Source organism: Solemya velum gill symbiont, from assembly GCF_002020255.1.
In the GTDB taxonomy this organism is placed as follows: Bacteria; Pseudomonadota; Gammaproteobacteria; order Chromatiales; family Chromatiaceae.
In genome coordinates this window covers 57,672-114,041 of record NZ_MPQG01000006.1, presented here as the reverse complement: position 1 = coordinate 114,041, position 56,370 = coordinate 57,672, and the positions used below count along the sequence as shown (strand labels likewise).

At 49.7% G+C, this 56,370-nt stretch carries 56 protein-coding genes (1 of these 56 cut by a window edge); 25 read left to right on the top strand and 31 right to left on the bottom strand.

Annotated elements, in window-relative coordinates; genetic code table 11:
• Positions 1–578: 578 nt before the first annotated feature.
• On the top strand, positions 579–1,589 hold the full coding sequence (locus BOW06_RS06325; RefSeq protein ID WP_078454526.1) for a dienelactone hydrolase family protein: 1,011 nt from the start codon (positions 579–581) through the stop codon (positions 1,587–1,589).
• Between the two features lie 843 nt (positions 1,590–2,432).
• On the opposite strand, the gene BOW06_RS06315 is transcribed toward BOW06_RS06325, so the two are convergent.
• Positions 2,433–3,152 carry a zf-HC2 domain-containing protein gene (locus BOW06_RS06315; RefSeq protein ID WP_043115286.1) on the bottom strand — a complete coding sequence of 240 codons (720 nt, stop codon included), beginning with the start codon at positions 3,150–3,152 and terminating at the stop codon, positions 2,433–2,435.
• Positions 3,149–3,700, bottom strand: coding sequence for an RNA polymerase sigma factor (locus BOW06_RS06310; protein ID WP_043116523.1), 552 nt, complete (start codon positions 3,698–3,700; stop codon positions 3,149–3,151). The genes BOW06_RS06315 and BOW06_RS06310 overlap by 4 nt, the downstream gene beginning before the upstream one ends.
• 268 nt (positions 3,701–3,968) lie before the next feature.
• Between BOW06_RS06310 and BOW06_RS06305 the strand changes: the two genes are divergently transcribed.
• Both BOW06_RS06305 and BOW06_RS06300 read left to right on the top strand, forming a co-directional pair.
• Positions 3,969–4,433 (top strand): DsrE family protein, encoded by a 465-nt coding sequence (locus BOW06_RS06305; protein WP_043115284.1) that lies wholly within the window; start codon positions 3,969–3,971, stop codon positions 4,431–4,433.
• 186 nt (positions 4,434–4,619) lie between these two features.
• A complete protein-coding gene (locus tag BOW06_RS06300; RefSeq protein WP_078452773.1) occupies positions 4,620–5,072 on the top strand; it encodes a DsrE family protein in 453 nt (150 codons plus the stop codon).
• Between the two features lie 77 nt (positions 5,073–5,149).
• On the opposite strand, the gene BOW06_RS06295 is transcribed toward BOW06_RS06300, so the two are convergent.
• A complete protein-coding gene (locus BOW06_RS06295; RefSeq protein WP_043115282.1) occupies positions 5,150–5,548 on the bottom strand; it encodes a hypothetical protein in 399 nt (132 codons plus the stop codon).
• Between the two features lie 149 nt (positions 5,549–5,697).
• Positions 5,698–8,100 carry an FAD-dependent oxidoreductase gene (locus BOW06_RS06290; protein ID WP_078454525.1) on the bottom strand — a complete coding sequence of 801 codons (2,403 nt, stop codon included), beginning with the start codon at positions 8,098–8,100 and terminating at the stop codon, positions 5,698–5,700.
• Positions 8,101–8,254: 154 nt separating this feature from the next.
• On the opposite strand from BOW06_RS06290, the gene BOW06_RS06285 reads away from it, so the two are divergent.
• The 3 genes from BOW06_RS06285 to BOW06_RS06275 all read left to right on the top strand — a co-directional run bounded on the left by BOW06_RS06285 (position 8,255) and on the right by BOW06_RS06275 (position 11,848).
• Entirely contained in the window at positions 8,255–8,608 is a 354-nt protein-coding gene (locus BOW06_RS06285) for a hypothetical protein (RefSeq protein ID WP_143555771.1), read from the top strand.
• A gap of 184 nt (positions 8,609–8,792) precedes the next feature.
• Entirely contained in the window at positions 8,793–9,323 is a 531-nt protein-coding gene (locus BOW06_RS06280) for a DsrE family protein (protein WP_370605903.1), read from the top strand.
• A gap of 167 nt (positions 9,324–9,490) precedes the next feature.
• Positions 9,491–11,848, top strand: a complete 2,358-nt coding sequence (locus BOW06_RS06275) for a bifunctional diguanylate cyclase/phosphodiesterase (protein ID WP_078454524.1) — start codon at positions 9,491–9,493, stop codon at positions 11,846–11,848.
• 115 nt (positions 11,849–11,963) lie between these two features.
• Here the strand turns inward: BOW06_RS06275 and BOW06_RS06270 are convergent, their stop codons facing one another.
• Both BOW06_RS06270 and BOW06_RS06265 read right to left on the bottom strand, forming a co-directional pair.
• Entirely contained in the window at positions 11,964–12,485 is a 522-nt protein-coding gene (locus tag BOW06_RS06270; RefSeq protein WP_043115274.1) for a Crp/Fnr family transcriptional regulator, read from the bottom strand.
• A gap of 103 nt (positions 12,486–12,588) precedes the next feature.
• On the bottom strand, positions 12,589–12,996 hold the full coding sequence (locus BOW06_RS06265) for a bacteriohemerythrin (RefSeq protein ID WP_043115273.1): 408 nt from the start codon (positions 12,994–12,996) through the stop codon (positions 12,589–12,591).
• Between the two features lie 219 nt (positions 12,997–13,215).
• Between BOW06_RS06265 and BOW06_RS06260 the strand changes: the two genes are divergently transcribed.
• From BOW06_RS06260 to BOW06_RS06250, 3 genes are all read left to right on the top strand, one after another.
• Positions 13,216–14,529, top strand: coding sequence for an efflux RND transporter periplasmic adaptor subunit (locus BOW06_RS06260; RefSeq protein WP_043115271.1), 1,314 nt, complete (start codon positions 13,216–13,218; stop codon positions 14,527–14,529).
• Positions 14,529–17,633 (top strand): efflux RND transporter permease subunit, encoded by a 3,105-nt coding sequence (locus tag BOW06_RS06255; protein WP_078454523.1) that lies wholly within the window; start codon positions 14,529–14,531, stop codon positions 17,631–17,633. The genes BOW06_RS06260 and BOW06_RS06255 overlap by 1 nt, the downstream gene beginning before the upstream one ends.
• Before the next feature lie 149 nt (positions 17,634–17,782).
• Entirely contained in the window at positions 17,783–18,967 is a 1,185-nt protein-coding gene (locus BOW06_RS06250; protein WP_143556183.1) for a patatin-like phospholipase family protein, read from the top strand.
• A 37-nt stretch (positions 18,968–19,004) separates the two neighbouring features.
• On the opposite strand, the gene BOW06_RS06245 is transcribed toward BOW06_RS06250, so the two are convergent.
• The 10 genes from BOW06_RS06245 to BOW06_RS06200 form a co-directional block, all read right to left on the bottom strand.
• On the bottom strand, positions 19,005–20,315 hold the full coding sequence (locus tag BOW06_RS06245; RefSeq protein ID WP_043115268.1) for an MFS transporter: 1,311 nt from the start codon (positions 20,313–20,315) through the stop codon (positions 19,005–19,007).
• Positions 20,316–20,324: 9 nt separating this feature from the next.
• Positions 20,325–21,224 carry a GGDEF domain-containing response regulator gene (locus BOW06_RS06240; protein WP_078459492.1) on the bottom strand — a complete coding sequence of 300 codons (900 nt, stop codon included), beginning with the start codon at positions 21,222–21,224 and terminating at the stop codon, positions 20,325–20,327.
• Positions 21,217–24,285 (bottom strand): response regulator, encoded by a 3,069-nt coding sequence (locus tag BOW06_RS06235; RefSeq protein ID WP_078454522.1) that lies wholly within the window; start codon positions 24,283–24,285, stop codon positions 21,217–21,219. Before BOW06_RS06235 ends, BOW06_RS06240 begins: the two co-directional genes overlap by 8 nt.
• A gap of 244 nt (positions 24,286–24,529) precedes the next feature.
• A complete protein-coding gene (locus BOW06_RS06230; protein ID WP_043115262.1) occupies positions 24,530–24,709 on the bottom strand; it encodes an anti-sigma factor family protein in 180 nt (59 codons plus the stop codon).
• A complete protein-coding gene (locus tag BOW06_RS06225; RefSeq protein ID WP_230209664.1) occupies positions 24,703–25,416 on the bottom strand; it encodes a sigma-70 family RNA polymerase sigma factor in 714 nt (237 codons plus the stop codon). Before BOW06_RS06225 ends, BOW06_RS06230 begins: the two co-directional genes overlap by 7 nt.
• A gap of 18 nt (positions 25,417–25,434) precedes the next feature.
• Positions 25,435–26,031, bottom strand: a complete 597-nt coding sequence (locus BOW06_RS06220; RefSeq protein WP_043115260.1) for an HvfX family Cu-binding RiPP maturation protein — start codon at positions 26,029–26,031, stop codon at positions 25,435–25,437.
• 5 nt (positions 26,032–26,036) lie between these two features.
• Positions 26,037–26,816 carry an HvfC family RiPP maturation protein gene (locus BOW06_RS06215; protein ID WP_052131928.1) on the bottom strand — a complete coding sequence of 260 codons (780 nt, stop codon included), beginning with the start codon at positions 26,814–26,816 and terminating at the stop codon, positions 26,037–26,039.
• The gene (locus tag BOW06_RS06210) at positions 26,803–27,654 is read right to left on the bottom strand and encodes an HvfB family MNIO-type RiPP peptide maturase (RefSeq protein ID WP_043116512.1); all 852 of its coding nucleotides are present in this window, start codon (positions 27,652–27,654) and stop codon (positions 26,803–26,805) included. The genes BOW06_RS06215 and BOW06_RS06210 overlap by 14 nt, the downstream gene beginning before the upstream one ends.
• Before the next feature lie 113 nt (positions 27,655–27,767).
• A complete protein-coding gene (locus tag BOW06_RS06205) occupies positions 27,768–28,151 on the bottom strand; it encodes an HvfA family oxazolone/thioamide-modified RiPP metallophore (protein ID WP_043115259.1) in 384 nt (127 codons plus the stop codon).
• Positions 28,152–28,401: 250 nt separating this feature from the next.
• The gene (locus tag BOW06_RS06200) at positions 28,402–31,485 is read right to left on the bottom strand and encodes a S8 family serine peptidase (RefSeq protein WP_179115118.1); all 3,084 of its coding nucleotides are present in this window, start codon (positions 31,483–31,485) and stop codon (positions 28,402–28,404) included.
• A 265-nt stretch (positions 31,486–31,750) separates the two neighbouring features.
• Here BOW06_RS06200 and BOW06_RS06195 point away from each other — a divergent pair, with 265 nt between their 5' ends.
• The 3 genes from BOW06_RS06195 (at position 31,751) to BOW06_RS06185 (ending at position 33,320) form a co-directional block, all read left to right on the top strand.
• Entirely contained in the window at positions 31,751–32,416 is a 666-nt protein-coding gene (locus tag BOW06_RS06195; RefSeq protein WP_043115258.1) for a Bax inhibitor-1/YccA family protein, read from the top strand.
• Positions 32,417–32,483: 67 nt separating this feature from the next.
• Positions 32,484–32,672 (top strand): hypothetical protein, encoded by a 189-nt coding sequence (locus BOW06_RS06190; protein WP_043115257.1) that lies wholly within the window; start codon positions 32,484–32,486, stop codon positions 32,670–32,672.
• A gap of 102 nt (positions 32,673–32,774) precedes the next feature.
• On the top strand, positions 32,775–33,320 hold the full coding sequence (locus tag BOW06_RS06185; RefSeq protein ID WP_043115256.1) for a hypothetical protein: 546 nt from the start codon (positions 32,775–32,777) through the stop codon (positions 33,318–33,320).
• A gap of 39 nt (positions 33,321–33,359) precedes the next feature.
• On the opposite strand, the gene BOW06_RS06180 is transcribed toward BOW06_RS06185, so the two are convergent.
• Positions 33,360–34,016 carry a c-type cytochrome gene (locus tag BOW06_RS06180; RefSeq protein ID WP_078459491.1) on the bottom strand — a complete coding sequence of 219 codons (657 nt, stop codon included), beginning with the start codon at positions 34,014–34,016 and terminating at the stop codon, positions 33,360–33,362.
• A 151-nt stretch (positions 34,017–34,167) separates the two neighbouring features.
• Between BOW06_RS06180 and BOW06_RS06175 the strand changes: the two genes are divergently transcribed.
• Positions 34,168–34,929, top strand: coding sequence for an alpha/beta fold hydrolase (locus BOW06_RS06175; RefSeq protein ID WP_143555772.1), 762 nt, complete (start codon positions 34,168–34,170; stop codon positions 34,927–34,929).
• Positions 34,926–35,432: a TlpA disulfide reductase family protein gene (locus BOW06_RS06170; protein ID WP_052131925.1), complete on the top strand. Its 507-nt coding sequence runs from the start codon at positions 34,926–34,928 to the stop codon at positions 35,430–35,432. The genes BOW06_RS06175 and BOW06_RS06170 overlap by 4 nt, the downstream gene beginning before the upstream one ends.
• Before the next feature lie 173 nt (positions 35,433–35,605).
• Here BOW06_RS06170 and serS read toward each other — a convergent pair whose 3' ends face one another.
• From serS to BOW06_RS06150, 4 genes are read right to left on the bottom strand one after another with little or no spacing between them, the layout of a single operon-like run.
• Entirely contained in the window at positions 35,606–36,877 is a 1,272-nt protein-coding gene (gene serS, locus BOW06_RS06165) for a serine--tRNA ligase (protein WP_078452785.1), read from the bottom strand.
• 23 nt (positions 36,878–36,900) lie between these two features.
• The gene (locus tag BOW06_RS06160) at positions 36,901–37,200 is read right to left on the bottom strand and encodes a DUF190 domain-containing protein (protein ID WP_043115250.1); all 300 of its coding nucleotides are present in this window, start codon (positions 37,198–37,200) and stop codon (positions 36,901–36,903) included.
• Positions 37,200–37,574 (bottom strand): fluoride efflux transporter CrcB, encoded by a 375-nt coding sequence (crcB, locus tag BOW06_RS06155; protein WP_043115249.1) that lies wholly within the window; start codon positions 37,572–37,574, stop codon positions 37,200–37,202. The genes BOW06_RS06160 and crcB overlap by 1 nt, the downstream gene beginning before the upstream one ends.
• Positions 37,575–37,583: 9 nt before the next feature.
• Entirely contained in the window at positions 37,584–38,891 is a 1,308-nt protein-coding gene (locus tag BOW06_RS06150) for a TolC family outer membrane protein (RefSeq protein ID WP_179115119.1), read from the bottom strand.
• Between the two features lie 183 nt (positions 38,892–39,074).
• Between BOW06_RS06150 and BOW06_RS06145 the strand changes: the two genes are divergently transcribed.
• The 3 genes from BOW06_RS06145 (at position 39,075) to BOW06_RS06135 (ending at position 41,967) form a co-directional block, all read left to right on the top strand.
• Entirely contained in the window at positions 39,075–40,835 is a 1,761-nt protein-coding gene (locus tag BOW06_RS06145; protein ID WP_078452794.1) for an ABC transporter ATP-binding protein, read from the top strand.
• Between the two features lie 167 nt (positions 40,836–41,002).
• Complete coding sequence (locus BOW06_RS06140; protein WP_078454518.1) at positions 41,003–41,716, top strand: Crp/Fnr family transcriptional regulator; 714 nt, start codon at positions 41,003–41,005, stop codon at positions 41,714–41,716.
• A gap of 11 nt (positions 41,717–41,727) precedes the next feature.
• Positions 41,728–41,967: a hypothetical protein gene (locus tag BOW06_RS06135; RefSeq protein ID WP_043115246.1), complete on the top strand. Its 240-nt coding sequence runs from the start codon at positions 41,728–41,730 to the stop codon at positions 41,965–41,967.
• Between the two features lie 2 nt (positions 41,968–41,969).
• Here the strand turns inward: BOW06_RS06135 and BOW06_RS06130 are convergent, their stop codons facing one another.
• Both BOW06_RS06130 and BOW06_RS06125 read right to left on the bottom strand, forming a co-directional pair.
• On the bottom strand, positions 41,970–42,431 hold the full coding sequence (locus tag BOW06_RS06130; protein WP_052131923.1) for an Rrf2 family transcriptional regulator: 462 nt from the start codon (positions 42,429–42,431) through the stop codon (positions 41,970–41,972).
• Positions 42,432–42,568: 137 nt separating this feature from the next.
• The gene (locus BOW06_RS06125; RefSeq protein ID WP_052131922.1) at positions 42,569–43,039 is read right to left on the bottom strand and encodes a DUF1249 domain-containing protein; all 471 of its coding nucleotides are present in this window, start codon (positions 43,037–43,039) and stop codon (positions 42,569–42,571) included.
• A 149-nt stretch (positions 43,040–43,188) separates the two neighbouring features.
• Between BOW06_RS06125 and purM the strand changes: the two genes are divergently transcribed.
• Together purM and purN are read left to right on the top strand one after the other, a co-directional pair.
• The gene (gene purM / locus BOW06_RS06120) at positions 43,189–44,226 is read left to right on the top strand and encodes a phosphoribosylformylglycinamidine cyclo-ligase (protein ID WP_043115244.1); all 1,038 of its coding nucleotides are present in this window, start codon (positions 43,189–43,191) and stop codon (positions 44,224–44,226) included.
• A 13-nt stretch (positions 44,227–44,239) separates the two neighbouring features.
• Positions 44,240–44,881, top strand: a complete 642-nt coding sequence (purN, locus tag BOW06_RS06115; RefSeq protein ID WP_043115243.1) for a phosphoribosylglycinamide formyltransferase — start codon at positions 44,240–44,242, stop codon at positions 44,879–44,881.
• A 27-nt stretch (positions 44,882–44,908) separates the two neighbouring features.
• Here purN and dcd read toward each other — a convergent pair whose 3' ends face one another.
• Entirely contained in the window at positions 44,909–45,475 is a 567-nt protein-coding gene (gene dcd, locus BOW06_RS06110) for a dCTP deaminase (RefSeq protein WP_043115242.1), read from the bottom strand.
• Positions 45,476–45,647: 172 nt separating this feature from the next.
• Between dcd and htpX the strand changes: the two genes are divergently transcribed.
• The 6 genes from htpX to BOW06_RS06080 all read left to right on the top strand — a co-directional run bounded on the left by htpX (position 45,648) and on the right by BOW06_RS06080 (position 50,284).
• Positions 45,648–46,523 carry a protease HtpX gene (htpX, locus tag BOW06_RS06105; RefSeq protein ID WP_078452855.1) on the top strand — a complete coding sequence of 292 codons (876 nt, stop codon included), beginning with the start codon at positions 45,648–45,650 and terminating at the stop codon, positions 46,521–46,523.
• Between the two features lie 140 nt (positions 46,524–46,663).
• Positions 46,664–47,464: an undecaprenyl-diphosphate phosphatase gene (locus BOW06_RS06100; protein WP_043115238.1), complete on the top strand. Its 801-nt coding sequence runs from the start codon at positions 46,664–46,666 to the stop codon at positions 47,462–47,464.
• Positions 47,465–47,494: 30 nt separating this feature from the next.
• Positions 47,495–48,208 (top strand): bifunctional 2-polyprenyl-6-hydroxyphenol methylase/3-demethylubiquinol 3-O-methyltransferase UbiG, encoded by a 714-nt coding sequence (ubiG, locus tag BOW06_RS06095; RefSeq protein WP_043115237.1) that lies wholly within the window; start codon positions 47,495–47,497, stop codon positions 48,206–48,208.
• Positions 48,209–48,211: 3 nt separating this feature from the next.
• Positions 48,212–48,874, top strand: a complete 663-nt coding sequence (locus BOW06_RS06090; protein WP_230209596.1) for an HAD family hydrolase — start codon at positions 48,212–48,214, stop codon at positions 48,872–48,874.
• Positions 48,816–49,559: a squalene/phytoene synthase family protein gene (locus tag BOW06_RS06085; RefSeq protein WP_179115120.1), complete on the top strand. Its 744-nt coding sequence runs from the start codon at positions 48,816–48,818 to the stop codon at positions 49,557–49,559. Before BOW06_RS06090 ends, BOW06_RS06085 begins: the two co-directional genes overlap by 59 nt.
• Positions 49,560–49,585: 26 nt before the next feature.
• On the top strand, positions 49,586–50,284 hold the full coding sequence (locus tag BOW06_RS06080; protein WP_043115234.1) for an SDR family NAD(P)-dependent oxidoreductase: 699 nt from the start codon (positions 49,586–49,588) through the stop codon (positions 50,282–50,284).
• A gap of 115 nt (positions 50,285–50,399) precedes the next feature.
• Here the strand turns inward: BOW06_RS06080 and BOW06_RS06075 are convergent, their stop codons facing one another.
• The 7 genes from BOW06_RS06075 to BOW06_RS06050 all read right to left on the bottom strand — a co-directional run.
• Positions 50,400–51,296, bottom strand: coding sequence for a c-type cytochrome (locus tag BOW06_RS06075; protein ID WP_078461368.1), 897 nt, complete (start codon positions 51,294–51,296; stop codon positions 50,400–50,402).
• A gap of 91 nt (positions 51,297–51,387) precedes the next feature.
• Positions 51,388–51,828 (bottom strand): S24/S26 family peptidase, encoded by a 441-nt coding sequence (locus BOW06_RS06070; protein ID WP_143555918.1) that lies wholly within the window; start codon positions 51,826–51,828, stop codon positions 51,388–51,390.
• A 5-nt stretch (positions 51,829–51,833) separates the two neighbouring features.
• Positions 51,834–52,859 (bottom strand): radical SAM/SPASM domain-containing protein, encoded by a 1,026-nt coding sequence (locus BOW06_RS06065; RefSeq protein WP_043115231.1) that lies wholly within the window; start codon positions 52,857–52,859, stop codon positions 51,834–51,836.
• Between the two features lie 5 nt (positions 52,860–52,864).
• Positions 52,865–53,152, bottom strand: coding sequence for a PqqD family protein (locus BOW06_RS13065; protein WP_043115229.1), 288 nt, complete (start codon positions 53,150–53,152; stop codon positions 52,865–52,867).
• Complete coding sequence (locus tag BOW06_RS13060; protein WP_179115405.1) at positions 53,142–53,855, bottom strand: hypothetical protein; 714 nt, start codon at positions 53,853–53,855, stop codon at positions 53,142–53,144. The genes BOW06_RS13065 and BOW06_RS13060 overlap by 11 nt, the downstream gene beginning before the upstream one ends.
• 180 nt (positions 53,856–54,035) lie before the next feature.
• Positions 54,036–54,236: a hypothetical protein gene (locus tag BOW06_RS12930; RefSeq protein ID WP_043115227.1), complete on the bottom strand. Its 201-nt coding sequence runs from the start codon at positions 54,234–54,236 to the stop codon at positions 54,036–54,038.
• A 43-nt stretch (positions 54,237–54,279) separates the two neighbouring features.
• On the bottom strand, positions 54,280–56,370 hold the 3' portion of the coding sequence (locus BOW06_RS06050; RefSeq protein WP_179115122.1) for a C25 family cysteine peptidase. Its footprint extends 354 nt past the window's final position; the window shows 2,091 of its 2,445 coding nt (coding positions 355–2,445); its start codon lies beyond the right edge, outside the window — the gene reads right to left on this strand; the stop codon is at positions 54,280–54,282.

The following is a 56,370-nucleotide window of genomic DNA, read 5'->3' as shown; positions in this document are numbered from 1 at the left end:
GCTATCGCCCTCCAGCTCCTGAATCCATCATTCCACTGGAGCTGAAACCGGCGATGAACTAACATTCAAACTGGACCACTTGTTGGGGGCAGGTCACAGCCGATGCGTGATCATGATTTGAGGTTAAAAAAATATAGTCTTCATGCAGCTCCGTTGTCCCCATGATATTGGTGTAATCCCACTCTGGCACCCAGAATTTTTCCCCTTCAGCACTGAACAAGGGAAACAGAGTTTCTCGTGGCTGGTCAATTCTGAATGTTTCTGTATATGATACTGAAGTCACGGATTACGCCCTTCTGAAGAGTAGAAAGAGAATTATCAGGCACTATGACTTGATTGTCCGCTTCTGGACCAAAAGCAGATATTGAAGTCGAATTTCCGAGAATGTGAATCAAATAAATACCCTGATACGTGAGGATGAAAATGCCCGCTTCGGGTTTTGAGCTTGACTCCAACCCGGGAATGAGTGAGATTTAGTTAAATAAGGTACTTTTCCGTAACCGGGAGAGGCAAGAAATCAAGTGCGAACAATCAGGTTAATGTCCAACATTCAAAAAAGCCCACAAAGAACTCGACCAATGGCTCAATTGGCGGGACTGATTGTACTTCTGACACTGTTACCGGCCACTGTTTTTGCAGCACTGAACCCTGCAGACCTGCTACGGGCCAAACCCGTGTACACAAAGTTCAAGATAACTTCCAACAACCAGGCAGGGGAATTCCAGCGCCATAAAGGAGAGCTTCGCCAGCCCGACCCTTACGGTGAAGGCGAGTTACTGACAAGATTCGAACTCTACACGGTACCAACCAGCAAGCCTGCACCATTGGTACTGGTGTTGGCCCCATACCGCGGCCAAACCTTCGTTGATAGAGGCTACGCGGAGGCACTGGCTCAGGCGGGGATGCATGCCGCTATTGTCGCGGTACCCAAAGAGGCTTACCAGCAGGAACAAGGGATCGACTACATCAATCGATTTTTCCTGAGACACACCATTAACACTCGCACCCTGGCATATGCTCTTCAATATGACCGGAACAGTCCGATCAAGGTCAGTCGTATCGGCCTGATTGGAACAAGCCTTGGCGGCATCCGCGGAAGCATCCTGTTTGGCATAGATTCACGCTTCGAGGCTGCCGTTCTGATTATACCCGGAGGTGACCTGCCCAACCTGATTGCCAACACTGTACTCGCGCCCATCTCACGCTGGCGCAGGCGCCTTCTTGGCATAATGGAGGGTCATACCCCCTCGGAGGAGAAAAGAGAAATCGATCTTGAGGAGGTTACGGCTTTCGAACAACGCCTGCGCCCACACGTACAGATTGAACCACTGGATTTCGTGCGCCCTGACAGCAACGATCGCCTCCTGTGGGTACGCAGTAAAAACGACAATTTCGTTCCGCGCAGAAACCAGGACCGGCTGTTCAACGCCTACGCCGCCGCTGACCGGAAGCCTCCAGCTGAAATCGACGGTTTACCTCTGGGCCACTATGCAACAGTTCTGGCAGCCTACCTGAGAGGCAAGGAACGGATTACGGACTTCCTGACGACCAGGCTGTGCTCATCGCAAGGTTGTCGCACCGATAGATGACGCAAAAAGTTAGAATCTATCGCTTAAATATTTTGTCGACATATAGTCATTTAACGTGCGTCACGCCACAAACCCAAACTACCTCATAGCGTGTCAGAATTCTCAGGTAGATGCGTGCATCATTTTCCCGATTTGTTCTTTTCGTTAAAGTTGAACCATCCATGCCCGCGATTAATGACCCGCTTCCAAAGCAAGAAAGTGGCATAGGCAGCTATAACAGGTGACACGAACACCAATGGCATTGAAGTGTAAGCCGCTATCCAGAGTGCGCCTGCTAACAGCAGAAATGGATACGGTTCATATAATAAAAAAGGGATTTTCCACCGGCGTTGGGACACTTGCTTACTATTCTGACTATCTTTTCTGCGGGCATTTGAACGCATCAACCAGATTAGAGAACCTGCCAAATACAACACTATCGCAAACAGATGTGTTAGACCGGGCTGTGTTGCCAGGGTAATGCCTATACCACCCCAAATACAGATATAGGGTATCAGTTCGTTATAAAATCGGGGTAGCACTGCAATCTCCTGTTTTATCTTCCTATAGCGATTTCATCGCCTAATTTATAATAAATACCCTTCAGCATAAAGCACTCAATAACTAGATGCATTGTACACCTGTCAGATCTGTTGCTCGTTCTCAAAATCAACTGGTTCAAATCAATTGTTCGTGTATTGTCGGAAACAGATTCAATGGCAAATGAGGTATTGTCCACACCTAAAGATATTCTCACAGCAGACATTCACAATGTTTAATGATTATTTGGCAAAAAAAAAGCCCCAGTAAAAAAGGGGCTTAAGAAGTATGCAATTTCTTTTCAGGAGAGAAATGCACTAAATCTTAAATCTTCACATATGTCCATCCAGAGCTGAGCCTGTTTACAACGTGATCTATCGCAGTTTCCCCGGCATGAGTGCGGTCAATCAATTCAACTTCTTCCCCTTTTTCAGTCAGTCGGCTGATGGTGTTCGCACAAGCCAGGAACATCAGATTGTCATATTTATCCATCATTTGGCTTACCCGGTTTGCAACCGCTGACTTATCTACACGAAGTAAATTAAGACCTGCTGCGTTAGCAACCACATCTACTTGAATTTCATCATCTGCATAAGTCGTCAGAATGGTCTCGACACGATCAAGCAAGTCATTGGCTGCCTCCTGTTCGTCCACATCGATGTGCAACACGGTATTGTTACGCTCAAGGCCTTTGACGGGAAGGCTGATCCCGCTTGTAAGTGGTGTGTGTATATTCGGAGCACTGAAATTCGCATGCATGCCCCAGCCGACAAGAAATCCCAGGGGAAGCAGCAAGACCATCAGTGCAAGGCTTCGTCCGCTATTCGCCCACATTGATCTTGTGACGGGGCGGTGCAGAGGGGACTCAACCTCATCGTATGCATCACGCAATGCCTGGTCAATCGAGCGGTATTCTCGGACTTTCTCGATGAACGCAGGGTCTTCATCCAAGTGAAGTTCCAGCCTGCGCCTCTCTTCCTTGCTTAATTCACCATCGATGAAGCGATTCAGCTCATCTTCAGTCCAGTATAATTCCTTGTTCATTTCACCCTCCTCAGGTAGGAACGCGATTCAGTGACAGGCTCACTGGCACTGCTCAGCTGATCAGAGAGAGATCTACGCGCCCTGGATAGGCGGCTCATAACGGTTCCGATAGGAATATCCAGAATTTCTGCAACTTCCCGGTAACTGAATTCTTCCAGCACCACGAGCGTAAGCACCTGGCGCTGATTGTCAGGCAAGAATCCTATGAGCACCAACACCCGTGCAGAAAGCTCTCCTGAGATATTTTGTTGTTCAGGACAGCAAGTGGATACCAAATCGTCGTCATTTAACTCTACATGCTCTCGCCGCATCCTGAGATGCTCTCGCCAACAGTTATTCAGCACTGAATAGAGCCAGCTATCGAGGCGAGAAGGATCTTTTAACTGATGGCACTTGTTGATTGCCCTCTCGATAGCCTCTTGAACCAGGTCATCGGCAAGATGCCGGTCCCGGCACCAGGCGTAGGCCACCCTAAAAAGCCGTCCGCGCCGCTCTGCAATACGGTGTTTGAGCGCTCGTGCAGCGCACAACTTGTCAATGATAACCATTGTGATTTTTCCTCCTCTCTCTAAGAGAGATGCAGAAGTCGCCGGATTATTCCCAATTATTGTCATTTTTTTGGAATAAAACTGTGCCGAGTGCATCTGCCTTAGTACGGGAATCGATAATTCGACACTCCACAGACCTGAATCTACACCTTATATCAGCCCTGTGAAAGACGATTGGACCAAAAGAAGTGCCAATGTCGTCCCGTTATTGGGCTTATTCCCAATACGTGTATTGAGTTTAACCAACAAAGAAATAGAGGAAGAACAGATGAAACTATTAACAACTCTGCTAATGGCAGTCGCGGTGCTATTCGCCACGAATGTGCAGGCTGATTACGGCAAACAGAAGGTTGTCTACCATATCAATTACGACAATCCCAAGGCACAGGCCGGTGCGCTGCGTAACATCCAGAACCACATCAACGCAGTTGGTGCTGAAAATCTGGATGCAAAAGTTGTCATGCATGGCAACGGGCTTTCACTGCTTCTTGAGCCAGATGAACTTGCAAGCGTACCGAAGATGAAGCATGCCAACGCAACACCTGAGATTCAGGCAAAAATAGCCGGCCTGAAAGACCAGAATGTCTCTTTTAGCATCTGTGCAAATACGCTGAAGGGAAAAAAGATCTCACTTGATCAGCTCTATGATGCAGATGAAAGTGCAATTGTTCCTAGCGGCGTTGCCGAGCTGGCACACCTTCAGGCACAGGGATATACCTATATTAAACCCTGATCGGATTGAGTCCCAGGGAAAATAGGCGGCTTTTATGCCGCCTTTTGTAATACCAAGAGGTTTCTGGTTTTCTTGGGACAGGTCGGGCGCAGAATATAGATGCAAAGTATGGTTTTATGCCTACAACAGAAGATAAGCGCAAGCTGAAGAGCTTTTATTTAAAAAATCATTGGATGGAGAACGAATATGAAGTCTGTAATCAGCAACATTTCACTTTCACTGCTTCTGCTAATGGGAGTGGCCTTTTCTGCCCAGGCAGAGGAGCCACAATGTTTAATGGTCCATGTCCCTCAGGATGATCCGAAAGCATTTAAGCAGGCAATCAACATAGCCAACAATATTCCCAAACAGCTGGGAGCTGATGCTGTTCGCGTTGAAATCATTGCCCAGGGTCCGGGATTGAAACTCCTGTCCGAGGGAAGCCCGGAGACAAAACGCATCCAGAGCCTGGCAGTGTCAAGCGAGCAAACAATGGGAGGAGGCACAAAGTTCAGCGCTTGCGCAGCAACAATCAAGGGAATCACGAAAAAAACCGGTACAGCACCAGTAATTCTTGAGGGTGTCGATATCGTTGAACCAGGGGCAGTTGCTCGTATATTGGAGCTGTCGAAAGAGGGCTGTACTTATATCCGTATCTAAATAAAAAAGAGAATAAAAAAACCGGGCATTTGCCCGGTTTTTTTGGATTGATGTCCGCTTAGCTCGGAACTAGTCAATCAATCGCACTTTCCAACAAACTCCTTGCGCTTGCCGGTAAAGGAGATTTCATTCGTGTACGCATTATACTGCCCCCTTATTCCAGTCGATTTTCCAATAAAATCCTTGAAGTAAAGGAACTCTTCGCTTTTTGTGATTGTATAACGCTCAGTCATATCGCCAGAAATAGACACGCTACCCCCCATATCGCCACTCCATAACACAAGTGGACTGAATAGCTCGATCCTGGCGACAACCCGGGCTTCGGGTTTAACGACACGCCCATCTTCAAGAACATCACCGCTGCATTCCAAGTAGACGTCATCTGCCAGTATGCTATTGACAACATCACAACCTGAAAGATAGAGCGTTGAGAGAATGCAGCATGTGAATAAAGCCAAACGCAGTCTGTTTTTCATCAAAGCACCTCTTCATCTCCAATGCTGAATACACTATGAATAATAGTATATTTATGTGCCTGAAGAACTACCATTTCCTGTCAACCCGGAAACAGTTTGCTACCGAATCGAGCAGTTGATATCACTACCAGAAGCGGTCACCCATCGTGCTAAAACTCAGACACCATCTCGTATGGCCAGTCTCGGAGACCATGCTCAAGCACCAGTACATTGAACCCATGCTGCTTTAAAATCATCGCCGCAACAGCGCTGCTCTTTCCGGAGAGGCAACTGGCTATATATTGTGTATCCGGCTCAAGCTCATCCAGACGATTACGGAGTTCAGGTAATGGAATCAACTGTACACCTGGCACATGTGATTCCTCGTACTCTTCCTGGTAACGAACATCGAGCATTTTGCAGCCCTGAGACAGGAGTTGATGCGCTTTATCAATATCGACCTCTTCAATCGTTTGCTGCGTGATCAACTCCTGGAAATCCTCCCTGTTTAAACGCAGCAGGTTTCCGTTGCTGGTCATTTTAACCGACGCGTTTCTAGCACCTCCAGTAACCAGGGCTTCTTCACCGAAGTGATCACCTGTTTCCAGTTTTGCGACTAACTTCTGCTCGTTATCATAGAGACCTTGCTGCCAAACTTCGGCCGTTCCCTTGCGAATAATATAAAAGAAATCTCCCGTGTCTCCCTGGTTCATCACGGCTTCGCCGCTTTTGACATCAACGCTTTCCATTCGGCGGATCGCCTTGACAATATTTCCAAGCGGCAAGCGATAAAATACTTTTGGATTTTTCAGGATGGCCAGGACCTGTTCTACATCCTCGTTCTCACCAGTCAGCGTATCCCGCATCACTTCCCAAGAGAGCAGGAAGTCCATCCTGTCCTTATGCTCCATGGAAACAGCATCATCAGATGCGCATGATCTCAGGTGTTCGAATGTTTTCTCTCCACCAGATAGCAGGTTCGCCTGAAAGCCCAGGTTACGCAACAAACGAACAGCATTGTATGCGCGCGAACCAACTGCACATGAGACATGAATCTCACTATCTTTTGGCAATTCATCCTGTCGGTCACGAATATCGTTCAAAGGGATGTGTACTGCAATTGGCAATGCGTGAGCAGCAACTTCGTTGGCATCGCGCACATCAAGGACAACGGCTCCGCCACTACCCATTTTATTCCAGTGAGTAATAGACAAGTCACCACGCATTTCATTGGCAGCAATCATGCCGATGACATTGACAGGATCCTTTGCCGCTCCGTATTGCGGCGCATAACAGAGCTCTGACTCTTCAAGATCAAACACTGTTGCGTGCATCTGGATTGCCATCGATATGACATCAATACGTCGTTCCACTCCGGCCTCTCCCACAGCCTGTGCCCCAAGAACACGCCCGTCGGATTTATCATAAATCAGTTTGAACTGGATCGGAGCGGCACCAGGATAGTAACCGACATGGTTGGTTGGATGAGCGTATACAACGCTGTATTCGATTCGGACCTGCTCTTTGAGTGATTTCTCATTGAGACCTGTCATGGCTGCAGTCTGATTAAAAAGACCACAAACCGCTGTACCTTGAACACCCCGGAAAAATCGTCCACGACCTGCAAGCATGTCAGCAACGATACGACCCTGGCGATTTGCCGGACCCGCCAGTGCTAAAGCTGTCTTGCTGCCAGAGACAATATTTTTCACCTCGATACAGTCACCAATTGCATATATATGCGAATCACTGGTGCGCAGATTCTTGTCAACAATGATGTGACCACGTGGACCAAGTGTAAGACCAGCGCTTTTGGCCAGTTCATTTTCCGGCATGACGCCAATCGCAAGTATTACGAGTTCAGCCTGAAAAGATTTCCCGCTTTCGGTCTTGACCGTGGTTAACTCCCCCGCTCGTTCAAACCCGTTAACACTTTCACCTAGATAAACGGCAACACCATGTTGATGTAGTGCTGTGCGCAGGGGGACAGTCATTTCCGGATCGAGAGGTGGAAGAATTTGTGGGTTACGCTCTACCAGGGTTGTATGAATTCCGAGCTCAACCAGGTTCTCGACCATTTCGATACCGATGAATCCACCGCCTATAATAACGGCACGTTTCACATTTCGGTCATGAATCCATTGCTTGATTTGATTACTGTCGGGTACGCTGCGTAACGAAAATATGCCATCGACATCTATACCGGGAAGAGGCGGACGTACAGGTCTCGCGCCCGGTGCTAGTACCAGTTCGTCGTATTCTTCCGAATAGCTCTCCCCGCTTTCCAGGTTACGGACCGTAACAGTTTTACTGTCAGGATCAACATCGGTTACCTCGGAATTGATACGCGCATCTATTCTGAATCGCTCTTTGAACAGCTCGACATTTGCCAGAAAGAGATCCTCTTCATTTTTGATAACGTCGCCTATGTAATAAGGCAGGCCACAGTTGGCAAAAGAGACGTAGGGTCCACGCTCGAGGAGGAGAATATCAACTTCTTCGTTATGACGGCGAAGACGTGTTGCACAAGATGCACCACCAGCAACACCTCCGATGATAATAACTTTTTTCATTATTTTTATATTCCGATGTTGTTAAATTTGTGGAAATATCCAACCTTGAAGTGTACTAAGACTCACAATTTCTTCAATCCCTTTTTTTTTCCAAGGTTTAATGGGGCTTTTGGTTTTTGGGAGGGAGAAAAACTGTAGAAGGTTGGAAACCGGTTTGATCTATCCGGTTCTTTATCAGCGGGTTTGGATGTCCACTGCAGATCGGAAGCGCTCGTTGAATACTCTCCTAACGGCGCAATTTCAGATCGGGCATGTTTACCGTTGCGATAACATGAAGAACAATACCACTACCGATAAAGAAGACAACACTGGCCATGAGACTGGCGATCACAGGAGGGTTGACTTCTCCGTCAAGATAGAACGCGGCTATGCCGCAGATAACAGCAGCCAAATAACAGACCACAGCTATAACCATGCAGATTTTTTGAGAGGTGCGGCGCTGATTCAAAATTGGACCTGGTTTGATGCTGCTCCTGTTCAGTCAGGAGGAAGCAATGTTAGCGGATAAAACAGTATACTCAGATTCCCACCATGCAGCAAAACAACAGCTTTTAAGCTTGATTCAAATGAGAGTTATTCACAAATACCCGCATTCGGTCAATGGCGAACATTGGTACAAGATAGGTTATAGTTATCACTCCTTAAGTCTGTAAAAGAATAAACAACCAAATTGGGATCTAACCACGAGATCAATCAAAGAAGGTAAATCAACAATGAAACTGACGAAACCCTTTACCCGCACCCCGCTCTACTGGCTCATCCTCTCACTACTCTGCAGTCTCTTTATCCTCCCCTCCTCTGCTAGTGCCGATGATGATGTCGCCAAGGTCGTTTACCATGCCGACTTTTCCGATCCACGCCGCTTCAGCGCCATGTTGACCAGCATTAACAACATGGTCACCCATTACCAGAACGAACTCGTTGAGTACGATGTCAGGATTGTCTTTGTTGCGCATGGAATTCGTTTCGTGACAGGAGACAAGCTGGAGGGTACCCCATTTGCTGAAGATGCTGAACTGGCCGAACGTCGCGACAACCTGAGGGGGCGCCTTGAGTCACTGCAATCGGTTCAGGAAGTGAAGCTCGAACTGTGTGACATCACGCGTTCACAAATCAACCTGGATGCTGAAAAGCTTTATGAAGGGGTTGATTCAGTACCATCTGGCGTGGTTCAGATCGCAGAACTGCAGAATGAAGGTTTTGCATATATCAAGATAGAGTGATCACTTATCAGCCATGTATTTTGTGTAGGAGCTACTCCTCTCAACTGTATGCAGGCTGAGTGCAAACCTCTGATCAAGAGTGCGATTGCCTCATGATCAGAGGGTGTTGGCCTTGGAAGAGCATTGGTAAATAACGAGTAAAACAGTTCATTTCAAAGAGGCTTCTTGTGGATTTATTTGAGAAACCAAGTCTAAAATTCGTTCTTTTCCTGGCCTTCTCCATAATGTCTGTCATTCCTGTCTTACTACTCGGATGGTGGGTCGTCGATTCTGCTCGAGAGAGTGAATACAAGGCAGTAGAAGAAAAGCATCTTCTGGTTGCGAAAAATATTACATTAGCCCTTTCCAGGTATGCGCAGGATACAGCATCAATTCTTGAGCATTATTCAACCATGCCACTGGATGAGCTCGATGAGAGTAACAATCGATTACTTCGCTCACAAAATATTACCAGCATAAGAGTTTTCAATAACAACGTGGAACAACTTATCAGTATAGCTACTGAAAATGGTTCCGAGCCCCCTCCCCTTACAGCGGCACAATTAGAAGCAGTAATTGCCAATGCTGAAACTGATCGCACTCTTTTCTTACCCGTTCAAACTAACAGTAATGGACAACCCACAATAATAATTACTCCTATCGTTCTGGATAACAGTATTCTCATAGCAGAAATGGAAACCGGGTATATTTCTCAATTGCAGGCCCAGGTTAAATTTGGAAAGCTCGGACATGCTGCTATTGTGGATCAAACCGGAAATGTTTTAGCCCACCCTATGCCGGAATGGGAATTACAGGTCAAAAACATCTCTAAAGTCTCGGCTGTCAAACGCATGATGAATAGAGAAATTGGTGTAGAGGAGTTTTATTCGCCAGCGAAAAAAGCTGACATGATTTCCGGCTTTTCATTTGTTCAGGAAACAGGATGGGGAGTGATGGTCCCTCAGCCTGTTTCAGAGCTTGAAGAGAACATAGCATTTATTAAGCTGGCTACCCTGGGCGTAGGAGTTCTTGGCATAGCGCTTGCCATGCTGATTAGCTGGTTTCTGGCAAAAAAAATGGCTCGTCCATCCCAGGAATTGGCTGAACTGGCAAATCACTTTGAAGTAAATGAGATGCAGCCTGCGCCAGAGCCTGTCAGATCATACACGCGTGAACAATATGAGTTGAGCCTGTCATTCCATAATATGACTCATGCTTTGCAGGACAAAAACAGTGAATTATTGTATCAATCACAACATGACCCATTAACAGGCCTGGCTAATCGCAATCTTCTCAAAAAATATTTACAAGAGAAGATCAATAAACAAGAGTCATTTATTTTTGCATTGCTCGACTTGAATGACTTTAAGGATGTAAATGATCACTGGAGTCATGCTCATGGAGACGAGCTTCTGCAGCATGTTGCCAATCGTCTTATTGATGCCATGTCTAAAAAGGGACTGGTGTCACGAATAGGTGGTGATGAGTTTGCAATTGTTTTCAATGCAGATGTCACCAAAGAAAAAGCAGAATCGCTTGTGGAACTCCTCAGGGGAAGACTCAAACAAAGTTACCAGGTGATACAAGACACCTTGAGTATTGACTGCTGTTGTGGACTCTCTTGTTATCCGCAAGATGCAAAAAACAGGTCTGATTTAATGAAGTGTGCAGACCTGGCCATGTATGCCGCCAAGAAGGAAAACAATACGACTTTTCAGTGGTATCAACCTCAAATGCGTGCTGACCTTAATGAGCGCGTGGAACTGACTCATATCCTCGGAGAGGCAATCAAGAAGAACGAATTTATCATTCACTACCAACCTATAATTGATGTAAACAACTACTCGATTCAGGGGTTTGAAGCTTTAGTTCGCTGGCAACACCTGACAAAAGGAGTTATCCCACCTGGACAGTTTATTCCTTTAGCGGAAAACTCAGGTCAAATTATACCCTTGGGCGAATTAATTCTGGATTCTGTCTGCAAAGATATTTCATTATGGAATCAACAAGTGGGTACAAGTGTTCCCATTGCTGTCAACCTGTCTGTCAGGCAGTTTGATGATCCGGACCTGGCGAAAAAAATCGAAGAAACAATCAGTCGCTACAAGATAGTACCAGGCAATGTTGAATTCGAGATCACGGAATCTCTGTTTGCTGAAAACTCATTCCAGATTCAGGACTTGCTCAACAAGATAATTGATATTGGCTGTAAGTTTTCGATCGATGACTTTGGAACAAATCAGTCTTCACTATCCAGGCTAAAGAACTTTGAGTTTCACAGAATTAAAATTGACAAGTCATTTATAACTGAATTGAACAGCAACGAAAAAGCAGAAAGAATTCTTGCGAGTATTGTGAATATTGGTAAAACACTGAAAATGTCAGTAATAATAGAGGGCGTTGAAACGCAGGACCAGCTACACGTAGTCCAGGCCTTGGGATGTAACTATATTCAAGGATTTTTATTTAGCCCAGGTGTCAATTTCGAGGCTGCAACCCGGTTGCTCAAAAATAAGACAATCAATCCTGGCGATATGAAAGGCTAACAGATCAGGAGGCTTATCCAGGCCTATCGTCCAGCCTTCGATAATCACCACACCTACCCTGCCAGCTAACCTGCATAACGTCTCACAGAACTAACAACCAATAGTAGAAATGTGTTCACTCCCTGACTGTTGAATTCTCAACAATACTTCTGATTTCAGTACGCACATCAGAAATATCTTCGCTTTTAATCAGTTCAGACAGCTTTTCTGTTGACGTACGCTGCCTGTGTGAGAGCAGAATTGCCATCTCATGAATGAGTTTATATGCGACCAGTTTGTCCTCTTTAATCAACTGATCAAAAACTTCACTTGTGATTCGCAGAAGAACAGAATCCACCGAAGCAACCACAGTGGCAGATCGAGGCAACTTGTCCAGGATCGACATCTCTCCAAAACAATTTTGCGGCCCAATCGAAGTGATTTTATTGCCGTCGTTTAGTACATCCACAGCGCCCTTGTAGACGACATACCAGGCATCTCCAGGATCGCCCTCATTGAAGATAGTGTCCCCCTTCAAAAAAGCGACTTTATCGACAAGATGGATTATCTCTTGCAATTCATCTGGTTCAAGTTTCTCAAAAAAAGGGGTTCCCAGTAGAAATATCAGTACTGGCTCTAGTGGAAAGTCATTACTCATGCTCTTGCTCCAGGTTTAGTTTTGAACAGATACCCGTTTTCAGAACAAAATTGAACGGGATGAAATCAACCGAGTCTGATTCTATTGATTTCCAGATACAGGATTATTTAACACCCTTCTCTTTAAAGAAGGCCTTGTATTGCATGTCTTCATGAAGAATGTGATTGATCCACCAGTCAGTAAGGAAATTGATCAGTTCAGTTGGAACATCACGTTTTCCATCTAATGATCCCTGGCAGAGGTCTGCAATTTTATTGCTGTAAAGCGTGTGTTTCTTGGAGTGTTCAAGCAGGTTAGGATATCCGTTCTCATGAAGCAGCTGTTCTTCCAACAGGAAATGTTCAGAGACATAGTTAGTAAGCTCCATTAGTGCAGACGATACATTTTGAAACCTGCGGAAAAGACGAGGTTTATCGGACAAAGTGTTGATAATCTCGATGATTTGCTGGTGCTGTCGATCAAGTTCCTCGACACCAACGCTGAAGTCGTCTTCCCAAATTATTTTTTTCATTTTCCCAAGCTACAGTCGGCTACCAGAAGTAGGGCTATACGAAGATATTACCCCAATTTCCAGGAAACTGTCACATCAGCCTGCCAAGACACAAAACTCCGGTAAATATCGGCTTTCTGTCGTCGAGGATGTTATAAACCATTACACACACTGAATAGTGCTGCTGTATTATATCTCTGATATTCATTCTCAATAGCCTCTCAACAAAAGGTCACTTCCATGAGTAAAGCATCCAGACTTAAACCCTTGTGGATCATCCCCCCGATTGTGATCGGTGTGCTTGTATTAATGTTCATGAATGCCGGCAAAAAAGCACCCATTCAGGTTGAAAATGCAGAAGTCGCACGGGTTGTTAGAACCATCACGGTTCCCCAGGTTGATTTTCAACCCGTCGCCGAGGGTTACGGTGTTGTACAACCGGCAAGAGTCTGGTCGGCGGTAGCCCAGGTAACCGGCAGAGTGATTGAAATGCATCCGCGCCTGCGAGATGGTGAGATTATCACGGCTGGCACCCCCCTCTTCCGTATTGATCCGGTCGATTATGAGCTCGCTTTGGCTCAGCTGAAAGCCGAATTGACGGAAATTGATGTCCAGCAAAGTAACACCAAAGACCTTCTCGCGATTGAACAACGCAACCTTGAACTGGCGGGGCGAGAAGCTGATCGGCTGAAGAAACTGGCTGAAATAGGCACAACATCAGGCAGTGATACTGACCAGGCAGAACGCACCATGTTGAATTCACGTACGTCCGTACAAAACTTGCAGAATTCATTGGCTTTGCTGCCTACACAACGAAAAGTCATTGAAGCCAAGCTTGCCCAGGCTGAACGCGACCTTGAGAATACCAGCATCAAGGCTCCGTTTAATCTCCGCATTGCAAACCTTGCCATCGAAACAGACCAGTTTGTCACTACCGGACAAACTCTTTTCCAGGGGGATTCTGTCGACCGTTCAGAAATCGTCGCGCAGGTCGCCATGTCGTCACTTCGACATCTGTTTTTTGGCAGAGGTACCGACGGGCCCAACACAGAACAACTTGGGGCTGGCATTGCTGAATATGCGGATTTAAGCCCGGTGATTCAAATGGAGTTGGGAAGCGATGTTGCTGAGTGGGATGCAGAATTTGTACGTTTTACAGACAGTATCGATAGTCAGACCCGCACAATCGGGGCTGTGGTTGCTCTCGACAAACCTTTTGAGAAAGTGATTCCCGGTCATCGGCCTCCTCTATCTAAAGGCATGTTCGTCAAGGTGCTGTTGCGCGGCAGGATACAACCACAACAAATAGTGATTCCCAGGTCAGCTATCCGTGACGGTAAAGTCTCAATCGTGGATAGCGAACAGAGGCTTGTTATCAAGAAGATAGATCTTCTCTACCACCAGGATGACCTGAGTGTCATTCAATCGGGAATTGAAGCGGGTCAACAGCTGGTCGTTTCTGACCTCATTCCTGCTGTTGAAGGAATGCTGCTACAGCCGCAACCTGATCAAACTGCAGAGAAAAAACTCCTGCGTTCTGCCGGAGCTGAGTGATGATCAGCTGGTTTACTCACCACCCCACGGCAGCCAACCTGATGATGGCGGCCATTCTGTTGCTTGGTCTGGTAGCGCTACCGGGCCTGCAACGTGAAACATTTCCTGAAATCAAGAGTGACAAGGTCCAGGTAAAAGTGATCTACCAGGGTGCGACATCAGCGGATGTGGAAGACGCTATTTGCCGTCGGCTCGAGGATGCAACCGAGAGTGTTGTCGGGCTGGATGAGATTCGTTGTGAATCCAGCGAAGGAGTCGGTACGGCAACGCTGGAAATGGAAGAAGGCACAGATATGGCGCGATTTCTGGATGATATAAAATCCAGTGTCGATGCCATCTCAGATTTCCCGGATGATACAGAGTTACCCATTGTTGAAGAACTGGGAAGAACCGATGCAGTTGTCTCAATCGCAATTACCGGCCCCGATGATCCGGTCGCATTAAAAAGTTATGCGGAAGCAGTCAAGGAGCGCCTGAAAAAAGCATCCGATGTAGCCGAAATCAATATCAACGGCTTTTCCGATCACCAGCTTCGGGTTGAAATTCCGATACAACTCTTACGCCAGTATGGCCTGTCTGTTGCAGATATCGCCAATACCGTGCAGCAACAGAGTGTCAGCTCACCACTGGGCCAACTTAAAGGTGATGAGGAAGATGTACTACTTCGATTTAATGATCAGCGTAAAAGCGTTTCTGAGCTACAAGAACTGATTGTTATATCAGGTAAAACCGGCGCATCCATCAAACTCGGTGAAATAGCAACGATCACAGACCGTTTCGAACTGGATGAAAGCAAGATTATATTTGATGGTAAGCGTGCCGCCATTCTCGATATAACCAAGACAAGATCACAGGATGTCCTGACAGTTTATGACCAGATCGCCGCTTTTGTCGAGGCTGAACAGAAGAGCGCACCCCAGGGAGTCAGCCTGGTATTAACGCAGGATCGTTCATCCAATGTGCGTGACCGCCTCAATATGCTTTTGAACAATGGCCTCATGGGTCTTGTTCTTGTCTTCCTTGTACTGTGGCTCTTTTTCAGTCTGCGTTACAGCTTCTGGGTCACAATGGGCCTGCCAGTCTCTTTTCTTGGCGGCCTTTTTATCCTTCCGATGATGGGTGTCACAATTAACATGATCTCCATGGTCGGTCTCCTGATAGGTATTGGCCTGCTAATGGATGACGCCATTGTTATTGCAGAAAACATCGCTGCGCGCCTCACCCGTGGCGACAAACCGATGGATGCAGCAATAACCGGGGTGAAACAGGTTCTTCCGGGAATCGCTTCATCATTTGCCACGACAGTCATGGTATTTGGCTCACTGGCATTTATTACAGGTGAGATCGGACAGATTTTACGTGTTATGCCAATCGTATTGCTCGTGATTCTTACCGTCAGCCTGATCGAGGCATTTCTGATTCTCCCCAGCCATCTTGGCCACTCTCTTGCACATATCGAAAAACGTGAAGACTCTGCTTTTCGACAAAGATTCGAAAAGGGCTTTGACTCATTCAGGGACACCTATTTTGGAAAGGCGCTGGATTTTTCTGTCGAGTACCGCTACCTCACAGTGGGCATCATTATCATGCTGATGTTGCTGGCAATAGCGATGCCGATGGGAGGAAAACTCAAGTTTGTAGGCTTTCCATCTATTGAGGGAGACATTGTTGAGGCACGTGTGCTGCTACCGCAGGGAACCCCGCTGGAATATACGGAAAAAATCGTTAAACAGTTGACAGACGCACTGGAGGAAACCAGCCGCCATTACAAACCTTTACAGCCTGGTGAGCAGGACCTGGTCACACACTACACCGTCATCTATGGACAGAATCCAGATGCGAATGAAACCGGGCCGCACGTGGCACGTGTCATTGCAGATATTCTCAGTGGCGAAGTCCGAAATGCCCACCTCGAAGAGTTCAGGCAGATATGGCGTGAGAAGGCAGGGTTGATGGCAGATGTTATTTCCACAACATTCGCCGAGCCTACCCTTGGGCCGGGCGGTCGGGCATTTGATATTCGCTTGATCGGCGGTGATCTTGACGATCTTAAATCTGCTGCTGTCGATGTTAAAAACTGGCTGGGCACTTTTGTCGGAGTAACGGATCTGAATGATGACCTGCGACCTGGCAAACGTGAATATCAACTCAAGTTGAAAGACAGCGCAGGTGTACTCGGGTTGAACGCGCAAACGCTCACCAACCAGGTCAGGGCATCATTTCAGGGTATCAAGGTTGATGAGTTTCCAGTCGGTGCCGAGACTTACGAGGTTGACCTTCGACTAATCGCTAACAATCGTGGTGACAGTGGCGATCTGGACCAGCTCAGTATCATTGGTCCTGACGGTGCCCTGGTTCCCCTTGACGTGGTTGCAAATATCAATGAAACACGCGGCTGGGCACGAATCAATCGAATTGATGGAGAACGCTCCGTCAATATCCGTGGTGATGTGCAAAGCGAAATTGCCAATGCCCAGGAGATACTGACACTTGCCGGAAAGGATCTCTTCCCGGAGTTGGAAAAACGCTATCCCGGTTTGCGCGTGGATATACAGGGACAGAGTAATGAGTCAGCTAAAACGGGACAGTCAATAGTCCGAAACGTGCTACTCGGCATGATAGGCATCTACATGCTGCTCGCACTGCAATTTCGCGGTTACCTGGCACCGATAACAGTCATGTCAGTTATTCCTACAGCCCTGATTGGCGTCGTATTTGGACACATGGCGATGGGGCTGGATTTAACCCTTCCAAGTATTATCGGTATGGCCTCTCTGTTTGGCGTGGTGGTTAATGACTCCATACTTCTTGTTGTATTCATTCGCGATGCCAGGGCGCACAATATACCGGTGCATGTTGCTGCAAAGCAGGCCGGGCGCGCACGCTTTCGCCCTATCCTGTTGACATCGATAACCACGATCGCGGGACTCTTGCCTCTCTTGGCAGAAACAAGTCTTCAGGCACAGATACTGATTCCACTTGCGACAAGCCTGGCATTCGGTCTGACCTCGGCCACCATGATTGCCATCTTTCTTGTTCCGGCAATCTATTGCATCCTGGATGACTTCAATGCTTTAGGAGAGGTTGAGCCATCAACTGAGTGAGTGCTTCAGAGTCACTCCGGAGCAGTCAGGAGAGTGAAGAGGCAGCAGGCGTTACGAGTATCCGGGCTTGCTGCTTTTCTCCCTGTACGATATCGTCAATCTGAACCAGTTCTCACAAGAAAGCCGTTAGCGTGCTATTTATCGACAAGATGCCTGGATTACAGACCCACACCCTGATTCTCGTATCTGTCCTGATACTGTCAGCCTGTACAGGCTTTCCCCGCGAGCATGCCGCTCCCTCAAAAGAAAACTACACACGAGCACAAGTCACTGGCTTTCACGACATCCGTTACTGGGGGGATGAAGCCCCGCCATATATCGACAAGGTCTTCTTGCGACTGAAGAGCGCCCTGAAAACCAACCCATCCATGCGAGAGCGTGTCGATGTTCTGGCACTGTCAGGCGGAGCGGAAGATGGTGCCTATGGCGCCGGATTTCTGAAAGGCTGGACGCAGCGTGGCGGAAGACCGGAGTTTACTGTTGTAACAGGCGTATCGACCGGCGCCCTGATTGCTCCGTTTGCGTTTTTAGGGCCTGAATACGATGCGTCGATTAAACGCTTCTTTACGGAAACATCGAAGAAGGATATTTTTCTCTTCACACCCTTTACCGCAATTTTTGGCGGAACATCACTCGGCGACACAAAACCGCTTCGACGGATCATTCGAGAAGAGGTTGATGAAGAGTTTGTCCAGGCCATTGCACGGGAAAGTCTGCGCGGACGCATTCTTCTCATCTCCACTACAAATCTCGATGCGCAACGTCCGGTAATCTGGGACATTGGCAGAATTGCCGAAAGTGGTCATCCCGACGCCACAATTTTCATTAGAAACATCATGCTGGCCTCATCAGCAGTACCGGGTATATTCCCGCCAGTCATAACTAATGTGACTATCGATGGCAAACAATACCAGGAGGTGCATGTTGATGGTGGTGTAACAAACCAGATATTTGTTTATCCACATGCACTCAGGGTTCGTGAGATGGAAAGGCATCTCAGAACCTACCCGAAAAAGAAAACATTCTGGCTGATCAGAAATACAAAAATTGATCCTGAATACAAACCGGTTGATCTCACCATCAGCGATATTGCCAGTCGATCAATCAGCACACTGATCAAATACCAGGGACGAGGCAACCTGCTGAATATCTCCAACCTGGCGAAAAGAGACGGATTCGATATCAATCTCACTCATGTCCCCCAGGATTTTGATGTTGCCCCGAATGAACTATTCGATCCTGACTACATGAATGCCCTGTACCAGGCCGGGTACGATGTCGCCACGTCTGATAAGGCCTGGCAGAATAGCCTGGAAGAACTTCTGGAGGAATAGACTTCAGAAAGCTGCAAATAAACCCGTTTTCTATCAGCTATTCACCAATGACGGCAGCCTCGCGCCCTCTCCCCTCATCAACCAGAAAGAGTAGAAGCAAACCGACAATAAAAAACGTCAGGGTTGATAGAATCGCCTGGCGGTGATCCCCTCCTGTGTACCAGGTGATGAAACCATAAGAGAGAGGCCCCACGACCGCCGATGCTTTCATTGAGAGGCCCCACAGGCCGAAAAACTCTGCTGAGCGTCCTGCCGGTGTAAATAGCCCCACCAGTGCCCTGCCGCCTGACAGGCTGGCACCCATCGCAACACCAATCAGGTTGGCGGCTATCCAGAATATTGTGCGTGACTCACCGACCCAGGCCGTGGTGATCGCCGCAATCCAGATCAGCAGAGTCAGCACCAGGGTGCGTTTGACGCCGAAGCGATCCTGGATCATGCCAAAAATGAATGCACCAAGTGCAGCGGTAATATTCACCACCATAATCATGATTATGGTGTCCGTTGTCTCAAACCCCATCGCCTCATGTGCATAAACAGCAGCAATGACAATCACCGTGTATATGCCACAGCCATACACAAAAAGAGCCAGAAGAAAACGAAACAGGTCTCGAAACTGCCGTCTGTGTTTGAGAGTGGTAGCAATACGGGAAAACCCGATCTTTGTGTAGGCGACAAGTCCACTTGGCAGTTCCGCTCCGGGTTGCTGGCGCTCTTTCAAAAAAAGGAAAGTGGGCAATGCAGCCAGGCCATATACCACAACCGTGATCAGAATTGTCACTGGTACATACTGCTCAGAACCATGTCCGAGGCTTTTGGCATACTCGATATAGAGCAGGCAAGTGCCAAGTACGATAAGCCCGCCCACGTATCCCAATCCCCATGCATAACCGGATATACGGCCCATATGACGGGGTGGAGAAATCTCCGGAAGGAAAGCGGCGATAAAATTCTCACTGGTACCAAAGAGGAAAGCAGAACCAATAATAAACACCATCGTAAATACGATAAGGTCAGGCCCTGACCATGCAAGCATCGCAGTCATAGCGACACACCCGAGGGTGGAAACTGCCAGTATTCTTTTTTTATTCGCCGAGTAATCCGCGATGGCACCAAGCACAGGTGCAGTCAGCAGAATCAGCATATTCGAGAGACCGATCGCAATACTCCATAACAGGGTACCTGTTCCCGGCTCGAGTCCAGATGATTCACCGGCAATGACGGCGACAAAATAGGTGTTGAATATTGCCGTCAGAACAACGGTTGTATATCCCGAGTTGGCAAAATCGTACAAAGCCCAGGAAACGAGTTCACGGCGTGGTGCGAGTTCACGGGCTGTAAAAGTCATCCCTGTAACTCAGGCAGGAGGGTATTCCCTGAAGATAGAGCGATTTCTACCTCCCTCCTTGGCATCGTAAAGTGCCATATCCGCAATTTTGAGGAGATGATCTAGCGACTCAATATATTCGTTTGCCTCGGCTATTCCGACACTGATGGTACACTTGATATCCTGACCGTCATTACTCTCAACCCTGATTTTCTCGACATCAAGACGGATCTGCTCAATCAGTGCGATGACCTCTTCACTCGTCTCTGCATTACACAGCAAGGTAAATTCCTCACCACCAACACGGCCAAATATAGTTCCTTCTCCAAGTTCACTGCTGACTGTACTTGTGACAGCCTTGATCACCTTGTCTCCTGTTGGGTGACCATACGTGTCGTTGATCGTCTTGAACTTATCGATATCCATCATCACTGCGAAAAGATTGCTTCTGCCTTTTTTCCAGCGTATCTCACCCTGTCTGAAAAACTCTCCACGGTTGTAGATTCCAGTCATCTTGTCATAGGAAGAGATATATTCCAGGTGTTTGATCAAAGAGCGTAACTGAAGATGGGTTTTGACGCGTGCACGCAGTTCCTTGTCTTTAAACGGCTTGGTGACATAGTCAACACCACCAACATCAAAACCCTTTTCGATTGAGTTCTCGTCAGTTTTTGCAGTGATAAGAATCACCGGAATCTCTGCCTTCTCTTCATCCGCCTTGAGTGCTTCGCAGACCTGGTAACCATCCATCCCGGGCATCATGATATCGAGCAGCACGAGGTCGATATCCTCTTCAGCTGCAATTTCCAGCGCCGTTTCACCATCACGGGAAACAAGAATATCGTATTGATCGCCCAGGATATTCAGGACCATGTCGATATTACTCTTGGCATCATCTACAAGCAGAATTGTTGAAGTTTGATTATGCATTGATCTTCTCCAGGTAGCTGATTGCTGACTTGAAGTCGTAGTCATCGATAAACCCGGTGAGCTTCGAAAGGATCTCACTGTCATCATCAGAGAATTGATACGCATCCATCTCTTCAAGCAGTGGTGTACAGTTGAGTGGACGTTTTGTCAGCACTGCTTCGTGTAACTGCTTAAAGAGTTCATCGCGTTTTTGCGCCGAGATCGTCAGCTTAACAGCCGGGTCTACATCTCCCAGCGGTACTGTTTTATCAATCACCGCTATTGTTTTATTGATCGCCTCGGCAAGCTGTGGCAGCAACTCTATCTTTGTTGCAGCATCATCCGCGGTATCTATCGAATATGCGAGTGGATAGACTTTCTCGAGTCTGAGGTTACCACTGACACCCTTGATTGTATGGATCAGGCGCTCAAACTCTTCACCCTCGACAGCATCCGGAACCAGCTGTGTACTCGCCTCACGATACTCTTTTGAAAACACCAGCAATGCTCGATAAGCACTGTCACTTGAGTGAACGGTATCGACAAGCTTGACTATATCGACCACTCCGGCAAACGCCTCGATCGGTAACTCCTCTTGCTCAACTTCGTCACTCTCTACCTCGATGATTTCGTGTTCCAGGTAGTGCGCCAGCATCTGTTCAAGCTCAGCCAGGTTAATGGGCTTGGCGAGATGACCGTTCATTCCTATCTCCTCTGTGCGGTCCTTGTCTCGTTTCATGACGGCCGCGCTCAGCGCAATGACAGGTATCTCTTTATTGAATTCTCGTATGTGACGGGTCGCTTCAAACCCATCCATAACCGGCATCTGCAAGTCCATCAGTATCAGGTCGAACTCCTTCTCACGTGCTATCTCTACTGCCTCCTTACCATCAACTGCTACCGAGACATCGAGACCGTAATGCTCGAGGTTCTCAATCGCAACATCCCGGTTGATCTCGTTATCTTCAACCAGCAACACGCGGCCACTCGCTTTGAAAACCTTTTTCTCCCTGTGCTCCGTAACCTCTTTTTCGCCATGTTGGAAAGCGAGTGCATCAAACAGTGATGATGATGTGAATGGCTTGCTGACCACTCGATCAAGTTCAACGTTCTTCTTCTTTGCCTCATCCATCAGGTTTACACGTTCATATGCAGTAACCATAACGATATGCGGGCACTTCACACCATGTTCGTCCTTCATGATCTTGACCAGTTCTACCCCGTCAAGACCAGGCATACGCCAGTCGGTAATCAGGTAGTCATACTCATTTTCCCGGGCCAGGCGAAGTGCCTCCTGTGGTTCATTACACAGTGTTGCCTTGCCCCCCCAGGAATAGAGAATGTGGTCGATAATCTGCAAGTCATTGATGCTGTCGTCAACCACTAGTACATTCTTCTTTCTGAATCCCGACCCTTTTGAGGCGATTGTGCGTGTCTTCTTGTCGTAGGCAAGATCAAGGGTAAAGAAAAAGCTTGAACCTTCACCGATGGTACTTTCCACCCAGATTGTTCCATCCATCAACTCGACCAGCTGCTTGCAAATTGCGAGTCCAAGGCCTGTACCGCCGTACTTGCGTGTTGTAGAGCTATCAACCTGGGAGAAAGATTGAAACAGTTTTTTCTGTTCATGAGGCGTCATGCCAATACCTGAATCCTCTACCTTGCACAGCAACACGATACGTTCATCAGACTTACCCTTGATTGTCACCTCGATATTGATCTCCCCTTTCTCGGTAAATTTCACGGCGTTGCCGACGAGGTTATTGAAGATCTGTGTGATGCGAAGCGGGTCACCAACCAGCTTGGAGGGTAACTCAGGGGCCGTAGACAGGTGAAAAGTAACATCCTTCTCCTGGGCACTGAACTCAAACAGGCTGGCTACATTATGCAGCAAGTCCTCAATATTGAAATCCATCAGTTCAAGATCCAGCTTGCCCGCCTCGATTTTAGAGTAATCGAGAATATCGTTGATAACATTCAGAAGCGCTTTCGATGAGGTTTTCACCTTCGATAGGTATTCAGACTGCTGCTTATCTAGATCCGTTCGCATGATCAGCTCGGTCATACCGATAATGCCATTCAACGGCGTACGTATCTCGTGACTCATATTGGCGAGGAAATCACTCTTCGACTGACTGGCCTGTATCAGGCTCTGCTTGGCTTCCTCAATCTTGGTTATATCATTGAATACTGCCACAACGATTTGATTCGTTACCTTCCTAGCACGTACATCAAAAATGCATTCCTCGTCACCACGAATGATAAGTGCCTTGTGCTCACCAGGATGCGACAGGAGGTAGGATTCCCATCTTTCCCCATCCATCACCCCTGCAATGTAGCCTTCACGTTGCTCAAAAAAGTCGCATATGCAGTCATGCTTCTGCACAAGCGCCTCTGCCGAATCAAACCCGAAGTACTCATATGTCGCCCTGTTGGCATTGAGCATTTTGCTACCATCCGAGGTAACGACCATGTTGGGGGAAACATCAAAGAGTTGTTGCAGATATGCTTCCTGTGCCTGTATTTCCAGGAGTTTCGCCTGATCATTTTCCTTGATCTTTTCATAGCGCTGCATCGCCAGTGCAACCAGCATGATATTCATCAGGATAATCAGCAGGTCCACCCTGGACAGCTGAAAAAAACCAGGTATAAACATCTCCGGCAGCATCAGTAAAGCTGTGAAAATCACGGTCAGGACAAATCCTTCTTGTCGGTCACGCAACAGAAAGACAACGACCGTCAAGAGCGTTGGCCAGATAACGCGCGAGGCGCTATCAGTCATTTCGTAGAGAACGAGGAGAACAATGAAATAGGATGCCCCGATAATTATGCGCGAAACCATCGGGTAATATCGCTTGGAAATGCGCAAGGCGATATTTGAACCAATCACGAGAAAGAAAAAGAGCAAGCCGATCAATACACCCTGTGTACTGTTCTCCTCACCAAATCGAAACAGGCTGGTTGCCAGCAGAACAAGCCCGCCAATGACGGTAATCAATACTACCGACTGAATCTTGACCTTGAGCAGTTCCTCGTCAGGACCGAAACTGTGGCCTGCAGAAAGAAAATCGTCCAAATTCACAAATCTCTCCCTTGTACATCATTTTGATTGATAAACGTTCGACTACAGATAAATGATTACATACCTGAGTATGCAGTATCCGCAAGCGAGCTACCAGTTCATCATCATATTTTGTCATGCCTGTCGGCAATCGTAAGAACTTACACTGCTTGATCAGCGCCTGAAACAGAGTATTCAGAAGGAGAGAGAATTCACCTGTTTCCTGAAGGGATCATTCAACCAGGATCGAACAGCCAAGCCTGAATCAGTCATCAGATCCCGAAATACGCCGGCATGCCTTGTGGATCACATCGATTTGCCGTTCATAGTTTTTACAGCCGGAGCACATCATCAGGTGCAGGCGCAGGGAGATACGTTGCATCAGGGAGAGCTGTGCATCCTGCTTCTGTGAGACCAGTTTTGTCGCGTCTTTGCAGCTCAGCATGACTCTGCCCCTATCCACTTGTGTTCAAGACAAAGGCGTAGCTTTGCACGTGCGCGATGCAGGACAACCCAGCAGTTGTTTTCACTCATATCGAGTTGTTGGCAGATCTCTGCAGTTTCAAGACCAAGCAGTTCACGCATACCGAAAACACGCGCAGTGGCCTCATTCATGCCATTGAGGCAGATTTCAAAAATCTCCCAGAACTGCTGGTTTTCCAGGGAGCTTTCAGGGTCGCCCCATTTTTTTGGCTGCAGGCCTTTGTTCCAGTGACCCTTGTCATCAAACAGTTCATTGATTTCCGCTTCACTGCCATCATCCCTGGTAAGGCTCTGCTCCGGGCGTCGGCTGTTGGTACGAAAATAATCGACAATCTTGTTGCGCAGAATTGAGAAAACCCAGGTTTTGACCTGCGCCCTGCCAGAGAACTTATCCCTGTTGGTATAGGCCGCCACGAGCGCTTCCTGGACAATATCTTCTGCCATTGCAGCATCATCGCGCAGTTGCAGGCGCACAAAACGCAGCAGATCGTGCCGCAAATCGGCTAACTCGGCTTCCTGCATCCAGTTGGCGGATGGATCTGTATCCATTGCTGGTCCGAAAAGAATGAAACAGAGTCTATTGTACCCGCGAGTGAGCAGGAAAGGTATATCGACCGGATGAGCACCCGTATTCAGGGTTTGCTGGGACTCATGGTCGATAACTCTCATGTCAACATGCAAGCCGGATCAATTCTGGCGAAATCGCCTGTAGAGCCAGTCATCCACACTGAGATATTTGCCGGCACCGATGAAAAACAACGCCAGCAGCATAATGAAGTAGGTTGCCGCGAACTCAATACCGTTATTGAGAACCACGTAGCTGCCGCTTGATGTCAGCCAATCGTAATTTCCATGTTCTTGCAGGATCAACCTGGCGCGGTCGAGTTTCTCGCTGGCCTCGATGGTACGCTCGGTAGCAAACAAACCACTGCCCTCTGCAATTGCCAGCCAGCCATTCTCAAGATGAACAGTCACTGCTGCAACCACCATGGTGACCATCAATGGTAATGAGATCCAGCGTACCGCGAGACCCAGTACCAGTAGAATCGCACCGCCAGCCTCGGTGAGCGTCGCAGCCCATGCCAGCAGCTCTGGATACGGCAGACCGAGGCCCCACTCCGGGTTCCCAAACCAGGCGATCGTGCTATCCATGTCGGAAAGTTTATTGGTTCCAGCCATCCAGAAAACAGGGGCCAGGTAGAGTCGCAGTGCCAGTGGTGCCAGGAAATCGATTGATCTCGTTGCATCAAGTAGATCCTGCAGCTTGTTAATCAGCTTGATCATTTTTCTTATTCACTCTTGTTATGTTCGAGCGTGCCAACCAACACACCCTGTTGATATAAATCGTTGAAAAACTCCCTGCCGAATCCAAGCAGTTGTTCAGCATCGGCATACCCCATCAATTCAGCCAGGGCGCGCAGATACTCTTCGCCCGTTTTTCCCGGGCTTTCCAGCATGACCTGCACCAGCGCAGCGCTCGCCTGGTTAAGTTCGATAAATTCAATACCTTCATCAGGTGTACGAAATGCGACCAGGTAGACCTGTGTCTCAAGGGGTTCTTCGGGGATAAAATCGGCCGAAATCCTGTGTACCGGGTAGTCAAATGCATGCAATTGAAGGGTCGGCGCCAGCAGTGGTACCTGTGCCAGTACATCATCCATCGCACCTGCTGGCTGTGGTTCAGCTGCCGGGTCCAGCAAGACATCAAGTTCAGTCCATTCCCATAACGCAAGCTGGTAGAGAAATGGAGGCTCTCCCTCTTCGGCCATTTCACGCTGCTCCAGCCACAACAGAAACTCGCGCGGAAAACGGGGAAACTCAGGCGTGTGGCTGCTGTGTTCCCTGAAGAAACGACGCGCCAGGGTTTCACTCAATTCGGTTGGCAGTATCTCGTGTATGACCGGAAAGGCACTTTCAAGAATACCGCGTACATTGTTAAAAAACAGCTCCCGGTAGACCTCCAGGCGTTCATGCGGAACGCCGGCCGGAATCGTGGTGCAATCCGGGTCTCGTAATGCGCTGGTAAATTCGAACTGCTGTTGCGCAAGACGTGATTTATGCTGCGTCACTCGACACCCCCTGCTGGTACTGCCTGATGATCGCCAGCTCATCGATCAATTCATGCATCGGCGGCAGGTTAAAATCACGCTCAAGCAGGGTTGGTTGAACGCCATGACAGCTGTAGGTGTACTGCAGCAGATCCCACACCGGATCGACAACACTATCGCCGTGGGTATCGATAATCAGATCCGGGGCTTCTTGCAGATGTCCTGCCATATGCAGCCAGGAGATGCGTTCTGTTGGTACAGCAGAGATAAAATCATGCGCATCGTATGCGTGATTGTGGCTGTTGACGTAGACGTTGTTGACGTCCAGCAGCAGATCACAGTCCGCTTCCGAGAGCACCGCGTTGAGGAAATCGATCTCGCTCATCTCGCCCTCGGGTGCTGCATAAAAGGAAACATTTTCAATAGCGATACGCCTGCCCAGTTGTTCCTGAACAGCGCGGATGCGCGAACTGACATGCTCAACGGCCTCCCCGGTAAAGGGCAGCGGGAGCAAATCGTAAAGATGACCACCATCGGTACAGTAGCTCAGGTGCTCACTGAATGAGGTGATATTGTACTCATCCATGAAGCGACCGAGACGGTCAATGAATTTAGTATCAAGTGGATCGGGACCACCAAGCGACAATGACAGGCCGTGGCTCAAAGTCGGGTAACGATCAGTAAAGTGGCGCATTTCACGCGCATATCGACCACCCAGGCCCATCCAATTATCCGGCGTTACCTCGATGAAATCAGGCAGGAGTTCCGGCTGTTTCTCTTCAAGTTCGTGCCACTCTTCAAGTAACCCCCGGCGTAGCCCGAGCCCTGCTCCTGTGACTTTTTCAGTATCGATAGTCATATTGATAAGGTATGCCGTAGATTTATTTTTGATATTGCAGGCTGAGCACCTGCACATTCTGATTGGGAGACAAGATTACCGGGAGCAGTCACCTGCCCCCGGTAGACGGTATATTACTTCTTACCGCCGCACTTGCCTTCGCCGCACTTGTTTTCACCGGCTGCCTTGGCCTTGTCAGCGCCGCAGTTGCCTTCGCCTGCTGCCTTGTTGCCACCGCAGTTGCCTTCACCGGCTTTCTTGTCACCACCACAGCTGCCTTCACCGGCTTTCTTGTCACCACCACAGCTAGCTTCAATCGCTGACTTGGCCTTGTTGCCGCCGCACTTGCCTTCGCCGCACTTACCTTCAGTAGCGGACTGGGCAACGCGATAACCGTTGTCGAGTGCAGTCAGCCCAAACGGGTTGGCATCGGCTGCAGCGTGTGCAGTACCAGCCATACCGAGAGCGATAATTGCACCAGAAGCTACAGTGCGGAAGTTTGCGTCGTACTTACTCATATTCCATTCTCCTTAAGAACAGCAAAGTTATTTATAAAAAAACCTGATTTAGTTTCGGGTTCACAAGTTTAGTCGTCTGCAGGAAGAAATCCTTACAGACAATTTGAAAAAAAATGAATAAATTTGAAATTTCCTGCCAGTACGTATTCTCGTACTTTGCCTATCTTATTGTTAATAATGTGTTTTCTCTTAAAACATATGCAATCGGCCGATTCAGAAAAAATCGGCCGATTACAGCGTTTAATCCTGATTAGCGCGCTGCTGATGCAGGTGTAAAAGCGACATCATGACCAACTGTGAAGTTATTTCCGCTTTCATCAGAACCTGAGACATTGACAGTCTGTTGATCATAGAGGCTTGTATATGCACCACAGGCTTCACCTCTGCTACAGATGGCGCCATCGTTGTTATAATCAGTACCAGCAACTATTTTATAGTCACCGTCCTGAACACCGGTAAAGCTGTAGGCTCCGGAGCCATTCGGAGTCACCGTATCAACAACGCTATCAGTACCGGCATCGATCAGTTGAACATAGATATAACCTACATCTGCCGAAGCATCAGCTGGACCAACAGACATACTGACATTGACGTTGATGTCATTATTATTTGAGTCAAAACTGATCGTCGCATTGTGAGTGCCGGCAGAAAGACCACTTCTGTCGACATGAACCGTGTAGGTGCCAAGCCCATCCGTTGTCTCTGGCTCTGTCACCGTAAGCCATGACTGGTTGTCCGAGACACCAATAATATTCAACCCACTGGCACCTGTATTGGAAGCCGTCAGAGTTGCAAGAGTAAAAATTGAACCGAAGTCGAGTACACCCGGATAGACAGCAAGATTCGGGGGAATGACAGGCGGATTCTTGGCTGCAGTCACAGCCAGGTCAGCCCTGATCAGACCATGTCCAAAGCTGGTGTCAAAACCGGTAGGTCCGATATCTTCCGTGAGGTAACCATTGATCAGCATCGCCTCGATATCGTCAGGAGTGAGTGTATTGTTTGCTGACTTCATCAAGCCGATTACACCGGCAACGTGTGGTGTTGCCATCGAGGTACCATGATAGTAATCGTAATTATAAGTCACATATGTCGGGGTATCATCACCCAGAGTGCTGTAGACACCATCCGGATCACCGTTACCGTCGAGGTCCTGGCTCATATTACCCCCGGGTGCAGCAACATCGATATCCAGACCAAAGTTTGAGTAGTAGGCGAGGCTCTTGTCATAACCGACAGCGCTGACTGTCAGAACATCGTCACAATTTGCTGGAGAAAAATTTGCTGCATTGCCGCCCGAATTACCCGCTGCCACAACCACGGTAACACCGTTTGCTTTCGCAGCCGAGTAGACGGCTTGTTCAGATACACCACAGGAACCGCTGCCTCCAAGGCTCAGATTGATCACATCAACCGGTGCAGCGAGTTGGTCTGGTGCTGGTGCATCATTTACCTGTCCAGAAGCCCACTTGACTCCCTGCAAAACATCATAGGTTGTACCACCACCGACTCCCAGCACCCGCACAGGAACAATCTGGCTGGATGTTTTCCATGTCACCCCGGCACCACCGATACTATTGTTGCTCTCCGCTGCAACAGTACCCGCAACATGGGTACCGTGAAAGCTGCTGTTCGAGACGCCCGGATTGGAAGAATCACCTGGGTCATCAGGATTATTATCGATACCATCGCCGTACGCACTGATCGATGTACTACTGATAAAGTCATATCCGTCCGCGCTCAACTGGTTCGTAAGATCGGGATGTGACAGAAGCACTCCTGTATCGATCACGGCAATTTTCGCTGAAGAGGCATAGGTTTCATCCCATGCCGCTGGCAATCCGATCTGGGGATAGTGCCACTGCAGACCGTAATCCGTATCATTTGGTGTCGCTAAAGGTTTGAGTATCCGGTTAGGCTCTGCAAAGGCAACCGACGGATCAGATGCCAGCAGTTTGATCGATGTCAGGGTTTCATATTTCTGCTGCTGGCTGGAACTCATCGTCCTCACTCTGCTGCTGAACAGCTGTGAGTCAGCGAATGCCTGAAGATTTTTTTGTGGTTTCACTCTATAGAGTTGAATATCACCAGCCTGACCAGCCTGCTTAACCATACCAAGATTAGTCATAAGCGTATTGTCGAGCTGCAGTTCAACGCCTGCTTTTACAGCAGGCTTGTGCCTGACAAGCACCTCATCAGCAACAAAATCATCGCTCAGGCGGTAGCCGTTAGAAGCCACGGCTGTGGCATTTTCACCTATAACAAGGTGATAGGCAGACGCACCTGACCATGCATGAACTTCAATGATATAGGTTCCGCTGGAGGGTACTGTGACACTCTCGTCAGAGTCATAGCTAAGGGACGCATCCACAGTTGTGCCACCGAGTGTCTTCAGGTAAAGATCGAGGTCCGCCTCACTCTTACGCCCGATCAGGAGTGATATCGCCTCTCCTGCAGATAGCGTTGCAGAATAATAGTCGTATTCATCATCGCTATTTCTGCTGTAGCCGCCAACCACGGCCGGGTTAGGCATTGACTGGGCAAATCCGATTGAATCATTATTGCCAGGTGTTGTATTCGGATCCAGGGTATCAAGGTCTACACGGTTACCGGGTGGAATCGCAATGGAACCACTGACGGTCTGGCCGGTAACGGGATTTGCGTTCGCTGTAATATCGACATAATCCGAATTCGTGGCACCGAGATTGTCAGTCACAGTCAGCTTGTAGGTATAAACCGTATCAGTTGTCATTGATGCGGGAAGGGTAGCTGTTGCCTCCGCGCTTGATGCGCCAGCCAGTACCGGATCGCTCTCCCCGGTATCTTTATTAAAGAGCGACCATTGATAGTGATCAACAGTACCATCAGAGTCGCTGCTTGCTCGACCATCCAGGGAGACCACATCGCCTTCGTCAGCAAAAATATCATCTCCGGCATTGGCTGTGGGGGCAAGGTTTGAAACACTCTGGGCCGAAACCGCCACGTTGACAGTATCCGTGTCGTTTGCTGTGTCATTATCCGTCACCGTCAACTGAAAAGTCAGGTCATGGTCACCATTGGGTGCAGTAAAACTGACCTTACCCTCACCAGCATCATTCAGACTGCCAACACTGGTCCCTGCTATTTGCTGCCATACATAACCGGTAATGTTTCCATCCGGGTCACTACTCGCAGTACCGTCAAGGGTAACACTGTCACCTTCAGTGACCTGCTGATCACCACCAGCAACTGCATTTGGAATAATATTCGCAACCGGCGTTGAACCGCCTCCGCCACCACCACCGCAAGCAGATAGCATAAGCAGCATCGTTGCCAGCAAAAGGATCAAATTCATATAGGAAAAACTGTTCTGATCGCTCGTATTCATGGCGCCTTTGTAGCTGTGATGTCAGGAAATATAATCTGTATCATAATCTGCAAATGCCAATCTGACCACCACTGTAGTCTGTAGATATATATAATGTCCGATATCTATTCCCACGCGGGTTAAAACCATACAATTTACCGGAATATGAAGCAAAATCAGTTGAACTTTGCAGCGAACAGGATATTCTAACCACTATTGAATCAATTCAATCGAATATAACGGAGTTTATGACATGAGTCGTGTAATCAGTGCACCACGTTCACAGGAACAGGTACTGTCCACCAACAAGGTACTGAAAAATACCTATATGCTGCTATCCGCCACGCTCTTATTCAGCGCGGTCATGGCAACAGTTTCACTCTTTCTGCAAGTGCCACCAATGGCATACATGATCAGCGTCATCGGCGCCATGGTACTGGGCATGTTCGTACTGCCACGTACTGCCAACTCAACATCCGGCATTGGTGTCATTTTCCTCATCACCGGCATGCTGGGTTTTGGCCTGGGAGCGTTGCTGAGCATCTACCTGCAATTGCCTAAAGGCCCTCAAATCATCGGTACTGCATTTGCCGGAACCGGCATCATATTTCTTGCACTGTCGGGCTATGCGCTCACTACCCGCAAGAATTTCAGCTTTCTCGGCGGTTTCCTGTTTGCCGGCATGATCGCTGTGATCGTTGCCATTGTCGCCAGCCTGTTCTTCAACATGCCTGCACTCTCGATGGCAATTTCAGGTGCGGTCATCCTGCTGATGAGTGGTTTTATCCTGTTTGACACCAGCCGTATCATCAATGGTGGCGAAACCAACTACATCATGGCCACCTATGGCCTCTACCTGACTATCTTCAACATCTTCATTCATCTGCTGAGTCTTCTCGGCATCATGTCTGACGACTAAACAATACCAGGCTATGGCATCTACCCCGGCTTAAGGCCGGGGTTCTTATTTCAGGGGAAACAACACGATGGAACTCTTTCTGAAGATTACCTTTGCGATCTTGTTGCTGATGATGGTGTGGCGACTGTGGCCGGCGGCAAAGGACCAGATGGAGAATGGCCCGAAAGGCAGCAGTGCCGAGTGGCGCGGCTTTGCCATCATTCTCCTTGCAGTTGTGCTCTTTGTGGCACTCTTGATCGCTATGGTCAGGGGATAGATCCCGCACCAGGTCGGCCAGTATCCAATTAACTATAGTCAGCCCGTCACCACTCTGTCAGAATAGCCTCCGCAAAACAGACACCACCGAGAAACGAGTCCCATGAGTGAGTCAAAAGCCCCAAATCTGCCAAAACCGGTCAGAACCCTGTTCCTGATCGTTATCGTCATTGCACCACTCTACTGGCTCATCATGACCGAGCATGGTCGCCTCAGCTACGACCAGATGCTGCTCAGCCTGTTTGGTAAAGACACCATCAGTCTGAAAATCGAGAATCTTGGTGCCGACATCACCGAAGAGATGTTCCTGGAACAGTTTCCGGATGTCGACATTGTCTGTGAAGACAGGAGTACCGAGTTCGGCGATCGCCTCTGCCAGGCATCGCTCGGAGCCTTCAACGAACTGCCATCCCAGCACATGTCGCTTTTTTTCAGCAACAACTCGCTTCAGGCATTGAAAGTTGTTTACCAACTCGCCTATCACGACCTGGCAGTAGAAAAGATGGAAATCCAGGTCAAGGCCGAAGGCCAGCCACTCGACTTCTCATCAGAAATGATCCAGTGGCGCACACCAGCCGGGGTCGTGCTGTTGAATCGCATAGTGCCGAAGCGCCACGAGGATGCGGCCATTATGTGGATTGCGAAATAACCCACTCGATCCGGGAAGAGTTGTTGAGATGCCCCGTACTCAGTCGAGCCTGATGCTTGAAATATAGTCGGCAACTGCTTCGATCTGTGCATCATCCATCAACGACAGGCGTCTTTTCATCTCGGGATTCGGATTGCGACGATGGCCATCACGAATCCACAGCATCTGCCGTTTAAGATATTCATAGTGCTGACTCTGCAAGCGCGGGAATGCGAAATCAGCACTTCCAGTTCCATCTTCAGCATGGCATAGAACACAATGCTCCTTGAACAGTACAGCACCGGTATCAAGGTCTTCACCACTCCCCTGACCCGGTTCAGTATTGGACGGCATACTGGCAATATATGCGGCTACATCCGCTAACGCCTGGGCACCACCGATTGTGGCGGCATCCGAGAAGGGAAACATGGTCGGATTATCACGATTACCGGCACGAAAGTCGGCCATCTGCTTGATAACAACACTCTTGTGCTGTCCTGCTATTGAAGGGAAACTGCCATCCGCTTTTCCAAGTGCATTTTCATAATGACAGGTAGCACAAAGCGCAAACAGCTCCTTGCCCCTCTCAATATCCGCGTCCAGTTCAGTCGCCAGGATCATTTCTTCGGGCATGCTGACATATGATGCAGTCTCTGCAGCAGCAAATGGTGGTGCAAAAAACATGAGTGCCGCAATTAGATTTCTGGTGACTGGCATGTAGAATACCCGTTATCCTTAATTGATCTATGCTATCATTAATATATTAGTAATTATTGATATTGGTCAAGGTTGAAGCAGGCTCATTTCTGAGATACTTCTTTTCGATTCATTGTACTGCAACGATTCATACAATCCTATGCGCTACTTGTTGAAAAATCTGGTCACACTTCTACTTGCTGTTTTGCTTGTAGCTCCACTCAGTGCCGAATTGGAGTCTGAGCTACGCGAAATCGAAATGCCTGACGGTACAGACATAGAAATCCGTATCTTCCCTGCTGACGGAGACCGATTGCTGCTCGGTTTTGCCTGTGACGCAGGTGCGGGCCTGCATGAGGAGGAAACAGCGAAAGCCCTCTCTGAAGATGGTGTGGAAGTGTGGATGCCAGACATGTTAACCGGCTACATGCTGCCGAAACTCAAGAGCAGTGTTGAATCAATCGCTACAGAGGATGTCATCGCCTTGCTCGACATGGCAGTTGCCGAGAGTGATAAAAAAATCTACCTGATCGCAAGCGGCCCGGATACCGACCTGCTATTGCGTGGTGTTGCCCTGTGGGAAGAACTCCATCCTGACGATGACCGGCTGAAAGGCGCCATCCTGCTTTTTCCACGCCTCAATGAAGGTAAGCCACAACCCGGTATGCCACCGGTTTACAAGGAGTCAGTCGGCAAGACAAAACTCGACCTGATGCTGTTCGAGGGTGGCCGCACACCCAATCGCTGGGGCATCAAGCACTTATCCGAATCTCTCAGCGCAGGTGGTAGCACCGTGCATAGTAAAGTCATCCCGAGTGTGCGCGGTTACTTCTTCAAGCGCGAGGATGCCAACCTGCCTGAGGAGACTGTCACCTTTCAACTTGCCGGATTGATCAAGGCAGGTCTTTTCTACCTGAGAGAACCTGAACAATGAAAACCTTGCTGAAAACTGTTGTACTACTGCTGCTCTCGGCAACTGCAATTGCCGGTATTGGCAGCCTCAAGCCCTACACGGGTGACCTGACGCCAACGCTGGAACTCACTGACCTGGACGGTAAGGTTCATAACCTGGCAGACTACAAGGACCGTGTTGTCATGGTGCAGTTCTGGGCAACCTACTGCGCTCCGTGCCGCACCGAGATGCCCTCAATGAACCGCCTGCAGGCACAGCTTGGGGAAGAGAACTTCAAGATACTCGCCGTCGATATGGCAGAAACAGAGGCTGAGGTCAGGGCTTTCGTTGAAGAGGTCAAACCCGAGTTCACCATCCTGATGGATGAGAGCGGTGCCTCGATCGGTGCATGGCAGGTTTTTGCCGCACCTTCGAGTTTCATTATCGATACACAAGGCAAGATTCGCTACACGCTGTTTGGTGGCGTTGAGTGGGATGACCCTGAACTGGTCAAGCAGATCAGCGAACTGATTCCGAAAAAGTAAAGCAACTGCCTTCACGGCCGCCTCCTCTTTTCCGTTATCCCGGCTTGCCCCTGGGGCAGAACCTTCATCCCAACTCGTCATCCCCGCGAAAGCGGGAATCTGAATATTGCACAAAAAAACAGACCAGGTTTTACTGCGAAAAAACGTGGTCTGTCCCCTTTTTGCAGCTCTCTTTAAATGTGCTTCAGGCCATTCATATACGGCTGCAGTGCCTCTGGAATCAGGATGTTTCCGTGCCTGTCCTGGTAGTTCTCCATCACTGCTACAAGCGTTCTGCCAACTGCAAGTCCGGAACCGTTCAGGGTATGCAACAGCTCAGGCTTTCCTGTTTCAGGGTTGCGCCAGCGAGCCTGCATGCGACGCGCCTGGAAGTCCTCGAAATTGGAGCAGGAAGAGATTTCACGGTAGGCCTGCTGCCCGGGAAGCCAGACTTCGATATCGTATGTTTTGGCTGATGAGAAACCGAGGTCACCGGTACAGAGTGTCACCACGCGGTATGGCAAACCAAGCTTGCGCAGCACGGTTTCCGCATTCCCGATCAACTCTTCCAGCTCCTGGTAGGAGTCCTCCGGACGAACTGCCATAACCATTTCGACTTTTTCAAACTGGTGCTGTCGAATCATACCGCGTGTATCACGACCGTATGAACCCGCCTCACTGCGAAAACAGGGAGTATGGGCAACATACTTCAACGGAAGATCCGTATCATCGATAATTTCGTCTCGTAAGATATTGGTCAACGGCACTTCTGCAGTAGGAATCAGGTAGTAAGGCATTTCACCCTGCAACTTGAAGAGCTCTTCCTCAAACTTGGGCAACTGGCCGGTGCCGTAGAGACTCTCCTTGTTGACGAGATATGGTACATAACTCTCTGTGTAACCATGCTCACCAGAATGCAGATCCAGCATGAACTGGATTAATGCACGGTGCAGGCGCGCCAATGGTCCACTGAGAACACTGAAACGTGAACCTGTTATCTTTGCCGCTGTCTCGAAATCCATGCCACCCTTAGCAGCACCCAGCTCAACGTGATCCTTCGGTTCGAATTCAAACTCTTTCAATTCACCCCAACGGCGCTCTTCACGATTATCTTCCTCGTCGTTACCAACAGGCACAGAGGGATGCGGCACATTGGGTATGCCTGCGAGCATCGCATTGAGTTCTTTCTGTATTTCGTCAAGCGCACTGTCGGCCTGCTTGAGTTCGTCACCAAGATTTGCAACCGCATCAAGCAGCGGCTGAATATCTTCACCGGCTGCCTTCGCCTTTCCGATCCCTTTGGAACGGCTATTGCGCTCGTTTTGTAGCTCCTGGGTCTTTACCTGGAGTGATTTACGTTGCTCCTCGAGCTCGGTAAAACGAGCCGTGTCGAGTTGAAATCCACGACGTGCGAGTTCTTCAACGGTGGCCTCAAGTTGTGTGCGTAAACGCCTTGGGTCAAGCATTTGTCTGCCCTGAAAATATGTAATTAATCGTTAAGTTCTACATCCCAGCTGATCACATGCCCGGCAGGCAGGTCATCAGCAAGGTGTGCAAGTATCTGTTCAACCCGCTGTGGTGTATCAAAGAATTCCACAACGACTGGCAATTCCAGTGACAGGTCTACCAGGGATGCGGCGTGCAGTTTACCTGAGTCACCAAATCCCGCAATCCCCCTGAACACAGTCACACCACGGAGTGTCTCCTGTGAACGCAGCTTCTCCAGCAATGCGTGTAAATGATCACCTGCTTCCATGAGATAGATTCTGACAAGACGCGCTTTCGACATCAGATACTCCTTGCAAGCATGATTCCGATCCAGGCTGCAGTCACACAGCTGACGACCGAAAGCAGTACATTACCGACAGCTCGCAGTAATGCCCCCTCCTCGATCAGCATCAGGGTCTCTATGGAAAAGGTCGAAAAAGTTGTAAATGCGCCCAGAAAGCCAATCATCAGAAACGCTCGCAAGTCACCGTTGCTCGCCAGGCGCTCAACCAGCAGCACATAGAAAACTCCCATCAACAGTGAACCAAGCAGGTTGACAGCCAGGGTGCCCCACGGGAAACCGCGCCCCGCAAACTGGTAGACAAGCGTCGACATCCAGTAACGCCCGATTGCACCAAGTGCACCTCCAGCCCCGATCAGTAGTAGCTGGTTCACGGCAACAGCTTACTTCAGCAATTTGTTGACGTCATCGAGATCAGACTCAGAAAGATTCCCGGCAGCCTGTCGAAGGTAGAGACCATTGAGTACATACTGGTAACGTGCACTCGCATAGTTACTACGAGCCCCGAAGAGATTGCGCTGTGCGATCAAAACATCGACCAGGGTTCGACTGCCAACCTCGTAACCGGCAGTTGTCGCATCCAGAGCACTCTGTGCAGATACAGTTGAAGCCTGCAAGGCCTTGACCTGGCTGATTGCTGATTCCACTCCACGATATGCATCTCTAACCTGGCGATTTGCTAGCCGTTTCTGTCCTTCATAACTCTCAAGCGCAGCTTTCAGTTCGTGACGTGTCTTGCGTACATTGGATGAGACTGATCCGCCCAGGTATATAGGCAATGTCAGCTGCAATCCAATCATCTCGTCACTAAAATCAGTTCCTGTTGAGGGGGAGTCCCACACCTCTGATTTTGATGCAACCAGATCGAGTGTTGGATAATGACCCGATTTCTTAACTTCAACTTCCTTGCGCGCAATTTCAACCGCCTGGTGTGCAGCACTCACAGATGGATTGTTCTCCAGTGCCTGCTTACTCCAGTAATCCAGGCTTGACGGGTTTGGACGCCTGAGTGGAATCGAGGGCTTGAGCTTTGCCAGCTCACCGATACTGCCCCCACCAACGATGACACGTAACGCCTCTCTGGCATTATCGAGCTCGTTATTAGCCTGGATCTGGTTTGAACGCGCATTATCGTAAGAAGCCTGTGCCTCATGGACATCTGTAATTGCAATCAGACCCACTTCGTAACGTTGCTTGGCCTGGTCAAGCTGATTGTATATCGCCTTGGTCTCGGAGCGTGTGAAACGCAGATTATCCTCTGCTGCAAGTACGTTGAAATAGGCCTCTGCAACACGAATAATCAGTCCCTGCTCTTCGGTCGTGTACTCAGCTTCTGCTTTAGCCACAACACTATCAGCCTGCTTGTACTGCATGAAATTTCCGCGATTGAAAAGCGGCTGTGTCAAATCGAGTGATGCGGAGCCAGTATTATTTGAACCAGAATAGGAATCGCCATTACCCCAGGTCGTGCCTGCATTCAGGACCACTTGTGGCAACAGGCCTGATTTGGCCAGCGGCTTGGCCTCACGGCTTGCCTCAAGCGTGTAACCGGCAGCACGATATTGCGCATCATTCGATTTTGCCTGGTCGTAGATATCTCGCAGATCATCTGCAATAACACCCGATATGAGTATTGCGCTCAGAAGTGAAACAGCACCGGCAGTTTTGAAAATTGATTGAATGCACTGCATTCCCGGATCCCCGTCATGTTCAATATTGCAGATTATTTTAGCAGATGCACGAAAGGCTAACAGAAATAGATCACGCATGTAATTTTCGTGAATGAAGAGCATCGGCACGGTGCTACAATCGGGCGCATGAAGAATAACAAGACAACTCCAGAGCAGACCTACAGTTGGAACAATTTGGTCAAGATGGTGTTAGGCCATAGACACGAACTGCTTGTAGCAAATATTGTCGCCATTATCGGTACTGCACTGGCGGTTCCTGTTCCACTTCTGATACCCCTTCTGGTCGACGAGGTGTTGCTGGACAAACCAGGGGCAGCAATCGGTTTCATCAACCCCCTCTTCCCCGAAAGCTGGCACGGGCCGGCTCTATATATACTGATTGTCCTCGCGGTGACCCTGCTGCTGAGGCTGTCATCACTGATTTTCAGCGTGTGGCAGAGCCGTGAATTCACACTGATCTCGAAAGATGTCATTTTCCGTATTCGCCGCACACTGCTGCAACGCCTGCAGCGCATATCAATGGCCGAATACGAAACCATCGGGTCTGGAACAGTCGCATCTCATCTTGTCACTGACCTGCAGGCACTCGATGACTTTGTCAGCGTCAGTGTCAGCAAAACCCTGGTCGCCGTACTCAGCATCCTCGGTACGGCAGCTGTGCTTCTATGGATGCACTGGCAACTTGCACTATTCATCCTGCTGCTAAACCCGGTGGTTATCTATGTCACGACCCTGTTTGGACGCAAGGTCAAACAGTTGAAACGACGAGAAAACAGCGCCTTTCAGCTTTTTCAGGAGTCGCTCTCGGAAACTCTCGATGCAATCGTGCAGATTCGGGCATCCAACCGCGAAAAACACTATTTCGGTCGCATTATCGAGGTGGCCGGAAAGGTTCGTGAGGACTCCGCAAATTTCGCCTGGAAAAGTGACGCCGCATCACGCTTTTCATTCGTCATCTTCCTCTTCGGTTTCGATGTGTTTCGCGCCGTGAGCATGTTCATGGTGCTCTATTCCGACCTGACTATAGGTGAAATGCTGGCAGTATTTGCCTATCTCTGGTTCATGATGGGCCCAGTACAGGAGGTACTGAGCGTACAGTACGCATGGCACGGGGCAAAGGCAGCGCTGGAGCGCATTAACAGCCTCTTTGATGTGTCGCTGGAACCCAGCTATGCACACAATGAGAACCCCTTTGAAGGCAAGCAGACTGTCTCGATACAACTGCACCAGGTCAATTTTTCCTATGGCAACAGGGAAGACGAAGAATCGAAACCGGTTCTGAACAATCTCTCGCTGGATATACCTGCCGGAGAGAAAGTGGCAGTTGTAGGCGCTTCCGGAGGCGGCAAGACAACCCTGGTGCAAATACTCCTGGGGCTCTACGAGGCTGACAGTGGCAATGTCTGTTTCGATGGTATTCCGGTAACCGAAATCGGCCTAGATACTGTCAGGGATAATATCGCTTCCGTTCTCCAGCATCCCGCCCTTCTCAATGACACGGTTCGCATTAACCTGACACTAGGGTGTGAAGTCAATGACGAAGCACTCTGGAAAGCGCTGGAAATCGCCCAGTTGAAAGCAACAATCGAGGCTATGCCTGAAGGGCTTGATACCCTGGTCGGCAATGATGGTATTCGCCTCTCCGGCGGCCAACGCCAGCGTCTTGCAATTGCTCGCATGCTGCTGACAAACCCGAAAGTAGTGATTCTCGACGAAGCAACATCGGCGCTCGATACATCTACCGAGCAGCGCTTGCACGATGCACTCGAAACCTTTCTCAAGGGACGCACAACCATCATCGTTGCGCACCGCCTCAGTGCTGTTCAACAGGCAGACAGGGTATTGGTTTTCGAGGATGGCAGAATCGTGGAAGATGGACACCACCAGAAGCTGATGCAGCAAGGCGGCCTGTTTGCATCACTTTACAGCGGACACAGACAATAATTTACACAGCAATGCCATATCATTTAATTATCATATCAATTGATACAATAAAAGAAAGTGGCTAAGGTACACGAATTAGAGAAGTAACAGCAACCCGGGCTCCATGTGAGAAGAGTATGTTGTTTTAATTGCCCACGCGATCGGGATCAAAAGGTAACCAGGCATATATGAAACAGGACAAGATAGAGACAGCATGGTCAGGCGCTGAGAAATGCGAAACTTGTGGCATACGTCACCTGGCGCTCTTTGCGGATCTTGAACACGAAGATTTCGTGCATATCCACAATCCCATCCATGAGGTCGTTTTCAAACATGGTGAGGCACTTTATCACCTGGAGAGCGCCGCCGAGCATGTCTACACAGTGCGCTCAGGACTGGTTAAGCTGGTGCAGTATCTGCCTGACGGTACGCCGAGAATCGTGCGCATTCTCAGGCCTGGTGACCTTGCCGGTATCGAGATAACCACTGGTGGTAATTATCAGCACAATGCAATCGCCCTGACCCCGGTGGAAACCTGCCAGATCCCCATGACTGTCATCAACACGCTCTCGGAAGAGACACCGCGCCTGCATCGCCAGTTGCTGGAACGTTGGAAAAATGCACTCATTACTGCAGATTCCTGGCTGACCCAACTCTCTACAGGCACGGCACGCAACCGTGTGATCAACCTGCTGTTGTGGCTCGACGCGAATACAACCCAGGCGGATGGCAGTTTCACTCTGCCTGTTCGAGAGGATATCGGCGCAATGGTGGCACTGACAACAGAAACTGTCAGTCGTATCGTTGCCGAATTACGGCGTTCAGACATCGTCAGCATGCTACCCGGCCAGCGCGCACGAATTGACAGGGATGAACTTGCCCTGCTGATAGAAGAGGAGTAAGCGGTCGTCCCATGACACCCTTCCCCGTTGATCCGGATGCAAGTGTGCAGGCAACTGTATTCGCACTTGTATCAAGCAAGCGAAAAAACAGGAAACGCTTTTCAGAGGGGTGTGTCAGGGAGATGCAGGATGAGCAGAGCGCCCTTGCAGGTCATGATCCCGACCGCGGCATTCATGCCGCAGTCGTCTATGGACCATCGTTTTCATCAGAGAGCCAGCGGGTTTATCACCTGGTTCGCTGGCTCTGCTGAGACTATATTACGACGCGCATTCCCTCTTTGTCCTGGCGCTGTGATTTAACCACATCGAGGATATCACCACGCTTGACCAGGTCACCGAGGGTGATGCCTTCAAGAAAGTTGTATATCTGCTCACTCAGTTCATCCCACAGGGAGTGAGTCAGGCAGCGCTGTCCACCACGGCAGTTGCCCTTGCCCTGGCAGCGGGTAAACTCTACCCACTCATCGACTGCACAGATGATGTTAGCGATCGTAATCTCGTCCATTTCACGTCCGAGATAGTAACCACCACCCGGACCACGCACACCACGAACCAGTCCCTTGCTACGCAGAGAAGCAAACAGCTGCTCCAGGTAAGAGAGGGAGATGCCCTGATTCTCAGAGATATCTGCCAGTGTTACCGGACCCTTTTCACCATGTAGTGCCAGATCCAGCATTGCGGTAACTGCATAACGACCTTTTGTTGATAAACGCATATTCGATTCTCCACACGGATGATTTCCGAGTTATCTTGTAGGTAATTATTAGATAACCTAGTAATTTAGTCAACAATTATTTTTGCGGAAAACACGAAGAGGATTATGGATGTTATTTTTAGTTATATATTAGTGACTTATTCTTCTTTATTAATGTCAGTTAACATATAGGTATGCGACAAGCAGAAGCGCAACCAGCGGTTCAGAAAGAGGTTGGCACGCCATTTCTGGTGGAGGCCGGGGTTGGAATAGAGGCCGTCGACAGGAAGAATCATCTGCTTGCCGAAGTGCTCCACCTCAAGAGTCTGTGCGTCATGATAGAGAACCAGGTGGGCATCCGGGATACTGACCGGCGCCGCATCCTGATCTCCGCTGAAGAGGTGTGTCATGAAAAGACGCTGGGTATAGGGCCCCTCGCGAGTCACCAACATCACTAACGGTGGATAGTTGGATGGGTTTGCACAGAAACGCCCGCTGAGTGACGAAACTGTTGGCACGAGTGACGTCAACAGCGCGTAGTTCTCCTCGCACAGACGGCCGAGCGCACCGAGGGTCGCCCCGGACGGCAGTTGTCTGGCCAGTGATCTGTCGAGTGTGCTTGCCTGCAAAACGCATTTTCCTCGTGTTGTAATAGAGAAATCATATCCTGTTAGAAGACAAACGGCAAAAGCGTGATAAAGAGGGAAAACCGATCCGATTCGCACGCAAATCTCTGCTAGAATGAACAGGTTTTCATTCCACCTGAAAGATCTGCCAAGTGAGCGACAAAACTTCTCTCAGCTACCGCGATGCGGGTGTCGACATCGACGCCGGAAACAGACTGGTTGACCGTATCGGCCCTGTCGTCAAAAAAACCTTTCGTCCTGGTGTACTTGCCGGACTCGGTGGCTTCGGCGGCCTCTTTGAACTGCCGACTGATCAATACAAGCAGCCGGTGCTGGTTTCCGGTACTGATGGCGTCGGCACCAAGCTGAAAGTTGCCATGATGCTCGGCAAGCATGACACCATCGGAATCGACCTGGTTGCCATGTGCGTCAATGACATCATCGTTGCCGGTGCCGAGCCCCTCTTCTTTCTTGATTACTATGCAACCGGCAAACTCGAAGTTGAAACCGGCGTGCAGATCGTCACCGGTATTGCAGAGGGATGCTTGCAGTCGGGTGCCGCACTGATTGGCGGTGAAACTGCTGAAATGCCCGGTATGTACGAGGGTGAGGATTATGACCTTGCGGGCTTTGCGGTTGGCATTGTCGAAAAGAGCAAGCTGCTCTCTCCCGAGGCCGTCAACGAGGGCGACGTTATTCTGGGGCTCGCCTCATCCGGCCCGCACTCCAATGGCTATTCGCTGATTCGCCGTATTCTGCAGGCAGCTGATGCCGATCTCGCTGAAGAGATCGATGGCCGTCCACTTGGTGATGCGCTGATTGCACCGACGCGTATTTACGTCAAGCAACTGCTGAAAGTGATCGAATCATCTGAAGTGCATGCACTTGCACATATCACCGGAGGTGGCCTGCCGGAGAACCTGCCGCGCGTTCTGCCTGACGGCCTCAATGCAGAAATCAGTCTCGACAGCTGGGAGATGCCTCCCCTGTTCCGCTGGTTGCAGGACAAAGGTGGTGTCGAAGAGTCGGAAATGCTGCGTACTTTCAACTGTGGAGTCGGCATGGTTGTCGTTGTTCCCGAAGATGAAAGCGAGCGCGCCACTGAACTGCTGCAAGCTGAGGGAGAGACAGTCTACCGTATCGGCCGTATCGTCAAGGGTGACGAAGGCTCTCGGGTTATCTACAGCTAATACGATCAGACGCATGCTTCGTATTGTCGTTCTTGTTTCCGGTAATGGCAGTAACCTGCAGGCAATCCTGGATGCTGTCGCCGAGCCTGACTTTGCTGCGGAAGTCGTTGCTGTCGTCAGCAACAGGCCCGATGCCTATGCACTGCAACGCGCAGCAAACGCTGGCGTCAAATCAGTTGTGGTTGACCATGCCGGTTTCGCTGACCGCGACAGCTACGATGCCGAGCTAATCAATACGATCGACAGCTTTAAACCGTCGCTTGTACTGCTTGCCGGTTTCATGCGCATTCTGACGAGTGACTTTGTGCGCCACTACAGCTGCCGCTTGCTAAACATCCATCCGTCGCTGCTGCCCGATTACAAGGGTCTGCACACACATCGCCGCGTTCTGGAAAACGGCGACACCACCCATGGCGCCAGTGTCCATTTCGTTACCGAGGAACTCGATGGTGGCCCGGTTGTTTTACAGGCCAGGATCGGGGTAGAGAAAGATGACACCAGCGACAGTCTCGCTGAACGCCTGCTCAAAAAAGAGCACCAGATCTACCCGCTGGTGGTTAACTGGATCGCTGAAGGACGCCTTACGTGTAAAGATAACAAACCGCTGTTTGACGGAGAACCTCTCGACGCCCCGCTACAGCTGGATGAGTTGTAAGCGGGAATCACTGCTCCTGAATATTGATCAGGAACGCGGCAGGGTCACACCTGTCTGGCCATGGTACTTGCCGCCACGATCCTTGTAGGAAGTTTCACACACCTCGTCAGACTCAAAGAAGAGAAACTGGGCAACACCCTCGTTGGCGTAGATTTTTGCCGGCAGCGGCGTGGTGTTAGAAAACTCGAGCGTCACGTGTCCTTCCCATTCCGGCTCAAGCGGCGTGACATTAACGATGATGCCGCAGCGGGCATAGGTTGACTTGCCAAGACAGATTGTCAGCACGTTGCGTGGAATGCGCAAATATTCAACCGTACGTGCCAGCGCAAAAGAGTTCGGCGGGATAATACAGACATCCGAGGTCACATCAACGAAACTCTCGTCGTCAAAATTTTTGGGGTCAACTACAGCTGAATTGATATTGGTAAAAATCTTGAACTCATCCGCACAGCGTACATCGTAGCCGTAGCTGGAGGTTCCATAGGAGATCGCGCGCCCATGCTCGAGATCACGTACCTGCCCCGCTTCAAAGGGCTCTATCATGCCGTGGCTCTCGGCCATGCGGCGAATCCATTTGTCAGACTTGATTGTCATGCGAAAACTCTCTGTTCCTGCCAATATCGATAAAACCAGGCGAGAGTGTACTCCGACACCCGGCAATTGGCGAGCCCCCTACTTGAAATTGACGCCCAAAGCCCATATAAACAGACCATATTGACGATTTTTCAGAGCCCCGGGACGGGGCTCCCCTATTTCGGAGTAACAGATGCAACGCATTTTTCTCTTCCTGGCGACCAACTTCGCCGTCTTACTGCTTGTTGGTATTATTTTCCAGCTGCTCGGCATCGAGGGCATACTGCAGGAGAACGGCGTTGATATGAACCTGCAGGCACTGCTGGTGCTTTCTGTGGTGATCGGTTTCGGTGGTTCCTTCTTCTCCCTGTTTATGTCCAAGTGGTTGGCAAAGCGCAGCATGGGTGTTCAGATCATCGAGACGCCAAGCGGCCAGGCCGAACAGTGGCTCGTCGATACAGTCACCCGCCAGGCTCAGCAGGCAGGTATCGGCATGCCTGAAGTTGGTATCTTCAACTCACCCGCACCGAATGCCTTTGCAACCGGAGCCAACCGCAATAATTCACTGGTTGCCGTCAGTACCGGTCTGCTGGAGAACATGAACCGCGACGAGGTTGAAGCCGTACTTGCCCATGAAGTCACTCACGTGGCGAATGGTGACATGGTGACACTGACCCTGATACAGGGAATAGTAAACAGCTTCGTCATCTTCTTCTCACGCGTTGTCGGACACCTGGTTGACCGGGTTGTTTTCAAAACAGAACGTGGATACGGTCCCGGCTATTACATTGGGTCAATTGTTGCGCAGATCATTTTCTCGCTGCTCGCCTCGATGATCGTCATGTGGTTCTCACGCCGCCGCGAGTTTCGCGCCGATGCAGGAGGCGCCGCCCTGGCAGGCAGACACAAGATGATTGCTGCTCTCAGGCGCCTGCAGACAGCGCATGATCCGGAGCCCCTGCCGGACGAGATGGCGGCATTCGGCATCAGTGGCAAGGTTAAAAGCCTTTTCAGCAGCCACCCGCCGCTGGATGAACGCATCATCGCGCTGGAAAATTCCACGCAATAAAGGGCTTGTGCCCCCCGCATTCCGCAACGGTCGCCAACTGCCCGGGATACGGGGCTCTCTTCATCGTGGATCATCTACTGGTGCAATAAGCGGCTTAATTCCGTATCATATGGCCATTCTTTCGCCATATAGCCCGCTCAGTGGATTTCCTACACATACTGTTTCTCGCCTTCGTACAGGGCATCACTGAATTTCTTCCGATTTCGAGTTCCGCGCACCTGGCACTTGCGCCTTATATCGATGGTATGGCTGACCAGGGACTCTCATTTGACGTCGCCATCCACGTCGGTTCACTTCTCGCCGTTATTCTCTATTTCCGCAAGGATGTACTGGCACTCACCATCGATACGACCCGGCATTACCTGCTGCGTGGGCCAGAGACAAGCCACAGCCACCTCGGCAAACACATCATCATAGCGACCCTGCCGATTGTTATTATCGGTGCGGTGACTGTCGGGTTTGCCATGGATGACCTGCGTAGTCCTGTTGTTATCGGACTGGCCAGTATTCTTTTCGGCCTGCTGCTCTGGTACAGCGACTGGCGTGGTGAGAAGAAGCGCACTCTCGACAGCATGAAGGTGACGGATGCATTGCTCATCGGCCTGCTGCAGGCTTTTGCAATTATACCGGGAACCTCACGCTCTGGTATCACTATTACCGCTGGCCTGCTGCTTGGCTACAAGCCTCGGGAAGCTTCGCGCTTCTCCTTTTTTCTCGCGATTCCGACAATTCTGCTTTCCGGTGTGTTGGTGAGCTACAAGCTGATTTCCGGAGATGATGCAGTCAACTGGGGCGACATGCTGATCGGAGCCGTGCTCTCTTTCCTGTTCGCCTGGCTCGCAATCCACTGGTTCCTCAAACTGCTCGACAAAACAGGCATGCTGCCGTATGTCATCTATCGTGTCATTCTCGGCGCAATTCTGCTGATACTTTTTCTATAATAGAAGCCTGAGCCAATCAGGGAGAGACTCATGAGTACAACTACCGCTGACAATGTCGATCAAGCCGAGGTCAAGAAATTCGAAGAGCTGGCGTCACGCTGGTGGGATCCGCAAAGCGAATTCAAACCGCTGCACGATATTAATCCGCTACGCCTCGATTATATTGACTCTGCGGCCCCTCTGGCAGGCAAACAGGTTCTCGATGTCGGCTGCGGAGGCGGCATCCTGTCTGAATCCATGGCTGCACGAGGCGCACATGTCACAGGTATAGATGCCGGCAAGGCACCTCTGGAGGTCGCCCGTCTGCATCTGCTTGAGTCAGGCCTCGAAGTTGATTATCAACAGGTCATGGTTGAAAAATTCGCAGACGAGAGGCCCGCTACTTTTGATGTCGTCACTTGCATGGAAATGCTCGAACACGTACCTGATCCCTCCTCTGTCGTAGCCAGTTGTGCAAAGCTGTTAAAGCCTGGTGGCACACTCTTCCTGTCGACAATTAACCGTAATCCCAAGGCCTGGCTGATGGCCGTTGTCGGCGCAGAATACATTCTCAACATGCTGCCGAAAGGCACACATGAATACCGCAAATTCATGCGCCCGTCGGAACTCGAAGAGTGCTGCAGACTTGCTGGCCTTGGCGTCACTGACCTGACCGGCATGACCTACAACCCTCTGGCCCGTACCTACAAGCTCAATCCATGCGACTTTGATGTCAATTACCTGATGACTGCGGTCAAGCCTTAATCTATGGAAATGATTAAAGCTGTCCTGTTTGACCTGGATGGCACCTTTGCCGACACTGCACCTGATCTCGCCTATGCGCTGAATCGTACGCTGGAAGCATTCGATCGTCCGCTACTAGAATATAAAAAGATCCGGCCCGTGGTCTCCCACGGCGGGGTTGCACTGATCAGGCTCGGCTTCGGACTCGAGCCGAAAGATGAAGGTTTCGAATCTCGCAAGGCCCACCTGTTATCAGTATACGAAGAGAACATCGCCCGTCACACGCGCCTGTTTGACGGCATGGACGAGGTAATGAATCTTCTCGAGCGGCAACATATGCCATGGGGGATCGTCACCAACAAACCGGCATGGCTGACTGACCCATTGATGGATGCCATGGGCCTGAGTGAACGCAGCAGTTGCATTGTCAGCGGCGATACATGCGAAAAGAACAAACCTCACCCGATGCCCCTGCTGCACGCAAGCGAATTGATCAGGGTGCCGCCGCCACAATGTCTCTATGTTGGTGACGCGGAACGGGACATCAGGGCAGGAAATGATGCAGGCATGCAATCAGCTGTCGCCTTGTGGGGCTATATTCAGGATGAAGATCAGCCCGACGAGTGGAATGCCGATATCACCCTTGAGACGCCTGAGCAACTCTCTCTACTGCTGCAGCCCGACTGATATGCACGAGCAGGCAGCAGAGGAATACGGATTTCCCAACAGCACAACTCCGGCAGGCTCTACAGCCTACTATATTGTTCGCTTTTCGCCGCAACAACTGCAACAGAGACAGGCATTGCTGTTTGCCTGGTACCGGGAACTGCAACGCCTGACAGAAATTGAAGAGAGGGCTGTTGCAAGCGCAAAACTCGCCTGGTGGCTCACAGAAATCACAGACAACTTCGACACCAGCAGACATCCACTGGTAGAGGCGATGCAACAACAAAAGATCAATCGGCAAGAGCATCTTCTCGATATGCTCAATGGTATTGCCACGCTTGTTCAGGAAAACCGGTTTTCGGTCAACGAGGCAAGGTTAATCGGTGGCAGCTTCAGCCAGTTGCTCACCCTGCCCTATACTGAAGAACCAGCAGCGCTTGAAACTGCGGCACAAGTCGGCAGCTTCGATTACCTTGTACGGCAGCTTGCAAAAGAACCCGTTGCTAATCCCGCCCCCCTTGAGGAGATAGAATTACCCAAATGTGAATTACCACCGGGGCCTGTCACCGCACAGGCGGTCGTTGCTGACAGACTTGCAGAAAAAATCAGGCGTGGACAAGGAAGCAAAGAGAATGCCCCCCTGGAACTGACACCAATTGAAATCCTCTGGCATGTTTGGCGCAAACGTCATGCAATGAGACAATAGCAAAATATTTGACAGGAAAACGACGCATGTCCAACTCAACAATACTGGTTACCGGTGCTGCCAATGACATAGGCAGAGCTGCCAGCAAGGCCCTGGCCGAGTCAGGTGTAACAGTTATCCTTCTCGATAAGGATGTCGCAGGTCTTGAATCACTCTACGACGAGATCGAGGCAGCCGGTTTTCCGGAAGCCGCCATCTACCCGATGGATTTAAACGGTGCGACGGGTGATGATTATGAACAGCTGGCCAACACAGTAGCAGATAATTTCGAACAATTAGATGGACTGCTGCACTGCGCCGCAATGCTCGGCGTGATGAGCCGTGTAGATGATTATGATATCGAGAACTGGTTCAAGGTGATGCAGACCAATCTCAATGCCCCCTTTCTGTTGACCCGGGCACTTTTACCATTGCTGAGAAAGTCACAAGCTGCATCGATCCTTTTCTGTGCCGATGGTTTGGGCAGCGAGGCGAAAGCCTACCAGGGTGCCTATGGCGTCTCGAAAGCAGGAAGCAAGGCACTGATGTCGATTCTCGCATATGAGCTCGAGAACAGCTCCATCAGGGTCAACAGCTATGACCCGGGCATTGTTGCCACCGGCATCCGTCGGCAGGCATTTCCTGCTGAAGAGACTGACGCTCTCCATAGCCCGGATGATGTGGCCGGAAAGATCAGGGAGATAATGGGGCAGCGTGAGGCCCACGGCAAACAGCTGTCGGCGTAGAAGTCGCACAATAAAACTCTGCTCTTCACTGCGTCGCTGCAAAACACCCCGCACTACAGGCAACAAAAAAGCCCCGTCAGTTGACGGGGCTTTTTATTCCAATCGCTAATTCAGCTTACTGTGACTGGCTCACCATGTAGGCGACAGCTGCTGCAATATCGGCATCAGGAATTGAAGTATTTCCGCCTTTCGCCGGCATGAAACCGGTTGAACCGGCAAAACCGGTAATGGCGTGCTGTGTGAGAACGTCGAGACCCTGTGGAATGCGTGCAGACCAGGCATTCGCATCACCCAGCTTGGGGGCTCCGGCAATACCCATGCCATGACAGGCCAAACAGCTGCTTTTATAGACTGCTTCACCCTTTGCCAGATCCGGACCTGCTGTAGCCGAAGCTTCTGGTGCTGGTGCAGGCATTGCCGGTGCGGCTGGTGCAGGCATTGCTGGTGCGGCTGCGGGCATAGCTGGTGCAGCAGGCATTGCCGGTTCTGCGGGCACTTCTGGTGCTGCTGCAGGGGCTGCAGGGGCTGCAGGGGCTGCAGGAGCATCAGCATCGATACCTGATTCCGTCAACATATGTACAACAGCTGCCTTGATCTCATCGTCAGTCAGAGCCGGGTTACCACCGCGAGCAGGCATGGCTGCACCTTTTCCGTTCAGTGCAGAGTTCATCAGGGCATCCATACCTGTATCAAAACGGGGCTGCCATGCAGCGTTATCACCAATTTTTGGTGCATTGGCAACGCCGGTTGTGTGACATGCGGCACAGGCTGAAGCAACAATGTCAGCACCGGACTTGGCTGCAGCCGGAGCTGCGCTTGCATCGTCGGCACTCTTACCGGCAACTGCTACTGTGGCGATCGGCGCAAGGCGCTCTTCAATCGCTTTTCTTGCCATCTCGTTATCTTCTGCTTCATCACTGCTACAGCCAGTAATAGAGACAGTAAAGGCGGAGATAATCGCCAGAAACGCAACTTTGCGTATGAAGCCTTTATCATCAATTTGTGAAGACACCCTGTGCACCTCTCTGAATTAGTATGTTATGAAAAATTAATGCTCGCGGGATTATAGCGATTTTCAGCTATTTTTTGTAGCCGCGGGATGATTATCCCTGCAAAGAGGTGAACGACAGTAGTTTTCTAGCAGGTAGCTGCACAGAATAGAAGCCATAGCGAAGCATAGAGAAAAGCCTGTGGCTTAACGGAATGGATAAATCGAAACCAGCCACACTCACTACCCTGCCGAGCACTCTGTGCGCGTCTGTTAATGGATCTATTTTGTGCCGGTTGTCAGCCCTGGTCATTACGCGCGCGCCGTTTACCCCTGGAATCCAGCCGAGAAACCTGTGGGAAACAAGCTTCCCTTCGGCATTGGCAATCACCAGCAAGTCACCCGGATAGTAACGGGGGCAGCGGACTACTTCCAACTGGTCTCCATCCCTGATGATTGGCTCCATGCAACTGCCACTCACAGAGAGAGTGAACCCCTCGTCCCCTTGCGAACTGGCAAGAAGATCAATAACAACTTGCTGCTGAAACCGGTTCACCGAAATTAACCTCCCCCGCATTTTCCGCCACAGCCACCGCAACCGCTGTTGATCTGTACTGCGGGACAGAAGGTTTGAGCACCAAACAGTGATGGCTGTTGATCGCCAAATTGGGCAAATGCACGTTCAGTCATATCTGAAGCGTTTCCAAAAACCGGTGAATGATTCCAGATGGTATCGATATCCTGAACATGCAGGTTGCCACCTGACCAACGCAGGTGCAGGCAAGTTAACACTTCACCGAATGGATCGATAACAATGGAATCCAGGCCGGAGCCACAATTCTTGGGCACCTTGTTGGCACTGTAGTTCAGTGCTGTCTGTGCACTAGGTGCTTTGAGTGTTTCGCGTTGATTGCGACTGCCAAGTTGCCGTCTGCGTGCAATGGCATTGACCGCTTCCCATTGCTCATCGGTTGGCTGAATTTCCAATGGTTCATTGTCACCATTGTCACGCGGCGCCACCGGACCCTGCATGGAGAGACGCACACCAAGTTCCTCGGCAAGATCTATCATCTGTTCGAATTCGTGCCAGTTCCAGGCAGTGGGTGTGGTAATCAGGCTGGTACGCAACCCAATTGACTTCATATATCGGATATTGGAGATGAGTCGTTCAAAACTTCCCTTGACCCTGGTTTGCCTGTCGTGAGTTTCTGGCGTCGCTCCATGCAGACTCATTTCGATGTTCAGCGGATCCATCTCCTGCTTGATCCGGTCGACAGCCTTTGCCCGCAAGGCATGCCCATTCGACTTGATGCGTACCACGAATCCACGCTCCCGAGCCATCTTGCCGATTTCAAAAAAATGCGGGTGCGCCATCGGCTCTCCACCAGTCAGGGAGATACCGAGCACCTGCATCCTCTCGAGATCATCGAAAAGCACTTGGTACTGATCGAGCGACAGTGGTTTGCCATTGGCATTCTTGTCGTTGTAGCAGTAAAAACAATCAAGATTGCAGTCGAATGTCAATTCGAGCATCACTTCGTGCAACAGCCTGTTGGTACGAATATTGGCGACCACCGACTTGTACATGTTGACTACTCCCCGGAACCTGTTTCAGGCTGTTCGAGAACACCCCATGCGTAGAGTTCCTCAATATAATCATCAACCTGCTGTGCCACGTTGGCACTGCCTGTTGCATATTCACGAGAGAGTTGCTGAATAATCGCACTACGTGAACCACTCTCCTTGACGAGTTCAAGCACACGCAGGCCAACTCCATTGACAACCATCACCTCGCCGCGCTCCACTTGTACCACTACACCTTCCGACCCGACTGAGCGAAATCGTGCCCGGCTGCTGATGTTTAATGTTTCATGCTGCATGCTGTTGCTCCATTCTTGATTTTTCCAGTCCATCGGCGAGTTCATCAAACTGCATCTCTTTACTGAATTGCAATGTTTGCAGGGGATGCCTGTCGGCCAGGGCGCTGACGACAGTGTCAACATCGTCTGTAAATTCAGGGATATTATTGACGAAAGGCATATTTGACAGCAGGGTGACATGCTGTGAAACAGTTGCTAGTGGTTTGATACTGAGCCTGTCAGACTTCTCAATTCGGTAAACACCTCCGACAGGAATACCTCCACTGGCATCGCGTTTCATGTTGTGCTGTCGTCCGAACTCACCGGCAAAAGGCACTGGAGTCGCAAGAAATTGACCTTCCGTATCACGAAACAGGACGTTGATATCATCACTGAGAATTGTTGCCCCGCCCTCGTGAGCTATTTTTGTCAACGTCGTCTTACCTGCGCCAGAAATACCCACGAACAACCACGCGAGCCCATCATGAATAAATCCACCGCTGTGCAGCAGGCAGCCACCCTGCTTCAACAGGAGATGAGCAGTTGCAATACGCAGATAGTTTTCGATAACGATTCGGTTAAGGAGAAGTTCAGTTGCCTGAATGTAGAGCCTGTTGTGACGTCTATCGGGAAAGAGAGCAACTATGAAATCGAGAGCATCGATTGTTTCTATCTTGCCAAGAGGATTCCAAAAGCACCATCCGCCGCTAGCCAATTGCCGCATCTTCGGTAGATCAAGACATTTCGAGTTACGGACTTCACAAATGACCAGTGATTTATCATATAAATAAGGTGGTATATTATCTATAAACCCTTGATATGACTAATTTATATGGCTCTTTATGGATTGGTCTACTCCAATAATCTGGTGATCTAGCGGCCCAATCCCTATCATTTCGAACAATCAGCTTCCGTAAGTTGTGCAGGTACAGGTACCCTGGTTTTTACCCAAGGTAGCAGGTGGTGAAGAACACTCGGGATCAGAACCGTATGCACATGAAGATGCCATCACCTCCATCACCTCGACACTAATAACGACAGGTGCCTCCCATGCGGGTTTGCCAGTTCCTTCCTGGTTACTCGCTTTATTCTCATCATTTGTCATATATGCAATCTCTAAGTTTCCCGTTGATACGGTTGGAAACCGATTAATTCAGCACCAGTGCAGGATCACCAAGCAGCCAGTAGATGTTGAGCATGAAGTCATTGACCTGCCCAACCGACTGAGACTGCATCACGGTCACCGCATCACCCAGAGAACGGTGCTCGGCAAGTGCAGCATTGTAAAATGCGGTTGCCAGTACACCGGCATCAGCATTCAGTGATTTTCCGGTTGGTGCAACCGAGGCGATCGCTCCCTTGAGGAAACGTCCGCTTGCATCAAGTTCAGCCTGGTCAGGAAATACCAGCGTTTCACTGAGTGACTTGTAGCCAGGGTAGTTGCTGTTGCCAGCACTACAGGTCAACGGCAGGAAGAGTGCCTGCCCCTTGCTGTTGTCAAATGATGCTACATCCTCTTTCTTCAGGAATTTGTCCAGCCTGCCAGTCAGACCGTGCCCCATGTAGCCGACCACACTGCTTTCCCAGGTTGTGGAGTCTCTCAGGGCCGCCCCGATATCATTCGTTGGATAATAATAGGCCTCACTGTCATAACCCAGCTGACTGACATGGGCAGCTGCAGTCGCAACATCAGCATGAAAGTCACCGGCACTGTCAGGATCATCGGCAGCCAGGACAACACGGCGCATCCAATTCCCATCGAACGCGAGAGATTCGTAGTTCTTCACCTTGTTGACGTAAGCAACACCCTCTTCATCAGTCACGACAGATATGCGACCGGCAGAAAAATCATTGACGCCATCTGCATCGACATCAAAATAGCTCGCATCTGAAGAAGCCAATCCCCAGGGTGTAACGGCCATCTGCAGAGGCACCCAACTGTCGAGCTTGCCCTGGATGTTTGTATGGTCAGCAGTACCACGACCGATCAGCGCAACGAACTCTGGCGCTTTTCTCCAGCGTTCTTTGGTGTACTTGAGAAAGTCTCTGATTGCCTGCGGATCGGCACGTCCGAATGAGAACTCGTCATAGATATCCTGCAGCCAGACAATTTTCACTTTTCCGTGCGTCCCTTGGCGATACGCTTTCAGTGTGTTGGCGGTATCTGTCAGTCCACGAGGCGCAATGATCAGGTAATTAGCACGCTTGTTGCGGCTCTTCAGATTTGATGGAACATCAGCAGTAACCAGGGGTTCGTTGATAGCAGTATCCGCTGATACAAGTACGTCTGAAGTAGCTGTTAGCTTGAAAGTGGCTGAGTAGTTGCCGTCACCTTCAGGCGTCACCAGCAGATCGCTTCGCCATACAGGTTGATCTGTAGGTGATTCGACAAGATATACGTTCGCTGAGCTCAGCCCCCGAACAGTATGCGTACCCGCTTCAAGTCCTTTCATCCATAACTGGTTGGAGTCAGCATGCATTTCTCGCTGATAATCGATCTCGATTCTGTCCAGAAGCTCCCATGAACCACTAAGCTCAGTGGTGAGGCGTAACTTGCCATTACCGGATGCCAATGCTGCCTGGTCAATTTCCAGCTCGATGATTTTCTTTTCAAACCCGTCCCAAGTGACGAATTTTTCCACTTCAATGCCATCAGAAACGAAAGTGGCTGTCACCCTGTGATCATCGCCCCCCTGAATATCTGATGCACCTGAGAGATAGATGCGCATCCTGGCAACACCTGACTCAGCTGGCGATGTGACTTGAATGGACTCCTCGAAAGGAGCAATGTCACGAACCAGCTTCCACACCCAGTAGTTTGCATCCGCTGTTTTGAACAGGTGCGGATAACTGAAGTTGTCCTGTTCGATGAGCTCGGTGTGGGTGAAAGTTCCAGGCGCCACCGCTAGTGACGGTTTGCCTGCTTTACGTCCACTCTGCGGCATGGCGAACTTGCCGTTGCCTTGCTGGGACAACTGAAATGCATTATCAGTGGTAAAAAGTGATTTGTACGGCTGAGCTACAAAATAGAGTGCATCGGAAGCGGCATCGTAATGCCATTGGGCTTTATCACCCTGGTATCCCAGCTTGACATACTTACCCTTTGACAACAGCTTCCGCACCTTGGACTCTCGCTTGCCCATGAGGTCAGCCAGCATCGGAACCGTGAGCTTGTAAAGTCCAGCTTCACTGGTTTTAACCAGGTGTGCCTGTTTCCCAGACCGGCCTTTTTTGAGGTT

What these genes read in the sequence shown, in the direction of transcription:
- BOW06_RS06245 (WP_043115268.1), bottom strand. Translation starts at nt 20,315, where the DNA reads ATGACTTTTACAGCCCGTGAACTCGCACCACGCCGTGAACTCGTTTCC.
- BOW06_RS06080 (WP_043115234.1), top strand. Translation starts at nt 49,586, where the DNA reads ATGTCCAACTCAACAATACTGGTTACCGGTGCTGCCAATGACATAGGC.
- ubiG (WP_043115237.1), top strand. Translation starts at nt 47,495, where the DNA reads ATGAGTACAACTACCGCTGACAATGTCGATCAAGCCGAGGTCAAGAAA.
- BOW06_RS06300 (WP_078452773.1), top strand. Translation starts at nt 4,620, where the DNA reads ATGAAGTCTGTAATCAGCAACATTTCACTTTCACTGCTTCTGCTAATG.
- serS (WP_078452785.1), bottom strand. Translation starts at nt 36,877, where the DNA reads ATGCTTGACCCAAGGCGTTTACGCACACAACTTGAGGCCACCGTTGAA.
- BOW06_RS06145 (WP_078452794.1), top strand. Translation starts at nt 39,075, where the DNA reads ATGGTGTTAGGCCATAGACACGAACTGCTTGTAGCAAATATTGTCGCC.
- BOW06_RS06195 (WP_043115258.1), top strand. Translation starts at nt 31,751, where the DNA reads ATGAGTCGTGTAATCAGTGCACCACGTTCACAGGAACAGGTACTGTCC.
- BOW06_RS06160 (WP_043115250.1), bottom strand. Translation starts at nt 37,200, where the DNA reads ATGTCGAAAGCGCGTCTTGTCAGAATCTATCTCATGGAAGCAGGTGAT.
- BOW06_RS06140 (WP_078454518.1), top strand. Translation starts at nt 41,003, where the DNA reads ATGAAACAGGACAAGATAGAGACAGCATGGTCAGGCGCTGAGAAATGC.
- BOW06_RS06230 (WP_043115262.1), bottom strand. Translation starts at nt 24,709, where the DNA reads ATGCTGAGCTGCAAAGACGCGACAAAACTGGTCTCACAGAAGCAGGAT.
- htpX (WP_078452855.1), top strand. Translation starts at nt 45,648, where the DNA reads ATGCAACGCATTTTTCTCTTCCTGGCGACCAACTTCGCCGTCTTACTG.
- dcd (WP_043115242.1), bottom strand. Translation starts at nt 45,475, where the DNA reads ATGACAATCAAGTCTGACAAATGGATTCGCCGCATGGCCGAGAGCCAC.
- BOW06_RS06065 (WP_043115231.1), bottom strand. Translation starts at nt 52,859, where the DNA reads ATGTACAAGTCGGTGGTCGCCAATATTCGTACCAACAGGCTGTTGCAC.
- BOW06_RS06150 (WP_179115119.1), bottom strand. Translation starts at nt 38,891, where the DNA reads ATGCAGTGCATTCAATCAATTTTCAAAACTGCCGGTGCTGTTTCACTT.
- BOW06_RS06240 (WP_078459492.1), bottom strand. Translation starts at nt 21,224, where the DNA reads ATGCATAATCAAACTTCAACAATTCTGCTTGTAGATGATGCCAAGAGT.
- BOW06_RS06260 (WP_043115271.1), top strand. Translation starts at nt 13,216, where the DNA reads ATGAGTAAAGCATCCAGACTTAAACCCTTGTGGATCATCCCCCCGATT.
- BOW06_RS06255 (WP_078454523.1), top strand. Translation starts at nt 14,529, where the DNA reads ATGATCAGCTGGTTTACTCACCACCCCACGGCAGCCAACCTGATGATG.
- BOW06_RS06265 (WP_043115273.1), bottom strand. Translation starts at nt 12,996, where the DNA reads ATGAAAAAAATAATTTGGGAAGACGACTTCAGCGTTGGTGTCGAGGAA.
- BOW06_RS13060 (WP_179115405.1), bottom strand. Translation starts at nt 53,855, where the DNA reads ATGCGGCAATTGGCTAGCGGCGGATGGTGCTTTTGGAATCCTCTTGGC.
- BOW06_RS06305 (WP_043115284.1), top strand. Translation starts at nt 3,969, where the DNA reads ATGAAACTATTAACAACTCTGCTAATGGCAGTCGCGGTGCTATTCGCC.
- BOW06_RS06295 (WP_043115282.1), bottom strand. Translation starts at nt 5,548, where the DNA reads ATGAAAAACAGACTGCGTTTGGCTTTATTCACATGCTGCATTCTCTCA.
- BOW06_RS06270 (WP_043115274.1), bottom strand. Translation starts at nt 12,485, where the DNA reads ATGAGTAATGACTTTCCACTAGAGCCAGTACTGATATTTCTACTGGGA.
- BOW06_RS06325 (WP_078454526.1), top strand. Translation starts at nt 579, where the DNA reads ATGGCTCAATTGGCGGGACTGATTGTACTTCTGACACTGTTACCGGCC.
- BOW06_RS06290 (WP_078454525.1), bottom strand. Translation starts at nt 8,100, where the DNA reads ATGAAAAAAGTTATTATCATCGGAGGTGTTGCTGGTGGTGCATCTTGT.
- BOW06_RS06135 (WP_043115246.1), top strand. Translation starts at nt 41,728, where the DNA reads ATGACACCCTTCCCCGTTGATCCGGATGCAAGTGTGCAGGCAACTGTA.
- BOW06_RS06210 (WP_043116512.1), bottom strand. Translation starts at nt 27,654, where the DNA reads ATGACTATCGATACTGAAAAAGTCACAGGAGCAGGGCTCGGGCTACGC.
- BOW06_RS12930 (WP_043115227.1), bottom strand. Translation starts at nt 54,236, where the DNA reads ATGACAAATGATGAGAATAAAGCGAGTAACCAGGAAGGAACTGGCAAA.
- BOW06_RS06090 (WP_230209596.1), top strand. Translation starts at nt 48,212, where the DNA reads ATGGAAATGATTAAAGCTGTCCTGTTTGACCTGGATGGCACCTTTGCC.
- BOW06_RS13065 (WP_043115229.1), bottom strand. Translation starts at nt 53,152, where the DNA reads ATGCAGCATGAAACATTAAACATCAGCAGCCGGGCACGATTTCGCTCA.
- BOW06_RS06170 (WP_052131925.1), top strand. Translation starts at nt 34,926, where the DNA reads ATGAAAACCTTGCTGAAAACTGTTGTACTACTGCTGCTCTCGGCAACT.
- BOW06_RS06130 (WP_052131923.1), bottom strand. Translation starts at nt 42,431, where the DNA reads ATGCGTTTATCAACAAAAGGTCGTTATGCAGTTACCGCAATGCTGGAT.
- BOW06_RS06205 (WP_043115259.1), bottom strand. Translation starts at nt 28,151, where the DNA reads ATGAGTAAGTACGACGCAAACTTCCGCACTGTAGCTTCTGGTGCAATT.
- BOW06_RS06180 (WP_078459491.1), bottom strand. Translation starts at nt 34,016, where the DNA reads ATGCCAGTCACCAGAAATCTAATTGCGGCACTCATGTTTTTTGCACCA.
- BOW06_RS06310 (WP_043116523.1), bottom strand. Translation starts at nt 3,700, where the DNA reads ATGGTTATCATTGACAAGTTGTGCGCTGCACGAGCGCTCAAACACCGT.
- BOW06_RS06220 (WP_043115260.1), bottom strand. Translation starts at nt 26,031, where the DNA reads ATGATCAAGCTGATTAACAAGCTGCAGGATCTACTTGATGCAACGAGA.
- BOW06_RS06185 (WP_043115256.1), top strand. Translation starts at nt 32,775, where the DNA reads ATGAGTGAGTCAAAAGCCCCAAATCTGCCAAAACCGGTCAGAACCCTG.
- BOW06_RS06085 (WP_179115120.1), top strand. Translation starts at nt 48,816, where the DNA reads ATGCCGATATCACCCTTGAGACGCCTGAGCAACTCTCTCTACTGCTGC.
- BOW06_RS06190 (WP_043115257.1), top strand. Translation starts at nt 32,484, where the DNA reads ATGGAACTCTTTCTGAAGATTACCTTTGCGATCTTGTTGCTGATGATG.
- purN (WP_043115243.1), top strand. Translation starts at nt 44,240, where the DNA reads ATGCTTCGTATTGTCGTTCTTGTTTCCGGTAATGGCAGTAACCTGCAG.
- BOW06_RS06250 (WP_143556183.1), top strand. Translation starts at nt 17,783, where the DNA reads ATGCCTGGATTACAGACCCACACCCTGATTCTCGTATCTGTCCTGATA.
- BOW06_RS06200 (WP_179115118.1), bottom strand. Translation starts at nt 31,485, where the DNA reads ATGAATTTGATCCTTTTGCTGGCAACGATGCTGCTTATGCTATCTGCT.
- BOW06_RS06315 (WP_043115286.1), bottom strand. Translation starts at nt 3,152, where the DNA reads ATGAACAAGGAATTATACTGGACTGAAGATGAGCTGAATCGCTTCATC.
- BOW06_RS06225 (WP_230209664.1), bottom strand. Translation starts at nt 25,416, where the DNA reads ATGAGAGTTATCGACCATGAGTCCCAGCAAACCCTGAATACGGGTGCT.